The sequence below is a fragment of the Amycolatopsis sp. cmx-11-51 genome (assembly GCF_047608665.1).
GTDB lineage: Bacteria > Actinomycetota > Actinomycetes > Mycobacteriales > Pseudonocardiaceae > Amycolatopsis.
Genome location: NZ_JADNQO010000007.1, coordinates 115,343 through 173,013, shown reverse-complemented (window position 1 = coordinate 173,013; position 57,671 = coordinate 115,343). Strand labels below are relative to the sequence as shown.

47 protein-coding genes and 1 pseudogene (1 of these 48 cut by a window edge) are annotated in these 57,671 nt (G+C 68.1%); 32 read left to right on the top strand and 16 right to left on the bottom strand.

Going from position 1 to position 57,671, the window contains the following annotated elements:
• Nucleotides 1-12: 12 nt before the first annotated feature.
• From ACM6LU_RS24210 to ACM6LU_RS24195, 4 genes are all read right to left on the bottom strand, one after another.
• Nucleotides 13-573: a hypothetical protein gene (locus ACM6LU_RS24210; protein WP_414940041.1), complete on the bottom strand. Its 561-nt coding sequence runs from the start codon at nt 571-573 to the stop codon at nt 13-15.
• A 127-nt stretch (nt 574-700) separates the two neighbouring features.
• On the bottom strand, nt 701-2,221 hold the full coding sequence (locus ACM6LU_RS24205; protein WP_414940040.1) for a tripartite tricarboxylate transporter permease: 1,521 nt from the start codon (nt 2,219-2,221) through the stop codon (nt 701-703).
• Entirely contained in the window at nt 2,221-2,718 is a 498-nt protein-coding gene (locus tag ACM6LU_RS24200) for a tripartite tricarboxylate transporter TctB family protein (protein WP_414940039.1), read from the bottom strand. Before ACM6LU_RS24200 ends, ACM6LU_RS24205 begins: the two co-directional genes overlap by 1 nt.
• Nucleotides 2,715-3,683 (bottom strand): Bug family tripartite tricarboxylate transporter substrate binding protein, encoded by a 969-nt coding sequence (locus ACM6LU_RS24195; RefSeq protein ID WP_414940199.1) that lies wholly within the window; start codon nt 3,681-3,683, stop codon nt 2,715-2,717. The genes ACM6LU_RS24200 and ACM6LU_RS24195 overlap by 4 nt, the downstream gene beginning before the upstream one ends.
• 132 nt (nt 3,684-3,815) lie before the next feature.
• Here ACM6LU_RS24195 and ACM6LU_RS24190 point away from each other — a divergent pair, with 132 nt between their 5' ends.
• Both ACM6LU_RS24190 and ACM6LU_RS24185 read left to right on the top strand, forming a co-directional pair.
• A complete protein-coding gene (locus ACM6LU_RS24190) occupies nt 3,816-5,348 on the top strand; it encodes an ATP-binding protein (protein WP_414940038.1) in 1,533 nt (510 codons plus the stop codon).
• Complete coding sequence (locus tag ACM6LU_RS24185; RefSeq protein ID WP_414940037.1) at nt 5,345-6,007, top strand: response regulator; 663 nt, start codon at nt 5,345-5,347, stop codon at nt 6,005-6,007. Before ACM6LU_RS24190 ends, ACM6LU_RS24185 begins: the two co-directional genes overlap by 4 nt.
• Before the next feature lie 229 nt (nt 6,008-6,236).
• Here the strand turns inward: ACM6LU_RS24185 and ACM6LU_RS24180 are convergent, their stop codons facing one another.
• Complete coding sequence (locus tag ACM6LU_RS24180; RefSeq protein WP_414940036.1) at nt 6,237-7,022, bottom strand: isocitrate lyase/PEP mutase family protein; 786 nt, start codon at nt 7,020-7,022, stop codon at nt 6,237-6,239.
• A gap of 16 nt (nt 7,023-7,038) precedes the next feature.
• A complete protein-coding gene (locus ACM6LU_RS24175; protein ID WP_414940035.1) occupies nt 7,039-7,617 on the bottom strand; it encodes a TetR/AcrR family transcriptional regulator C-terminal domain-containing protein in 579 nt (192 codons plus the stop codon).
• Between the two features lie 140 nt (nt 7,618-7,757).
• On the opposite strand from ACM6LU_RS24175, the gene ACM6LU_RS24170 reads away from it, so the two are divergent.
• From ACM6LU_RS24170 to ACM6LU_RS24070, 21 genes and pseudogenes are all read left to right on the top strand, one after another.
• On the top strand, nt 7,758-9,077 hold the full coding sequence (locus ACM6LU_RS24170) for a DHA2 family efflux MFS transporter permease subunit (protein ID WP_414940034.1): 1,320 nt from the start codon (nt 7,758-7,760) through the stop codon (nt 9,075-9,077).
• A 288-nt stretch (nt 9,078-9,365) separates the two neighbouring features.
• On the top strand, nt 9,366-10,568 hold the full coding sequence (locus tag ACM6LU_RS24165) for an ROK family protein (RefSeq protein WP_414940033.1): 1,203 nt from the start codon (nt 9,366-9,368) through the stop codon (nt 10,566-10,568).
• 715 nt (nt 10,569-11,283) lie between these two features.
• Nucleotides 11,284-12,516 carry an ROK family protein gene (locus ACM6LU_RS24160; protein ID WP_414940032.1) on the top strand — a complete coding sequence of 411 codons (1,233 nt, stop codon included), beginning with the start codon at nt 11,284-11,286 and terminating at the stop codon, nt 12,514-12,516.
• Nucleotides 12,513-14,015 carry a sugar ABC transporter ATP-binding protein gene (locus tag ACM6LU_RS24155; RefSeq protein WP_414940031.1) on the top strand — a complete coding sequence of 501 codons (1,503 nt, stop codon included), beginning with the start codon at nt 12,513-12,515 and terminating at the stop codon, nt 14,013-14,015. Before ACM6LU_RS24160 ends, ACM6LU_RS24155 begins: the two co-directional genes overlap by 4 nt.
• A gap of 35 nt (nt 14,016-14,050) precedes the next feature.
• Nucleotides 14,051-15,028, top strand: a complete 978-nt coding sequence (locus ACM6LU_RS24150) for an ABC transporter permease (protein ID WP_414940198.1) — start codon at nt 14,051-14,053, stop codon at nt 15,026-15,028.
• Nucleotides 15,029-15,050: 22 nt separating this feature from the next.
• Complete coding sequence (locus ACM6LU_RS24145) at nt 15,051-16,103, top strand: substrate-binding domain-containing protein (protein WP_414940030.1); 1,053 nt, start codon at nt 15,051-15,053, stop codon at nt 16,101-16,103.
• Between the two features lie 41 nt (nt 16,104-16,144).
• Nucleotides 16,145-17,314, top strand: coding sequence for a Gfo/Idh/MocA family protein (locus tag ACM6LU_RS24140; RefSeq protein ID WP_414940029.1), 1,170 nt, complete (start codon nt 16,145-16,147; stop codon nt 17,312-17,314).
• Between the two features lie 159 nt (nt 17,315-17,473).
• Nucleotides 17,474-18,631, top strand: a complete 1,158-nt coding sequence (locus ACM6LU_RS24135) for an inositol-3-phosphate synthase (RefSeq protein ID WP_414940028.1) — start codon at nt 17,474-17,476, stop codon at nt 18,629-18,631.
• Between the two features lie 11 nt (nt 18,632-18,642).
• Nucleotides 18,643-19,491 carry an SCO3242 family prenyltransferase gene (locus ACM6LU_RS24130; RefSeq protein WP_414940026.1) on the top strand — a complete coding sequence of 283 codons (849 nt, stop codon included), beginning with the start codon at nt 18,643-18,645 and terminating at the stop codon, nt 19,489-19,491.
• A complete protein-coding gene (locus tag ACM6LU_RS24125) occupies nt 19,488-20,900 on the top strand; it encodes an EboA domain-containing protein (protein WP_414940025.1) in 1,413 nt (470 codons plus the stop codon). The genes ACM6LU_RS24130 and ACM6LU_RS24125 overlap by 4 nt, the downstream gene beginning before the upstream one ends.
• Nucleotides 20,901-20,904: 4 nt before the next feature.
• Nucleotides 20,905-21,768, top strand: a complete 864-nt coding sequence (locus ACM6LU_RS24120; RefSeq protein WP_414940024.1) for a TatD family hydrolase — start codon at nt 20,905-20,907, stop codon at nt 21,766-21,768.
• A complete protein-coding gene (gene eboE / locus ACM6LU_RS24115; protein WP_414940023.1) occupies nt 21,765-22,838 on the top strand; it encodes a metabolite traffic protein EboE in 1,074 nt (357 codons plus the stop codon). The genes ACM6LU_RS24120 and eboE overlap by 4 nt, the downstream gene beginning before the upstream one ends.
• Nucleotides 22,835-24,208, top strand: a complete 1,374-nt coding sequence (locus tag ACM6LU_RS24110; protein WP_414940022.1) for an alkaline phosphatase family protein — start codon at nt 22,835-22,837, stop codon at nt 24,206-24,208. Before eboE ends, ACM6LU_RS24110 begins: the two co-directional genes overlap by 4 nt.
• Before the next feature lie 212 nt (nt 24,209-24,420).
• Nucleotides 24,421-27,546, top strand: coding sequence for a ThuA domain-containing protein (locus tag ACM6LU_RS24105; RefSeq protein WP_414940197.1), 3,126 nt, complete (start codon nt 24,421-24,423; stop codon nt 27,544-27,546).
• A gap of 64 nt (nt 27,547-27,610) precedes the next feature.
• Nucleotides 27,611-28,615 (top strand): sugar phosphate isomerase/epimerase family protein, encoded by a 1,005-nt coding sequence (locus ACM6LU_RS24100; RefSeq protein ID WP_414940021.1) that lies wholly within the window; start codon nt 27,611-27,613, stop codon nt 28,613-28,615.
• 10 nt (nt 28,616-28,625) lie between these two features.
• The gene (locus ACM6LU_RS24095) at nt 28,626-29,516 is read left to right on the top strand and encodes a sugar phosphate isomerase/epimerase family protein (RefSeq protein ID WP_414940020.1); all 891 of its coding nucleotides are present in this window, start codon (nt 28,626-28,628) and stop codon (nt 29,514-29,516) included.
• Nucleotides 29,517-29,530: 14 nt separating this feature from the next.
• Nucleotides 29,531-30,547 (top strand): multicopper oxidase domain-containing protein, encoded by a 1,017-nt coding sequence (locus ACM6LU_RS24090; RefSeq protein ID WP_414940019.1) that lies wholly within the window; start codon nt 29,531-29,533, stop codon nt 30,545-30,547.
• Nucleotides 30,548-30,566: 19 nt separating this feature from the next.
• Nucleotides 30,567-34,523, top strand: a complete 3,957-nt coding sequence (locus ACM6LU_RS24085) for a ThuA domain-containing protein (protein WP_414940018.1) — start codon at nt 30,567-30,569, stop codon at nt 34,521-34,523.
• 67 nt (nt 34,524-34,590) lie between these two features.
• Nucleotides 34,591-36,468 (top strand): OmpL47-type beta-barrel domain-containing protein, encoded by a 1,878-nt coding sequence (locus ACM6LU_RS24080; protein WP_414940017.1) that lies wholly within the window; start codon nt 34,591-34,593, stop codon nt 36,466-36,468.
• A 164-nt stretch (nt 36,469-36,632) separates the two neighbouring features.
• Nucleotides 36,633-36,815, top strand: a pseudogene (locus ACM6LU_RS24075) (sigma factor); the annotation flags it as partial.
• Between the two features lie 9 nt (nt 36,816-36,824).
• A complete protein-coding gene (locus ACM6LU_RS24070) occupies nt 36,825-37,091 on the top strand; it encodes a DoxX family protein (protein ID WP_414940196.1) in 267 nt (88 codons plus the stop codon).
• 286 nt (nt 37,092-37,377) lie between these two features.
• On the opposite strand, the gene ACM6LU_RS24065 is transcribed toward ACM6LU_RS24070, so the two are convergent.
• Nucleotides 37,378-39,120, bottom strand: coding sequence for a BCCT family transporter (locus ACM6LU_RS24065; protein WP_414940016.1), 1,743 nt, complete (start codon nt 39,118-39,120; stop codon nt 37,378-37,380).
• A gap of 367 nt (nt 39,121-39,487) precedes the next feature.
• A complete protein-coding gene (locus tag ACM6LU_RS24060; RefSeq protein WP_414940015.1) occupies nt 39,488-39,631 on the bottom strand; it encodes a hypothetical protein in 144 nt (47 codons plus the stop codon).
• Nucleotides 39,632-39,717: 86 nt separating this feature from the next.
• On the opposite strand from ACM6LU_RS24060, the gene ACM6LU_RS24055 reads away from it, so the two are divergent.
• The gene (locus ACM6LU_RS24055) at nt 39,718-40,674 is read left to right on the top strand and encodes a GlxA family transcriptional regulator (protein WP_414940014.1); all 957 of its coding nucleotides are present in this window, start codon (nt 39,718-39,720) and stop codon (nt 40,672-40,674) included.
• 14 nt (nt 40,675-40,688) lie between these two features.
• Here the strand turns inward: ACM6LU_RS24055 and ACM6LU_RS24050 are convergent, their stop codons facing one another.
• From ACM6LU_RS24050 to ACM6LU_RS24040, 3 genes are read right to left on the bottom strand one after another with little or no spacing between them, the layout of a single operon-like run.
• Nucleotides 40,689-41,381, bottom strand: coding sequence for a hypothetical protein (locus ACM6LU_RS24050; protein WP_414940013.1), 693 nt, complete (start codon nt 41,379-41,381; stop codon nt 40,689-40,691).
• 58 nt (nt 41,382-41,439) lie between these two features.
• On the bottom strand, nt 41,440-41,934 hold the full coding sequence (locus ACM6LU_RS24045; RefSeq protein WP_414940012.1) for a hypothetical protein: 495 nt from the start codon (nt 41,932-41,934) through the stop codon (nt 41,440-41,442).
• A gap of 36 nt (nt 41,935-41,970) precedes the next feature.
• A complete protein-coding gene (locus ACM6LU_RS24040) occupies nt 41,971-42,159 on the bottom strand; it encodes a hypothetical protein (RefSeq protein WP_414940011.1) in 189 nt (62 codons plus the stop codon).
• Nucleotides 42,160-42,385: 226 nt separating this feature from the next.
• On the opposite strand from ACM6LU_RS24040, the gene ACM6LU_RS24035 reads away from it, so the two are divergent.
• Together ACM6LU_RS24035 and ACM6LU_RS24030 are read left to right on the top strand one after the other, a co-directional pair.
• Nucleotides 42,386-42,949 (top strand): TetR/AcrR family transcriptional regulator, encoded by a 564-nt coding sequence (locus ACM6LU_RS24035; RefSeq protein WP_414940010.1) that lies wholly within the window; start codon nt 42,386-42,388, stop codon nt 42,947-42,949.
• 21 nt (nt 42,950-42,970) lie between these two features.
• Complete coding sequence (locus tag ACM6LU_RS24030; protein ID WP_414940009.1) at nt 42,971-44,176, top strand: FAD-dependent oxidoreductase; 1,206 nt, start codon at nt 42,971-42,973, stop codon at nt 44,174-44,176.
• Nucleotides 44,177-44,776: 600 nt separating this feature from the next.
• On the opposite strand, the gene ACM6LU_RS24025 is transcribed toward ACM6LU_RS24030, so the two are convergent.
• From ACM6LU_RS24025 to ACM6LU_RS24010, 4 genes are all read right to left on the bottom strand, one after another.
• On the bottom strand, nt 44,777-45,763 hold the full coding sequence (locus ACM6LU_RS24025) for a 3-oxoacyl-ACP synthase III family protein (RefSeq protein WP_414940008.1): 987 nt from the start codon (nt 45,761-45,763) through the stop codon (nt 44,777-44,779).
• Nucleotides 45,760-47,565 (bottom strand): ThiF family adenylyltransferase, encoded by a 1,806-nt coding sequence (locus ACM6LU_RS24020; protein WP_414940007.1) that lies wholly within the window; start codon nt 47,563-47,565, stop codon nt 45,760-45,762. The genes ACM6LU_RS24025 and ACM6LU_RS24020 overlap by 4 nt, the downstream gene beginning before the upstream one ends.
• 322 nt (nt 47,566-47,887) lie before the next feature.
• A complete protein-coding gene (locus ACM6LU_RS24015) occupies nt 47,888-48,634 on the bottom strand; it encodes an SDR family NAD(P)-dependent oxidoreductase (RefSeq protein ID WP_414940006.1) in 747 nt (248 codons plus the stop codon).
• A 117-nt stretch (nt 48,635-48,751) separates the two neighbouring features.
• Nucleotides 48,752-50,089 carry an FAD-dependent oxidoreductase gene (locus ACM6LU_RS24010; protein ID WP_414940005.1) on the bottom strand — a complete coding sequence of 446 codons (1,338 nt, stop codon included), beginning with the start codon at nt 50,087-50,089 and terminating at the stop codon, nt 48,752-48,754.
• A gap of 103 nt (nt 50,090-50,192) precedes the next feature.
• Here ACM6LU_RS24010 and ACM6LU_RS24005 point away from each other — a divergent pair, with 103 nt between their 5' ends.
• From ACM6LU_RS24005 to ACM6LU_RS23985, 5 genes are all read left to right on the top strand, one after another.
• The gene (locus ACM6LU_RS24005) at nt 50,193-51,026 is read left to right on the top strand and encodes a helix-turn-helix domain-containing GNAT family N-acetyltransferase (protein ID WP_414940004.1); all 834 of its coding nucleotides are present in this window, start codon (nt 50,193-50,195) and stop codon (nt 51,024-51,026) included.
• Between the two features lie 103 nt (nt 51,027-51,129).
• Complete coding sequence (locus ACM6LU_RS24000; protein ID WP_414940003.1) at nt 51,130-52,035, top strand: AraC family transcriptional regulator; 906 nt, start codon at nt 51,130-51,132, stop codon at nt 52,033-52,035.
• Between the two features lie 78 nt (nt 52,036-52,113).
• Nucleotides 52,114-52,962: a carbohydrate-binding protein gene (locus ACM6LU_RS23995; RefSeq protein WP_414940002.1), complete on the top strand. Its 849-nt coding sequence runs from the start codon at nt 52,114-52,116 to the stop codon at nt 52,960-52,962.
• Between the two features lie 193 nt (nt 52,963-53,155).
• Nucleotides 53,156-54,505 carry an erythromycin esterase family protein gene (locus tag ACM6LU_RS23990; RefSeq protein ID WP_414940001.1) on the top strand — a complete coding sequence of 450 codons (1,350 nt, stop codon included), beginning with the start codon at nt 53,156-53,158 and terminating at the stop codon, nt 54,503-54,505.
• Between the two features lie 217 nt (nt 54,506-54,722).
• A complete protein-coding gene (locus ACM6LU_RS23985; protein WP_414940000.1) occupies nt 54,723-55,679 on the top strand; it encodes a sporulation protein in 957 nt (318 codons plus the stop codon).
• 346 nt (nt 55,680-56,025) lie between these two features.
• Here ACM6LU_RS23985 and ACM6LU_RS23980 read toward each other — a convergent pair whose 3' ends face one another.
• Nucleotides 56,026-57,231: an acyl-CoA dehydrogenase family protein gene (locus ACM6LU_RS23980; RefSeq protein ID WP_414939999.1), complete on the bottom strand. Its 1,206-nt coding sequence runs from the start codon at nt 57,229-57,231 to the stop codon at nt 56,026-56,028.
• Nucleotides 57,232-57,429: 198 nt separating this feature from the next.
• On the opposite strand from ACM6LU_RS23980, the gene ACM6LU_RS23975 reads away from it, so the two are divergent.
• Nucleotides 57,430-57,671 carry the beginning of a MarR family winged helix-turn-helix transcriptional regulator gene (locus ACM6LU_RS23975; RefSeq protein ID WP_414939998.1) on the top strand. It continues 253 nt past the right edge of the window, so 242 of the gene's 495 nt are visible here — the first part of the coding sequence; it begins with the start codon at nt 57,430-57,432; the stop codon falls past the right edge of the window.

Genomic DNA, 57,671 nt, shown 5'->3' with positions numbered 1-57,671 from the left:
GCGACCTTGCCGTTATGTCTTCGTTACCTTCCGGCGGCGGTGATAGGCGACGGCCAGGACGACGATGATCGGGCCCCAGAGGGCGAGCGGGGTGACGCATATCGTCGCCAAAGTTTCCCAGCCGTCGCTGAGGTAACCGACACTTTCGGTCACGCCGAACACGGTCAGCTGACGGTCGCCGCCGAGTGGAACGGAGCTGAACAGCGCGGTGAGGACCAGGCCGCCGAGGACGGCGGGAACGACGGCCGCCATCGGCCGGACGGGTTTGCCGCCGAGGAACGGGATCCATCGGGGCGCCACCTCGCCCCAGCCGCGGACCAGTCCGATGGCGAGGATCGCGGTCACTTCGGTGAGCACACTGAGCGAGAGGACGTACGGGACGCTCAGCCAGAGCGGCGGCATCCCGCGATCGTGGAGCTGGCCCATCTCGAAGTGGACGGCGAAGGGCAGCCGCCACAGGCACGAAGGCAGCAGGAGCCAGGGAAGCGCGTACGCCAGGCGCATCGCCCAGCGGGGGACCGGCTGTTCGGTGTCACCCACGGCCGGGGGCAGGTGAAGGATCTTCTTGAGCATGAAGCCGATCTTCGGGCGGCGGGTGTCCCGAAAGATCACTCGCGCGGACCGGTTCGCTCCTTCTCAAGGGTGAGCGCGCGAGAAGGCCCGGCCTCGGGGCAGTCGAGGCCGGGCCGGTTCCCGCAAATCAGGCGTCCACCTTGTCCTTGGGCTCCGTCTCGTCTTCGGCGGTGGGACGGGCAGGCAGGAAACGCTTGATCAACGGAAAGAACAGGATCACCAGGATGATCACGTAGACCACTATCGCGAACGGGGTGTCGAACAGCCCGCCGAGGTTGCCGTCGCTCAGTTGCAGCGCGCGTCGCATCTGCTGTTCGGCGGCCGGGCCGAGGATGACGCCGATGATCGCCGGCAGCACCGGCAGGCCGTAGCGGCGCATCGCGAAGCCGATCAGGCCGATCACGAACATCACCAGCAGATCGAAAATGTCCGCGTTGACCGCGTACGCGCCGACGCTGGCGAAGAACAGGATTCCCGCGTAGAGGTACGGCCGCGGAATCCGCAGCAGCTTCGCCCACAGCGGCGCCAGCGGCAGGTTCAGCACCAGCAGCAGCGTCAGCCCGACGAACAGCGAGGCGATCAGGCCCCACACCAGCGAAGACTCCCGCTCGAACAACAGCGGTCCCGGCTGGATGCCGTACTGCTGGAACGCCGCCAGCATCACGGCCGCGACCGCGGTGGTCGGCAGGCCGAGCGTCAGCATCGAGACCAGCGTCCCCGCCGCCGAGGCCGACGCCGTCGCTTCCGGACCCGCGACGCCTTCGATGGCACCCTTGCCGAACTCGTCCTTGTGCTTCGAGAGCCGCTTTTCCGTGACGTACGAGAGGAATGTCGGGATCTCGGCGCCACCGGCGGGCACCGCGCCGAACGGGAACCCGATGAGCGGACCGCGCAGCCACGGCTTCCACGTCCGCTTGAGGTCGGCGCGCGACAGCCACGGCCTGCCGACCGGGATCGGCTGATGCGCGGTGCGCCGCAGGTGCGCGGCGACCCACAGCGACTCGCCGACCGCGAACAGCGCGACCGCCACGATGACGACGTCGATGCCGTCGGCAAGGTGCAGCGAGCCGAAGGTCAGCCGCTGCTGCCCGGTCATCTCGTCCAGCCCGACGAGACCGATGGTGAGGCCGATCAGCAGCGACGCCACGCCGCGGACGCGGGAGCTGCCGAGCACCGAGGTGACCGCGATGAACGCCAGCACCATGATCGCGAACAGGTCTGGCGCTCCGATGTCGACGGCGTGCTTCGCGATCACCGGGGCCAGCACGACCAGCGCGATCGTGCCGAGGATGCCGCCGACGAAATGCCCGATCGCCGCCGCCGCAAGCGCTTGCGCCCCGCGACCCTTGCGGGCCATGGGATTGCCGTCGATGGCCGCGACGACCGCCGCGCTCTCACCGGGGGTGTTCAGCAGGATCGACGTCGTCGAACCGCCGAACATCCCGCCGTAGTAGATGCCGGCGAACATGATGAACGCGCCGGTGGGTTCCAGCCCGTAGGTCACCGGGAGCAGCAGGGCCACCGCCATGGCCGGGCCGATGCCCGGCAGCACGCCGATCGCGGTGCCCAGCAGGACACCGATCGCCGCCATCGCGATGTGGGTCGGGGTCAGCGCGGTGCCGAAGCCGTCGATGAGTTGCTGGAACATCAGAACACCTCCATCAACGGGCCACCGGGGAGTGGGACACCGAGCAGGTTGTTGAAGACCAGGAAGGTCACGACGGACATGCCCGCCGCGATCAGCGGGTCACGGACCAGGTTGCGGCTGCCGAGCGCGTAGGCCGCGCCCCAGAACAGGAACGCGCCCGAGATCGGGAACCCGACCAGCCCGATCAGTGCCGCGTTGGCCAGGAAAGCGCCGCACAGCAACAGGACCGTGCGCAGGTCGGCGGGCTCGGTGAGGTCGATGTCCTCGCCGCCCTCGGCCTCTCCCTTGCCGCCGCGCAGCACGTCGCGCGCCAGCAGCACCGCGACGATCAGCAGCAGCGAGCCGACCAGGATCGGCACCGCCTTCGGTCCCACCGGGCCGCGCTGGGCGAAGTCGGTGGGAATGCTCAGCGCGTCGGTCAGCACCAGCACGCCGAGCACCACGAGCCCGACGCTCACCCCGAGTTCGGAGCGCTCCTTCAGCCACGTGGTCGTCATGCCAGACCCAGCTCTTTCAGCACCGTTGCCACTCGAGTGTTCTCCTCTTCGAGAAACGAACCGAACTGCTCCCCTGGGGCGAACGCCCCGGTCCATCCGTTGCGTTGCAAAGCTTCCTGCCACTGCGGTGTCTTCTGCAGCCGCTCGAACAGGCTCACCAGCTTCGTGCGGTCCGACTCGGAGATGCCGGGCGGCGCGACGATGCCGCGCCAGTTGGTGAACTTCACGTCCACACCGGACTCCGACAGCGTCGGCGCGTCGATGCCCGGGATCCGCTTCTCGCTGGTCACCGCCAGCACCCGGAGCGTGCCCGCCTGGATCTGATCGCGGTACTCGCCGACGCCGGACACGCCGAACGCGACCTTGCCGCCGAGGACCGAGGCGAGCAGTTCCCCGCCGCCGTCGAACTGGACGTAATTGACCGCCTTGGGCGCGAGCCCGACCGCCTTCGCCATGAGCATCGGCGCCAGGTGGTCCGGCCCGCCCGGTGACGAACCGCCGCCGACCTGGACCGCGCCCGGATCGGCCTTCCACGCCGCGATGAGCTGGTCGATCGTCTGGTACGGCGAATCCTTGCCGACCACGACGATGTCCGACTCCTCGATCAGCTTCGCCACCGGTGTGGTGTCGAGCAATGAAGACGGCGACTTGTTCGTGAACACGCTGCCGACGACGCCGAGCCCCATCGACATGACGAGCTTGCCGTTGCCGCGTTCGGCCACCGTCCGGCCGAGGCCGACCGTGCCGCCGGCGCCGGGGAGGTTAAAGACCTCCGCGTTGCCGAGCAGGTCCGCGTCCTCCATGGCCTTGGTCGCCGTGCGGGCCGTGATGTCGTAACCGCCGCCGGGCGCGTTGGGCACGAGTACCCGCAGCGACCGGATCTGCGAACCCTCGTCGGCCTCGCCGCCCGGGGTGAGCAACGGTGGCACCAGCAAGACGGCGACGAGCGCCGCCGCGATGGCCAACCAGCTACTGGGCTTCACTGTGATCCCCGCCTCTCTGCCGCGTGGTTGGACATGGTGCACTCGGGTCAACAGAGATGTCCCGCTTGCGGGCCCAATGGTTGTTGTGGTCGTTTTGGTCACGCGGAGGTGGCGATGGGTGCTCGGGGTTCCTTGGCCCGCCAGCTCCTCGCGTGGCAACTGGTGGTCGTCAGCTGCCTACTGTGCGCGGTCGGCGTGCTGGCCGTCGTCCAGGCGGGGAACAACTTCCGCACGACCGAGGGACGCCGGGCGCTTTCGGTCGCGGAGAGTGTCGCCGCGCAGGGTGTCGTGGGTGATCTTGAAAACGGCCCGTGGGAACTGAACGCCCCCGCCGAAACCGCGCGAAGCTTCTCCGGGGTGGATTCCGTCGTGATCGCCGGCGCGGACCGCTACGTGCTGGCGTCACCCGATCCGGGTCAGCTGAGGACAACGCTCGACATCGGCGAGAGCACCGTCCTTTCCGGACGGTCCTGGGTCGGTGATATCGACGGCTCGATCGTGGCGCACGTCCCGGTGCTCGACGAGAAGGGTGGCAAAGTGGTCCGCATGGTCGCGGCCGGTTCGAAGTCGCCTGGTTTCTTCGCCGGCGTGCTCGACTCGCCGGACAACGCCCTGCGGGTGCTGGGGGTCGCGCTGGTGATCGGTGTGAGCGGTTCGCTGCTGCTGGCGCGGCGGGTGAAGAACCAGACGCTCGGCCTGGAGCCACACGAGATCACCGCGCTGGTGGAGAACCGGGAGGCGCTCCTGCACGGCATCAAGGAGGGTGTCGTCGGCCTGGATCCGCAGCACCGGATCACCCTGGTGAACGAGCACGCCCGCGAACTCCTGGCCCTGCCGGAAGACGCCGTCGGCCGGTCGGTCGAGGACCTCGACCTCAACGAGCGGATCCGTGACCTGCTCACCGGCCGCGCGACCGGCGCCGATCAGATCGTACTGAGGCAAGGAAAGGTGCTGACCCTGAACCGGATGCCGATCGACGTGCGCGGTGCCGTGGTGACCCTGCGGGATCGCACCGATCTGATGACCCTGCGGGACGAACTCGACGCCAGCAGGAACGCCACCGACACGTTGCGGGCCCAGGCGCACGAATTCAGCAACCGGCTGCACACCATTTCGGGCCTGCTGGAACTCGGGGAATACGACGAGGTCCGCGGTTACGTCAGCCGGATCAGCTCGGCGCAAGGCGAGTGGCGCGCGGAGGTCGGCTCGCGCATCGGCGACCCGGCGGTGGCGGCGCTGCTGATCGCGAAGGCGTCGCTGGCCGCCGAACGCGGGGTGGGCCTGCGGATGGCGCCCGACAGCGAACTGGACCGCGTCGAGGACGCGCTCTCCACGGATTTGGTGACAGTGCTGGGAAATTTCGTCGACAACGCGCTGGACGCGCTCGGCGGTCAACGCGGCTGGATCGAGGTCGGCGTGTGGCAGGAGGAGGACGAAGTGCGGGTGGAGGTCCGTGATTCCGGGCCCGGTGTCGCGCCGGAAATCGCCGAAGAGGTGTTCGAACACGGCTTCACCACGAAGGCGGCGGCGCATGGTCAGCGTGGTCTCGGGCTCGCGCTGATCCGGCAGGCGTGCGTCCGGCGGGGCGGCTCCGTCGAGGTGCACAACGACGACGGCGCGGTGTTCACGGCGAGGCTTCCGCGATGATCAGGGTCCTCGTCGTCGACGACGATTTCATGGTCGCGAAAGTCCACAGTGGATACGTCACTCGCACGGAGGGATTCGCCGTCGTCGGGGTCGCGCACACCGGGGCCGACGCGATCCGGCTGGCGCGGGAGCTGAAACCGGATCTGGTGCTGCTGGACGTCTATCTCCCCGATCTCGACGGGCTTTCGGTGCTGCGGGAACTGCGCGCCACCGAGGACGTCGACGTCATCCTGATCACCGCCGCCACTGACGTCGAGACCGTGCGGCAGGCGATGCGCGGCGGGGTCCTGCACTATCTGATCAAACCGTTCGAGTACGCGGCCCTGCGGGATCAGCTCACCCATTTCGCGACGTTGCACCAGCGGCTGGACCGGCTGGCCGAGGCCGGGCAGGCCGACGTCGACCAGGTCTTCGGCGCGCGGCCGAGCGCGAAACCCGTGCTGCCCAAGGGACTCACCGCCGAAACCGCGCGGCTGGTGGAAACCGCGCTGCGGGGCGCGCCGGGCGGGATGTCCGCGAGCGAATGCGCCGAGGCGACCGGCGTCGCACGGGTGAGCGCGCGCCGGTACCTGGAGCATTTCGTGGCGACGGGGAAGGCCGAGGTGACCCTCAAGTACGGCGGGACCGGGCGGCCCGAGCGGCGCTACCTGTGGTCCTGAATGCCCGCTGCCGCAACTAGAGGACCACTCGCGGCGTTCCGTGTGACTGGACGGACAACACGCGTGTGTGGACGGACAACACGCGTGACTGGATGGACAACACGCGTGTGTGGACGGACAACACGCGTCTGAACCGGCCGCAGGTGTGTCGTCCGTCCAGTCACGCGTGACGTCCGTGTCGGTACGGGGATCGCCGCCCTGTACCGACGGACCCCGCGCAACTAGAGGACTACTTGCGGCCGGCCAGGAGGTCGTTGAGGGTGCCGTAGTCCACGGCCTCCTCCAGCCGCGTGTACGTGCCTGTCGAGAACAGGTCCCGTGCGCTTTCCCGCGCGACGGCGTAAGCGGCCTGGCTGATTCCGGAGCCGACGCTCACCCGCGCGACCCCGAGTGCGGCCAGTTCCTTGACACTCGGCGCGCCGGGGTGGGCCATCACGTTCACCGGTGCGTCGATGCCCTCGACGAGCGCGGTGATCACGGCGGGGTCGGTGGCGCCGGGGACGAAGATCCCGTCCGCGCCCGCCGCCAGGTACGCGGCGGCGCGCTCCAGGGTCTCCGGCACCCCGCCGAGCCCCCTGAGGAAGGTGTCGATCCGTGCGTTGACGAAGACCTCGCCGCTCGCCGCGCGGGCCGCCGCGATTCGCGGCACCACCTCTTCGGGCGGCCGCGGGCCGTCCTCGATGTTGATCCCGACGGCGCCCGCGGCCACCACGGCGGCGACGGTTTCGGTGACACCTTCGGGCGTGCCCGCGTAGCCGCCTTCGATGTCGGCGGTCACCGGGACACCCGCGCCGCGGGCGATCCGGGCGATCAGGTCCACCGCGAGGTCGCGGCCGAGCAGGTCGCCGTCGGGAGCGCCGAGGCTCCAGGCCGCCCCGGCGCTGGTGGTGGCGATCGCCGCGGCGCCGGCGTCCTCGACGATCCGGGCGCTCGCGACGTCCCACGCGTTGGCCAGCACCAGCGGTTTCGAAGGGAGGTGCAGGGAGCGGAACAGCCGGGCGTCGTCGGTCGTCATGCCGCCATTTCAGCAGCTATGCGACATCCTGGTCTGGCGGATTTGCGACATCGACGTCGGCGCGGAGCCCGGTGATCAGCCGGGAGAGGCCGTATTCGAACGAGGCGGCCGGATCTTCGGCGTGGTCGACAGCCGATTCGCCGTCGACGTGCTGCTGTTCGTCGATCGCGCAGCCGAGGGTGTACCGGCTGATGGCGAGGATCGCGTGTGTCGCGTCCTCCGCGGTGAAACCCGCTTCCAGCAACGGTTTGATCAGCGGCGTCATCGCCGACCGCCCGGTCGGGCGGGAGCCGGCGTGCAGGCGGGCGCCGTCCCGGTAGGACAGCAGTGTGCGGCGGATGGTGCGGGCGCGGCGGGTCAGCCACTCGGCCCAGTCGCCCACCGCCGCGGGATCGTCCAGCGGGGCGAGGTGGTCGTCCAGCATGGTTTCGGCCATCTGGTCGAGCAACGCCTGCTTGCTCTTGAAGTGCGTGTAGAGCGCGGGACCCCGCACACCGAGTTTCTCCCCGAGCTTGCGCAGGCTCAATCCGTCCAGCCCGACCTCGTCGAGGAGTTCGAGCGCGGCTCGAACGTAGCCATCGCGTCTCACGACCATGCGCACACCTTCGCCGGTCCGTATCGGACTTGACAAGCCGAAGGAATCTTATCACTGTTAAGATCTTAACGCCGATAAGAACGGCTGGTAGGATGATCGGGCATACCGATGACGAGCGCATCACCCCCGCTCTGTGGGGGATGGCTTCGATCTTGACCCTCGGCGGGTTCCTGTCGATGTTCACGTCAACCGTCGTCAACGTCGCGCTCGGCACGATCGCGGCGGAGTTCCGCGCATCGCTCGGCACCGTGCAGTGGATCGTCACCGGCTACCTGCTCGCGCTCGCCGCGATGGTGCCGGTAAGCGGATGGGCGAGCCGTCGCTTCGGGGCGGCCAGGCTCTGGCTGGTGTGCGTCGGCTTGTTCGCGGTGTGTTCCGCGCTCTGCGCGACGGCGACGTCGATCGAGGCGCTGATCGTTTTCCGTGTGTTGCAGGGCGCCGCGGGCGGACTGCTGGTCCCGGCCGGGCAGATCTTGTTCGCGGTGACGGCGGGGCCGAAGCGGCTCGGCCGGATGATGGCCGTGCTGAGCATCCCGATCTATCTCGCGCCGGTGCTCGGCACACTGGGCGGCAGCCTGCTCACCGAAGGACTCGGCGTGCCGTGGCTGTTCCTGGTGAACGTGCCGATCGCGGTGCTCAGCCTGCTGCTGGGCTGGAAATGGCTGCCGATGCAGACCCCGGCGGGCGCCGAGCCGCTGGACCGGCGCGGTCTTCTCCTCACCGTGACCGGTCTGCCGTCGCTCGTGTACGGCGTCGCGGAAGGCGCCCCGATCCCGGCGATCGCCGGCGTCGTCCTGCTCGCGATCTTCGCTGCCACCGCGTCGCGGTCGCGTGCCCCGCTGCTCGATCTGCGGCTGTTCCGCGACCGCGCGTTCTTCTCGGCCGCCGCCGTGATCTTCGGCATGGGGGTCGCGCTGTTCGGCGCGATGATCGTCCTGCCGCTGTACTACCTCGACGTCCGGCACGAGAGTCTCGTCGCCACCGGGCTCCTGACCGCACCGCTGGCGCTCGGCACGGTGGCGGCACTGCCGCTCGCGGGCAGGCTGACCGACCGGATCGGCGGCGCCAGGGTGATCTTCGCCGGGCTGATCGTCACGATCATCGGGACGGTGCCGCTCGCGCTGCTCACCGGATCCGACGACTACTGGTGGCTCTCGGCCGTGCAGGTCGTCCGAGGCTGCGGCATCGGGCTGACCACGACACCGGCGCTCGCCGCCGGGCTGATGCTGGTGCCCAAGGACCGGATCTCCCACGCGATGCCGATCTTCGCCATGCTGCAACGGATCGGCGGATCCTTCGGGACGTCGATCCTGACGGTGCTCGTCTCCACGGGCCTCGCCGCCACTCCGGGGGCCGCGGCGGCGATCGCGGACACGCACTGGTGGATCACCGGGATCACCGCGATCGTGCTGATCCCGTCGTGGATCCTGGTGCGCGCCGAAAAGTCCACAGTGGACTAGGGCGTGTCTCGCGAACTGGGGTTGGCAGGTTGGGCGAGGACACGCGTGCGTCTTTTCGGTTGGAGGCCTCGGGTTTGCGGAGGCGGGCCGCTGGTACGGCTGGGTGAGGGATCAGCTGGTGTCGCGGCCCGGCTGCGGAAATCCGAAAGCACGCTTCGAGAGACACAGCCTAGACGGGCGCGGTGGGTTTGTTCCCGCCCGGGCACCCCCGAGGGTTCCGAATGTCATGTGCGAGTCTCCGCCGTGGCATTCGGGACACCCCGGGGCGAACGCCGTAGGCTCGGCTGAATGAGCACGGCATCCACCACGGAGCATCCGATGGTCGAAACCCGGCACCAGACCCAGTTGCTCACGTTGCTGCGGGACGAGGGCCCGATGTCCCGCGTCGAACTGGGGGAGCGGCTGGAGCTGCCGCGTGCCCGGGTGGGTGCGGAGGTCGCACGGCTGGCCGAGGTCGGCCTCGTCGAAACCGCGGGTCCGTCGGCGAGCCGGGGCGGTAGGCGGTCGACCCTGGTGCGGCTGGCGGGGGACCTGCGCGTGCTCTCCGTCGACGTCGGCGCGACGTCGGTCGGGGTCGCCCTCACCGACGCTTCGTGCGAGGTGCTGGTGCACACCGTCGAGGACTGCGACGTCCGGCAGGGGCCGCACGCCGTCCTCAAACGCATCGCCGGGCTGGCGGAGAAGATCCGCGAAGACCTACCGGGGAAGCTGATCGCCGCGGGGATCGGTCTCCCGGGGCCGGTGAGCTTCGCCGAGGGCATGGCGGTCGCGCCACCGATAATGCCCGGCTGGGACCGGTTCTCCGTACGCGACCATCTCGGCGGACTGCTGGGCTGCCCGGTCACCGTCGACAACGACGTGAACTCCATGGCGCTCGGCGAACGGCACGCCGGGGTCGCCCGCTCCATCGACGACCTGGTGTTCGTCAAGATCGGCACCGGTATCGGCTGCGGGATCGTGCTGGGCGGCAAGGTGTACCGCGGCGTCGCGGGCACCGCGGGCGACATCGGGCACATCCGCCTCGACGACTACGGACCGACCTGCGCCTGCGGTGAGACCGGATGCCTCGAGGCGTACTTCGGCGGCGCCGCGCTGGCCCGCGACGGACTGACGCTGGCCCGCAGTGGCCGGTCGGCGTACCTCGCCGACGTCGTCGCCGACCGCGGCGCGATCACCGCCCAGGACGTCGGCCGCGCGGCGGCGTCGGGCGACTTCGGCGCGGTCAACCTGATCCGCGACGGCGGACGGCGGCTCGGCCAGGTGGTCGCCTCACTGGTGAGTTTCGTGAACCCGGGGATGGTCGTGATCGGCGGCGGCGTCGCGCAGCTCGGGCATCAGCTGCTCGCCGAGATCCGCAGCTCGGTCTACCGGCGGTCGCTGCCGCTCGCGACCGGGAACCTGCCGATCGTGCTGTCCGAACTGGGGGACACCGCCGGGGTCATCGGGGCCGCTTGGTCGGCCACGGACCGGGCCTTCACCCTCAGTAGCTGACGTTCTTCGGTGCTCGTGAGCGGTAAGGACGCCAGGATCGCGGTCCATGAGGGACTCCTTGCCTCCCCTCAGGGTCAGGGCGCGGCAAAGTCGAGGTTGCGGGCCGGGCTGCTATTGGTCGCTGTGTGAGGTCGCGGGGTCACACCGGTTGCGGTTCTTGATCAACAGGGGTTCAGGGACAGGTCCCCCGGCATACGCCCGAGTGGGGAAGATTTCGGACGTTGAACGTCTCAAATCCTCCCCGCTCGGCCCCTCGCCGGCACCGACGATGTCAAGTCCGGATTGCCGGCAGCAGCGCTGACCAGCAGCTCTGCGACTTTGCCGGGAACCCCTGACCCTGTGAAGGTAGAAAAGGAGGCCTTCACAGCCTCGGACACCTGTCTGCGGCCTCCGGGGTCCCACCAGTCACAAAGATGGCCAACCCGGTGAGCTAGAAGACGCCCTTCTCCGCTCTCCACGCGGCGAAGGGTGCGTTCATCTCACGCGGCAGGACCGGTCGGCGGCACGCGGAGCAACCGACGGATTTCGGTGAGTAACGTCAAGATCGTACAGACTTTAGCTTGTAAAGTGCAAAAGTCTGTACCAATCTGGACGGCTATTCGGGTGACGGCGGCCATTTCTGTCCTGTTGTCACCTTGACGAGTGACACGGACCACCCTACTTTCGCTGGCTAAGTAACAAAGTTTGTTACGGCCGATTCGTAAGTGAGGGCAGTGTGGCCGCGACTGATCCCGGACAGTTCGACCCGGTCAGCCCACGCACGGCGAACCTCGCCGCGCTCCTGCGGGCGCTGCGCGCGGGGTCGCTCTCGCGTACCCAGCTCGCGGCGCGGTGCGGGCTCACCAAAGCGGCCGTCTCCGGGTTGATCACCGAGCTGTCCGGACGCGGCCTCGTCCGCTCCGCCGGACTGCGGGCGGGCGGCAACGGCAGGCCCAGCCAGCTGGTCGAGCTGAACGGCGACAGCGCGTACGGGCTCGCGCTCAGCGTCGAGGCAGACCGTTTCGCCGCCGTCGTCGCGAACCTCGAAGGCCGCGTCATCGCCGAACGGGTCGAGACCGCCGACGTCGCCGGGCTCGGCCTCCACCGGAGCATGGACGAACTCGCCTTCCTCGCCGGGCAGGTGCTGCGTGACGAGCGGCCGGTCGGCGTCACGGTGTCCGTTCCCGGCCTGGTCGACACGGCCGCCGCGGTGTTGCGGTTCGCGCCGACCCTGCGCTGGCGCGACGCCGAGATCGCCGACCTCCTGGCGGCCCGGCTCGGTCTGCCGGTCGACGCCATCGCGGTCGACAACGAGGCCAACCTCGGCGCGGTCGGCGAAGCGGTCGCCGGGGTCGGTGCCGGGGTGAGCGAACTCTTCTACCTCAGCGGCGGGATGGGCGTCGGCGGCGGGCTCGTGTCCGGCGGCGCGATCCTGCGCGGTGCCAGGGGGTTCGCCGGCGAGGTCGGGCACATCACCGTCGACCCCTCCGGCGAACAGTGCCAGTGCGGCCGGGTCGGCTGCCTGGAGACCAAGGCCGGGCTCAACGCGGTGCTGCGTGGCGCCGCCTCGCCCGGTGACCCGCTGCACGATCCCGCGCCCGGCGTCGACGGCCGGGTCGGGCTGCTCAAGCACCGTGTACAGCGCGGTGACCAGCGCGCGGTCGCGGCCGTCTCGGAACTCGGGGTAGCGCTCGGCATCGCGGTGTCCACTGTGGTCGACGTGCTCGACCCGGACGTCGTGGTGCTCGGCGGCTACTTCGCCGAACTGGGCGAGTGGCTGGTCGAGCCGGTGCGCCGCGAACTGTCCGCGCGTCCGCTCGGGCACGAGCCCGCCTGCCGCGTCGAGCCGTCGCCGCTGGGCACCACCGCCCCGCTGCGCGGCGCCGCCCACCTCGCCACCGAACGGCTTTTCGCCGATCCGACGCTCGTTCCGCTTGCCACCACCGAGGCCGAGGAGGCGCCGGCATGACCTTGCTATCCGTCCGGGGGATCGTGAAGACCTTCCCCGGGGTGCGCGCGCTCGACGGCGTCGACTTCGACGTCGAGCCCGGCGAGGTGCACTGTCTCCTCGGCCAGAACGGCGCGGGCAAGTCCACGCTGATCAAAACCCTCGCCGGGGCACACCGTCCCGACGAAGGCGAGATCACCTGGCAGGGCGAACCGGTCACGCTGCCCTCGCCGGTCGCCGCGCTGAAGATCGGCATCGCCACGATGTACCAGGAACTCGACCTGGTACCCGGGCTTTCCGTCGCCGACAACATCTTCCTCGGTCGTGAGCGCGCCACCTTCGGTTTCACGCGGATCAGCGAATCCCGGCAGAAGGCCGCCGAGCTGATGGCCAGGCTCGGACATCCGGAGATCGCGCCGTCGACCGAGGTCGGCAAGCTTTCCGCCGCCGGACAGCAGCTGGTCTCGATGGCGCGGGCGCTCGCGTACGACGCGAAGCTGCTGGTGATGGACGAGCCCACCGCGGCACTCGCCGGGGAAGAGGTCGACAACCTCTTCCGCATCGTCGGTGAACTGACCGCCGAGGGTGTCGCGATCGTCTACATCTCCCACCGGCTCGAAGAACTGCGCCGGATCGGGCACCGCGTCACCGTGCTCAAGGACGGCAGGACCGTTGCCACCGGTCTCGGCGCCAAGGAGACACCGACCTCGGACCTCGTCGCGCTGATGGCGGGCCGCAAGGTCGAGACCGTCTTCGGCCCGCGTCACCAGGAGCACGTGGACCCGGACACCGAGGTCCTCAAGGTGGAGAACCTGACCACCGCCGGCGAGTTCGAGAACGTGAACTTCACCGTGCACGCGGGCGAAGTCGTCGGGATCGCGGGCCTCGTCGGCTCGGGGCGCAGCGAGCTGCTGGAAACGATCTTCGGGGCACGCAAGCAGGACACCGGATCGGTCTCGGTCAACGGGAAGACCATCCGGCCGGGAAGCGTGTCCGCGGCGGTCAAGGCCGGGATCGGCCTGGCGCCGGAGGAACGCAAGAGCCAGGGCCTGCTGCTGGACCTGTCCGTCGCGCACAACGTGACTTTGGCGAGCCTGGGCAAGTACGCGACGTTCGGCTTCTCCGACCGGTCGCGCGAACTCGAAGACGCCGGGGAAAGCCTGCGGCGTCTCGATCTCCGGCCCGCCGACCCGCAGCGGATCATCCGCACGCTCTCCGGTGGCAACCAGCAGAAGGCGGTGCTCGCGCGCTGGCTGGTCCGCGGCTGCCGGGTGCTGCTGCTGGACGAGCCGACGCGCGGGGTCGACGTCGGCGCGCGGGCCGAGCTGTACCGGCTGATCGCCGAACTGGCCGCGACCGGGGTCGCGATCGTGCTGGTCTCCAGCGAGATCCCCGAAGTACTCGGACTGTCCGACCGGGTGCTGGTGCTGCGTGAAGGACGTGTCCTGGCTGAAAAGCCGTCTGCGGAGCTGACAGAGGCGGATGTGCTCGACGTGATTCTCGAGGGGAGTGCGGCGTGACTGACCAAGCCGAGTCGGTGCGTACGGGAACCGTCGTGGAACCCGTACCACCGAAGAAACAGGGATTCAAGTTCACCGTCGACCCCCGGTTGCTCGGGCTGGCCGGTGTGCTGGTGATCCTGTGCGTCGTCGGGAGCGTGACCCGGCCCGACCAGTTCTTCACCGACGGCAACCTCTCGACGATCCTGCGGCTCGCCGCGGCCATCGGCGTGGTCAGCGTCGGGATGACGTTCGTGATCATCGCCGGCGGCATCGACCTCTCGGTCGGGTCGATCGTGGCGCTCTCCAGCGTTTGGCTGACCACCTTGGCCACCCAGTCGTACGGCCCGTTCGTGATGATCCTTTGTGGACTCCTGGTCGGCCTCGGCTGCGGTCTGGTGAACGGGATCCTGGTCTCCTACGGGAAGATCGTGCCGTTCATCGCGACCTTGGCGATGTACGTCTCGGCCCGCGGGCTCGCGGAGCGCATCAGCGGCCGCCGCACGCAGGTGGTGTCGGAGACCGGGTTCCTCGAATTCTTCCGCGGTGACCTGCTCGGTATCCCGGTGCTGATCTGGATGTTCGCGCTGGTGTTCGCGGTCGGCTGGGTGGTGCTGAACCGCACCACGTTCGGCCGCCGCACCTACGCCGTCGGCGGCAACGCCGAAGCCTCGCGCCTGGCGGGCATCAACGTCAAGCGGCACACCGCTCTCGTCTACGGCGTCGCCGGACTGTGCTGCGGTATCGCCGCGCTGATGGTCGTCGCCCGCACCACCGCGGGCGCCTCGACCAACGGCATGCTCTACGAGCTCGACGCCATCGCGGCGGTCGTCATCGGCGGCACGCTGCTCACCGGTGGCCGCGGCTCACTTATCGGCACCCTGATCGGCGTGCTGATCTTCACCGTGCTGTCCAACATCTTCACGCTCAACAACCTGGACACCGACATCCAGAACATCGCCAAGGGCGTGATCATCGTGCTGGCCGCGCTACTGCAGTTCCGCTCCGTGAAGAAAACCAAGACGAGTACTTGATCACCGTGGATGGAGAGTCGTCATGACCGAACAATCCCTGCATCGCCGCCGCTTCCTGCTGGGAGGCGCGGCCGTCGGAGCGGGTGCGCTGCTGACCGCGTGCACCTCGAACGAGGCACCGGCGCAGAACAACGCCGCCAACGTCGCGAACGCGGGCGGCAACGCGCAGCCCGGAACTCCCGTCACCATCGGGTTCTCGGCGCCCGCCGCGGACCACGGCTGGATGGCGGCCATCACCAAGAACGCCCGCGCGCAGGCACAGAAGTTCAGTGAGGTCACGCTCAACGCGACCGAGGGCACCAACGACGTCAACCAGCAGATCTCCCAGGTGGAGACGCTGATCAACGCCAAGGTCAACGTGCTGGTGATCCTGCCGTTCGACGGCAAGGCGCTCACCGCCGTCGGCCAGCAGGCGATGGACGCCGGCATCCAGGTGATCAACCTCGACCGCGTCTTCGACACCCCGCTCGCGTACCGCATGTGGATCGGCGGCGACAACTACCGGATGGGCGTCAACGCCGGGAACTACATCGCCCAGCAGATGAAGGCGAAGAACATCGCCGGCCCCGTGATCGGCGAGGTCGCGGGTATCGATTCGCTGCCGCTGACCCAGGAACGCAGCAAGGGCTTCAAGGACGCCTTGGCGCGTCAGGGTTTCGCGGTCGGCCCACGCGTTTCGGCGCAGTTCACGCCGGAGTCGGGTGAGCAGCAGACGTCGAACCTGCTGCAGTCCGCGCCCAAATTGGACGCGCTCTGGAACCACGACGACGACCAGGGTGTCGGTGTCATCGCCGCGATCAACAACGCCAACCGCAAGAACTTCCTGATGGTCGGCGGCGCCGGGTCGAAGAACGCGATGAACCTGATCAAGTCCGACGCCGAGCCGTTGAAGGCGACGGTGCTCTACAGCCCGTCGATGGCGTCTTCGGCGATCTCGCTCGCGCGGCTTCTCGGCCAGAGCAAGGGTGCCGCCGACTTCGCCGAGCACGAGATCCCCGCCGAGATCACCACGTACTCCGCGGTGGTCACCAAGGAGAACGTCGACAAGTACATGGACGTCGGCTTCGACTCGTAAACCCGCGTTCCCGACACGCAGCAGCACGATCTAGGAGGGGCATGAGCACGGCAAAGGAAACGATCGGGATCGGCATGGTGGGCCACGCGTTCATGGGTGCGGTGCATTCGCACGCGTGGCGCAGTGTGCACCGCTTCTTCGCGCCACCGCTGATCCCGAGACTCGCCGTGCTCGGCGGCCGTGACGAGGTGCGGGCGAAGGCCGCGGCGGAACGGTTCGGCTGGGAAGACGTCGAGACGGATTGGCGCGCGCTGATCGCCCGCGACGACGTCGACCTGGTCGACATCTGCACGCCGGGCGACAGCCACGCCGAGATCGCGATCGCCGCGCTCGAAGCCGGGAAGCACGTGCTGTGCGAGAAACCGCTGGCCAACACCCTCGGCGAAGCCGAAGCGATGGCCGAGGCGGCGGCGAAGGCACGCGCGAACGGCGTCCGGTCGATGGTGGCCTTCAACTACCGCCGGGTGCCCGCGCTCGCGCACGCCAGGAAGCTGGTCGCGAGCGGGGCGCTCGGCGAGATCCGCCACGTGCGGTCGGTGTATTTGCAGGACTGGCTGTCCGACCCGCGGTCGCCGATGACCTGGCGGCTGCACAAGGACAAGGCGGGCTCGGGTGCGCTGGGGGACCTCGGCGCGCACATCGTCGACGCCGCCCAGTTCGTCACCGGCGAGACGATCACCGGGGTTTCCGCGCTCACCGACACCTTCGTCAAGGAGCGGCCGGACGGCGACGGCGGGACAGGGCAGGTCACGGTCGACGACACCGCCCTGTTCCTCGGCCGGTTCACCGGCGGGGCGGTGGCGAGTTTCGAGGCGACCCGGTTCGCGCTGGGCCGCAAGAACGCGATGCGGCTGGAGATCAACGGGTCGAAGGCGAGCTTCGCGTTCGACTTCGAATCAATGAACGAACTGTCCTGGTTCGACGGTGGGCAACCCGCCACCGAGGCCGGGTTCCGCCGGATCCTGGTCACCGAACCCGAGCATCCGTACGTCGGGGCGTGGTGGCCGCCGGGGCACCTCCTCGGCTACGAGCACACCTTCACCAACGAGGTCGCCGACCTGCTCACCGCGATCGGCGGCGGCACGGATCCCGAGCCGTCCTTCGAGGACGGATTGAGGGTTCAGCAGGTTCTCGACGCGGTCGAGCGCAGCGCGGCCGAAGAGGCGCGATGGACCGCTGTGCCCGGTGTCACTGCGAAGGGGAGTAACTGAGGGCATGGGGAAAAACCGAGGAGGCGGGGTGGTAACAGCAGCGTAGATCCAGCCGAAAGTCGCATGACGGCTATCACTGCGACTTGGTTTGATCCGGAAACGTCCGACCATCCGATGGTGAACACAATTGACGTTTTCGGGTTTGGGAAAGGTGGAGAAATGCCTGCTCACGAGCGTACGGGCATCTGGTTGATCGGTGCGAGGGGGTCTGTCGCCACCACCGCCGCGGTAGGGCTGCTCGCCCTCCGCGCGGGGGTGACGGGCGGTGGCGGTTGCGTCACCGAACTGCCGGCTTTCGCTCGCGTTCCGTTGCCGGACTGGGATGATCTGGTCCTCGGCGGGCACGACATCGTGCACACCCCGCTGGAGAAGCGGGCCGAGCAGCTGGCGCACGCCGGCGTGTTCGGACATTCGGTGTTCTCGGCGGTCCGGTCCGGGCTGGCCGAAGTGGACGCCGAGATCCGCGACGGCTACCACCCGGCGACGCATACGGGTGCCCAGTCCGACGCGGCCGCCCGGCTCACCGCGGACATCCGAGCTTTCGCCGGTCGGCACGACCTCGCGCGGGTCGTGGTGGTCAACGTGTCCTCCACCGAGGCCCCGTGCCCCCACCTGCCCGAACACGAGGACCTCGACGTCCTCGAAAACGCACTCGCGGATCCGGCGCGGGCGGTCCTGCCCTCCAGTTCGCTTTCGGCCTACGCGGCACTGAAGGCGGGTTCTCCGTACGTCGAGTTCACGCCGTCCGCCGGGATCACCCTGCCCGCGCTGCGGCAGCTCGCCGAGCGGGAAGGCCTGCCGTACGCGGGTTCCGACGGCAAGACCGGCGAGACCCTGCTGCGCACCGTCCTCGCGCCGATGTTCAGCGCGCGGGCGCTGAAGGTCCGTTCCTGGGCGGGCACCAACCTCCTCGGCGGCGGTGACGGCGAGACGCTGGCCGACCCGGTGACCGCGAACAGCAAGCTGGAATCGAAGGCACGCGGACTCGCGGCACTGCTCGGCGAGGACGTCGTCGCACCGCTGCACATCGACAACGTGCCCGACCTCGGTGAGGTCAAGACCGCGTGGGACCACGTGTCGTTCGAGGGATTCCTCGGCGCGCGCATGAGTCTGCAGTTCACCTGGACCGGGTATGACTCCGCGCTCGCGGCACCGCTGATCCTCGACCTCGCCCGCCTGGTCACCACCGCGCACGCCGCCGGACACAGCGGCGCGCTGACCGAACTCGGCTTCTTCTTCAAGGATCCACTGGGCAGCGACGAGCACCGCTTCGCCGAGCAGTCCACCCGCCTGATCGCCTGGGCGGCCGCCCTGTGAAGGCTCCCGCTTTGAAATCGTACGTGGAACTCGTGCGAGCGCCCGCCGCGCTGACGGTGCTCGGCGACACGGTCGCCGGGTCCGCCGCGGCGGGACTCAAGATGACCGGGCGACGACTGCTGCTGCCGCTGTCCTCGGTCGCCTTCTACTGGGCCGGAATGGCCCTCAACGACTGGGCGGACCGGAAGCTCGACGCCGTGGAGCGTCCCGAGCGGCCGATCCCGTCCGGGCGGGTGAGCGCGGGCGCGGCGCTCACCACCGGGGCCGCGCTGACCGCGGCCGGGCTCGGCCTGGCCGCGCTCGGCGGTGGCCGTACGGCGATGAAGGTCGCGGTCCCGCTCGCGGCCGCGGTCTGGGCCTACGACACCGTCCTCAAACCGACCCCGGCCGGACCGGTGGCGATGGCGGCCTGCCGCACGCTCGACGTCCTGCTGGGTGCGGGTGGCGAAACTCGTCGTGCTCTTACCTCCGCGGCGGCGGTGGGCGTTCACACGCTCGGCGTCACGGCGTTGTCCACCGGGGAAGTACACGGTGCGAGCCCGGGAACGGCTCGTGCCGCGCTCGCCACGACCTGTGCGGCGACAACGTTGGCATTGACCGGTCCGGCCCGCGGTGGCAGGCACCGGATGGCGTCGATGGCCGCCGGCTCGGGATACGCGGGGATGGTCGGCCGGGCGCAGGCGGACGCCGTCCGCGACCCGTCGGCGAAGGCCGTGCGCACGGCGACCAAGACCGGCATCCACGGCATGGTCCCGCTGCAGGCGGCGGTCACGGCCAAGGGCTCCCTACTGGGGGCGGCGCTGGTCGCGGCCGCGTTGCCGATCGCCCGCAAGCTGTCGCGGAAGGTGAGCCCCACATGAGCTTCCAGCTGGGATACGGCACCAACGGGTTCTCCAACCACCGCCTCGACGACGCGCTCGCCGTGCTCGCCGACCTCGGCTACACCGGGGTGGCGCTGACGCTGGACCACGACCACCTCGACCCGTTCGCCGACGATCTGGCGCGACAGGTCGACCACGTGGCCTCCCGGCTTTCGGCGCTCGGCCTGAATCGGGTCGTGATCGAAACGGGTGCGCGCTATCTGCTCGACCCGTGGCGCAAGCACTCGCCGACGCTGCTCTCCGACGATCCCGCGCTTCGGATCGACTTCCTGGCTCGGGCCTTGCAGATCGCGAAGGACCTCGGTGCCGATTGCGTCTCCTTCTGGTCAGGCGTGTCCACTATGGACAATGACGTCGCGTGGTCCCGGTTGCGCGAGGGCGTCGCGGTGGTACTGGAGCACGCCGCGCGGCTGAACGTCCGGCTCGCGATGGAACCCGAGCCCGGGCACCTCGTGCAGCAGCTGAGCCAGGTCCTTGACCTGCGCAAAGAACTCGGCGAACCGGAACTGTTCGGCGTCACGCTCGACGTCGGGCACTGCGTCGCCGTCGAGCCGGTGGACGCGGCCGAATGCGTCCGCCTCGCCGGTCCGCTGCTGTGGAACGTGCAGCTGGACGACATGCTGCCAGGAGTCCACGAACATCTGGAGTTCGGCGACGGGCAGCTGGATCTGCCCGCGACTTTGGGGGCACTGGCCGAGATCGGCTACACCGGGTTGGCCGCGGTCGAGCTGCCCCGGCACAGTCACGCCGCCCCGGACACCGCACGGCGTGCCTTCACGGCATTGACCGCGGCGATGCCGGAGTCGTGGCTGGAAAGGGCGGAAGGCAGGATCCGGGAGAAGCCGTCGGTCGTCGGCTCGCTCTTCCCGGCCGCCGGTCGTGAGGTCGGCCGGGCCGCGCTGCGACCCGGTACCGATCCGCAGGGGCTGGTCCACGGCACCATCGACGACCGGGCACGCGTCCGGCTCGTCATGGTGCTGGCCGACGTCCTCGACGCCTCGGCACTGGCCGCCGAACTGCGGGACCTCTACCGCTACGGCGACGACGCCGAGCGGCGCGGAGTGCTGCGGGGGCTCAACGCGCTGGAGTCCCCGGCCGCCGAGGTCATCGACGCCGGTGTCCAGCTGGTCCAAGACGCGCTGCGCGCCAACGACATCCGCCTGGTCGGCGCCGCCATGGGTGCCTTCGCCCGGCACCTCGACGGGCACACCTGGCGGCACGGTGTCCTCAAATGCGTCTTCGTCGGCGTGCCACTGGCCGCCGTCGCGGACCTCACTTCCCGCGCGGACGACGAACTCAGACGCATGCTCGCCGATTTCGCCGACGAACGCAGGGCGGCCGGACGTGACGTTCCCGCCGACGCCCTCGAACTCCTCAAGGAGAACTAGCACAATGCGCATCTTCGATCCCCACATCCACATGTCCTCCCGGACCACCGACGACTACGAAGCCATGTACGCCTCCGGCGTCCGCGCACTGGTCGAACCCGCGTTCTGGTTGGGGCAGCCGCGCACCAGTGTCGGCTCGTACACCGACTACTTCGACGCGCTCATCGGCTGGGAACGGTTCCGCGCCGCCCGGTTCGGCATCCGGCACCACTGCACGATCGCGCTGAACCCCAAGGAAGCCAACGATCCCCGCTGCCGCGAGGTGCTCGACGTGCTCCCGAGGTACCTGGCCAAGGACGGCGTCGTCGCGGTCGGCGAGGTCGGCTACGACTCGATGACCAAGGAAGAGGACGAGGTCTTCGCGCGGCAACTGGCGCTGGCCCTCGAACACGACCTCCCGGTGCTGGTGCACACCCCGCACCGCGACAAGCTGGAAGGCACCAAGCGCACACTCGACGTCGTCCGTGAGGCAGGCGTCGCGCCGGAGCGCGTGGTCGTCGACCACCTCAACGAGGTCACCGTCGAACTGGTCAAGGATTCCGGTGCCTGGATGGGTTTCTCGATCTACCCGGACACCAAAATGGACGAACACCGGATGGTCGAGATCCTGCGCCGGTACGGGCTGGACAAGATGATCGTCAACTCGGCCGCGGACTGGGGCCGCTCCGACCCGCTGAAGACCGCCAAAACCGGTCAGGCGATGCTCGACGGCGGGTTCACCGAGGCCGACGTCGACAAGGTGCTGTGGCAGAACCCGGTCGACTTCTACGGCCAGAGCGGCCGCCTCACGCTCGACCCGCTGCCCGGGTTCACCGGTGAGGCAGTGACCTTCGAGGGCAACTCGGTCCTGCGAGGTGCCCGCAAATGATCTCCTACTGTACGAACGTCCACGCGGGCGAGGACGTCGAGGGCATCGTCGCGCAGCTGGAGCGGTACGCGCTCCCGGTGCGTGAGCGGCTGGGCGCCGACCGGCTCGGCGTCGGACTGTGGCTCTCCGCGCCGGTCGCGCGCGGACTCGCCGACAACGCTCAGGCGCGCAAGGACTTCCGCGCCGAACTCGACGCGCGCGGGCTCAGCGTCTACACGCTCAACGCGTTCCCGTATGGCGGTTTCCACGACGAGGTCGTCAAGCACGCGGTCTACCGTCCTGAGTGGACTGATCCGGATCGGGTCGCGTACACGATCGACTGCGTGAACGTGCTGTCCGACCTGCTCGCCGAGGACGCGACGTACGGCAGCATCTCCACGTTGCCGCTCGCGTGGCGCGAGCCGTGGACCGAGCACGACGACCGCCGCGCGGCCGAGGCTTTCGGCCAGGTCGTCCGGGCGATCGGTGACCGGCCGATCAAGTTGGCCGTCGAACCCGAACCCGGCTGTGTCCTCGACACCGTCGCCGACGCGCTCGACTGGCTTTCCGGCCGCGTCGACCCGGAGTACGTTGGGCTGTGCCTGGACACCTGTCACCTCGCGGTGTCCTTCGCCGACCCGGCGGAGACCATCAAGGCGATCGTGGAGTCCGATGTGGACATCGTCAAGGTGCAGGCCTCCGCGGCGTTACACGTCGAAAAGCCTGCCGAGGCACGTGAAGTTCTGGCCGCCTTCGCCGAACCGCGCTACCTGCACCAGGTGCGGGAACTCGGCGCCGACGGCGTCGTGCACAAGGCCGACGACCTGCCAGAGGCATGGACGGAACTGCCGGGGGAAGGCCCGTGGCGGGTGCACTTCCACCTGCCGCTGCACCAGGCCCCGGCCGCGCCGCTGGCCACCACGACGGACGTCCTGCGCACCGTCGCCGCCGGGCTGCCCGGCGAACCGCACATCGAGGTCGAGACCTACACCTGGAGCGTGCTCCCGGACGCGGGTGACCTCGTCGGCGGGATCGCCGCGGAACTCGAGTGGGCCGAGGCGAACCTCACCAGGGAAGGGGTTTCCGCATGAAGCCACTGGTCGTCATCGACGTCGTCGGGCTGACCCCGAAGGCGTTGCGGGACATGCCGAACCTGTCCGCCGTCGCCCGCGACGGCTGGCAGGCCGAACTGGGCACGGTGCTGCCCGCCGTCACCTGCAGCGCGCAATCGACGTTCCTCACCGGGCTCATGCCCGCGCAGCACGGGATCGTCGGCAACGGCTGGTACTTCCGCGAACTCGGCGAGATCTTCCTGTGGCGCCAGCACAACCGGCTCGTCGGCGGCGAGAAGCTGTGGGAGACCGCGCGGGCGGCGCACCCCGGCTACACGTCGGCGAACGTGTGCTGGTGGTACGCGATGGGGATGAGCACCGATGTCACGGTGACCCCGCGGCCGATCTACCACGCCGACGGCCGCAAGTCCCCCGACGCGTACGTGCGCCCGCCGGAACTGCACGATCAGCTGACCGGCGCGCTGGGGGAGTTCCCGCTCTTCCAGTACTGGGGCCCGACGGCTTCGATCAAGTCCAGCAAGTGGGTCATCGGCGCGTCCCGGCAGATCCTGCGCGAGAAACGCCCGGATCTGCTGCTGACCTACGTCCCGCACCTGGACTACGACCTGCAGCGCTTCGGCCCCGACGCGCCGCGGGCCAGGAGCGCCGCGCGGGAACTGGACAACGCGCTCGCGCCACTGCTCGACGACGCCCGCGACGCCGGGGCGACCGTGGTCGCGCTCAGCGAGTACGGGATCACGAACGTCAGCAGGCCGGTCGACATCAACCGGGCACTGCGTCGCGAGGGCTTGCTGGAGGTCTACACCCAGGCGGGCATGGAGTACCTCGACCCGTGGGCGTCACGCGCGTTCGCCGTCGCCGACCACCAGGTCGCGCACGTCTACGTCCGCGACTCCTCCGAGGTGGAGCGAGTGCGTTCGATCGTCGGCGAACTGACCGGCGTCGACGAGGTCCTCGACCGCGAGGCGCAGGCCAAGTACGGGATCGACCACGAACGCGCCGGTGAACTCGTCGCGGTCGCGGAGCCGGACTCGTGGTTCACCTATTACTACTGGCTCGACGACGAGCGGAAGCCCGACTTCGCACGCGGCGTCGAGATCCACCGCAAACCGGGTTACGACCCCGCCGAGCTGTTCTTCGACCCGGAGGACAAGTTCGCCAAGGCGCGGGCCGGGCTCAACCTGGCGAAGAAGTTCGCCGGGCTGCGGTACGCGATGGACGTCGTCCCGACCGACCCGCGCTGGGTGCGCGGTTCACACGGGCGGCTGCCGGATTCCACCGAGGACGGTCCGGTGCTGCTCTGCTCCGACCCGGCCTTCCAACCGTCCGGCCGCATCGTCGCGACGGACGTCCACCCGCTGCTTCTTTCCCTGCAAGGCCTGAAATGACGGGAGGGTCAGAGGCCGGCTAGCCGGGACGTGTCGCGAAAGCCACTTTCGCGACGTCTGGTGTCCCGAAAGTGGCTTTCGCGACACACCCCATCCCCAGATCTCACGAAAGGAAGCTCCACTCGCATCCGGTTCCTTGATCGCCGCCGCTCATCGAAAGGATCGCCACAGCTATGTCCTTGAAACGACGACTAAGCGTGCTCGTCACGTCGATGGTCACGGCTTTGACAGGCGTCGCGCTACCGGTGCAGGCCGCACCGGAGCACGAAGCGGCGACGGTGCTCGTGTTCTCCAAAACCGCGGGCTTCCGCCACGATTCGATCCCCACGGGGATCCTGGCGATCAAGGAACTGGGTGCGCGAAACCACTTCGGGGTGGAAGCCACCGAGGACGCGGCGGTCTTCACCGACGCGAACCTCAAGCGCTTCAACGCGGTGGTCTGGCTTTCCACCACCGGTGACGTGCTGAACGCGGACCAGCAGGCCGCGTTCGAGCGGTACGTGAAGGGAGGCGGCGGGTATGTGGGCGTGCACGCCGCCTCCGACACCGAATACGACTGGCCCTGGTACGGCGACCTGGTCGGGGCGTATTTCAAGTCCCATCCGCGGATCCAGAAGGCGAACGTCAAGGTCGAGGACCACGACCACGTGTCCACTGTGGATCTGCCGGAGACCTGGCCGCGTACCGATGAGTGGTACAACTATCGTGAGAACCCGCGGAGCAAGGTCAACGTCCTGGCCAGCCTGGACGAGAAGAGCTACCAGCCCGGCGACGGCGCGATGGGCGACCACCCGATCGCCTGGTGCCACGAGAACTCCGGCGGCCGCTCCTGGTACACCGGCGGCGGGCACACCAAGGAGTCCTACACCGAACCCGCGTTCCGCTCGCACCTCGTGGGTGGCATCAAATACGCCACCAAGCTGAGCAAGGCGGGTTGCGCCAAGCAGGCGGAGGCGGATCCGGTGGACGCGGACTTCGACCAGATCACCCTCGCCAAGGGCGAGGAGAAGACCGGTGAGCCGATCGCGCTTTCCGTGCTGCCCAACCGCGACGTCCTGCACACCTCACGTGACGGCCGCGTCTGGTACACCAGCTCGTCGGCGACGACCAAGCCGGCCGCCACGATCCCGGTCTACCACCACGACGAGGACGGTCTCCAGGGCGTCGCCATCGACCCGGACTTCGCGAAGAACCGCTGGGTCTACCTGTATTACGCGCCCAAGCTGAACACTCCGGCCGGTGACGCGCCGGAGAACGGCACCCCGGCCGACTTCGCGCCGTTCAAGGGTTACAACCAGCTCTCGCGGTTCAAGCTCGATACCGACAACAACCTGGATCTCGCGAGCGAGCAGAAGATCCTCCAGGTCCCGGCCGAACGCGGCATCTGCTGCCACGCCGGCGGCGAGATCGACTTCGACGCGCAGGGCAACCTGTATCTGTCCACAGGGGACGATTCCAACCCATTCTCCTCGGACGGTTTCACCCCGATCGACGAACGCGCCGACCGTAACCCGTTCTACGACGCGCAGCGCAGCTCCGGCAACACCAACGATCTGCGCGGCAAGGTGCTGCGGATCAAGGTCGACGCCAAGGGCAAGTACACCGTGCCCAAGGGCAACCTCTTCGCGAAGGGCAAGCCCAAGACCAAGCCCGAGATCTACGCGATGGGCTTCCGTAACCCGTTCCGGTTCGCCGTGGACCGCAAGACCGGCTGGATCCACCTCGCCGACTACGGACCCGACGCCGGTGCGGCCGACCCCAAGCGCGGCCCGGGTGGCACGGTCGAGTTCAACCTGATCAAGAAACCGGGCAACTTCGGCTGGCCGTACTGCATCGGGGACAACCAGCCGTTCATCGACTACGACTTCGCCACGAAGCAGTCCGGTGCCGCCTTCGACTGCGCCAAGCCGAAGAACACCAGCCCGCGCAACACCGGGCTGACCGACCTGCCCCCGGTCGAGAAGACGTGGATTCCCTACGACGGCGGTTCGCTGCCCGAGTTCGGTACCGGCCCCGAATCGCCGATGGGTGGTCCGGTCTACCAGTACGACGCGAAGAACCCGTCGCAGACGAAGTTCCCGGAGTACTTCAACGGCAAGACCTTCGCCTACGAATGGGAACGCGGCTGGATCAAGGAGATCGCCGTCGGCAAGAACGGTGAACGCGGTGCCATCAAGCCGTTCTTCGACTCGATGGACCTGGTCCGCCCGATGAACATCGAATTCGGCCCGGACGGCGCGATGTACGTCCTCGACTACGGCACCGGATACTTCGGCGGCTCCAAGGAATCCGCGGTCTACCGCGTCGACTACACCAAAGGCAGGCGGACACCCGTCGTCAGGGTGGCCGCGGACAAGACGTCCGGCCAGGCGCCGCTGACCGTCGGGTTCGACCCGGCCGGGACGAACGATCCCGACGGAGGAGCGCTGACCTACGCCTGGGACTTCGACGGGAACGGCACGACCGACTCCACCGAAGCGGCCCCGGTTTCCCACACCTACCCCGCGAACGGCCAGTACACGGCGAAGCTTTCGGTCACCGACCCCACCGGTCTGACCGGCTCGGCGAGTGTGGTGGTCACCGTCGGCAACACCGCGCCGGTGGTCACGCTCAAGACCCCGGTCAACGGCAGCGTGTTCAGCTTCGGGGACAAGGTCCCGTTCAAGGTCGAGGTGATCGACGCCGAGGACAACCCGATCGACTGCGCCAAGGTGACCGTCGAATACATCCTCGGCCACGAGGGGCACGGACATCCGCTGAGCCGCGCGACCGGCTGTGAAGGCACCATCGCCACCCCCGCCGACGAAGGCCACGGCGCGGACGCCAACGTGTTCGGCGTCATCAACGCCAGCTACACCGACAACGGCGGAAGCGGTGTCCCGGCGCTGACCGGCGAGGCGGAATCCTTGCTGCAGCCCAAGGTGAAGCAGGCGGAGTTCTACACCCGGTCCAGCGGGATCGAGGTCGTCGGACACGACGGCGCCAGTGGCGGCAAACGCGTCGGCCACATCGAAGCCGGTGACTGGATCGAATTCGACCCGGTGAACCTCGTGGGTGTCAGCGGCATCGGCTACCGAGTCTCCTCCGGTGGGGACGGCGGCACGATCGAGGTCCGCTCGGGTGCGGTGGACGGTCCGCTGGTGCAGACGGTCACCGTCGCCAACACCGGCGGCTGGGACACCTACGCCGACATCTCGCCCGCCGCGATCACCGACCCCGGTGGGACCGGCCCGCTGTACCTCGTGTTCCGCGGTTCGGGCACCGGAAGTTTGTTCGACCTGGACGCGATCACCTTCGAGCAATCTGTGAGCGGAGCTGAGGTGAATTCGAAGGGGTGACCATACGCGTGAACCCACTGCGACATCTATGGCGGTTTCACCACCAGATAGAGAAGGAGAACTGATGAGCCGTCCGATCACCCTGTTCACCGGCCAGTGGGCGGATCTCCCGTTCACCGAGGTGTGCAGGCTGGCCAGCGAATGGGGCTACGACGGCCTTGAGATCGCGTGTTCCGGCGACCACTTCGAGGTCGACCGCGCACTGTCCGAAGAGGACTATGTGCCAAAGCGACAGAAGCTGCTCGCCGAGCACGGCCTCAAGGTGTGGGCCATTTCCAACCACCTCGTCGGCCAGGCCATCTGCGACGACCCCATCGACGAACGCCACCGGGCCATAATTCCTTCTCGGGTGTGGGGCGACGGTGAACCGGAAGGCGTCCGGCAGCGGGCCGCGATGGAAATGGCCGACACCGCCCGTGCGGCGGCGAAACTCGGGGTGGACACGGTGATCGGCTTCACCGGTTCGAAGACGTGGAAGTACGTCGCGATGTTCCCGCCGGTGTCGCAGGCGGTCATCGACGACGGCTATGCCGACTTCGCCGACCGGTGGAACCCGATCCTCGACGTCTTCGACGAGGTCGGTGTGCGGTTCGCGCACGAGGTGCATCCCTCGGAGATCGCTTACGACTACTGGACGACAAAGCGTGCGCTCGAAGCTGTCGGTAACCGTCCGGCGTTCGGGCTGAATTGGGATCCTTCGCATTTCATCTGGCAGGACCTCGACCCGGTCGGCTTCATCCTCGATTTCGCCGACCGGATCTACCACGTGGACTGCAAGGACACCAGGAAGCGGTTCGACGGACGGAACGGACGGCTCGGCTCACATCTCCCCTGGGGAGACCCCCGACGCGGCTGGGACTTCGTTTCGACCGGGCACGGCGATGTGCCGTGGGAGGACTGTTTCCGGGCACTGAATTCGATCGGCTACGCCGGTCCGATCTCGGTGGAGTGGGAAGACGCCGGCATGGACCGGCTCCGGGGCGCGGCGGAAGCCGTGACCTATCTGCGGGGGCTCCTGTTCGACAAGCCGTCGGCGGCCTTCGACGCGGCTTTCAGCAACCAGAAGTGAGGGCGGTTTCATGTGCGGTGAAGAAGCTGAGCGGTTCCACTCTCGACGGTCACTCCTCCGAGGTGCCGCGACGGCGGCGGTCGCGGTCGGCGCGGCGGTAGCCCTGCCGGGGCTCGCGCACGCCACGACCGAGGTGGAGACACAAGGGCACGGACACGGTCATGGCCACGGCCGTGTCCCGGTCGACAAGATCAGCATCCAGCTCTACTCCCTGCGCGCCGCGCTGGAGGCCGATCTACCGGGCACCCTGTCCGCGTTGGCGGACATCGGCTACCGGAAGGTCGAACTGGCCGGGACCTACGGCCGTACGGCCAAGGAGTTCCGCGGCCTGCTCGACAAGAACCGCATCCGGGCGACGTCCACGCACATCGGCATCGACGGCGATCTCGACAAGACCATCGCGGACGCGAAGGTCCTCGGGAACACCCGCGCCAATGTGCCGTGGGCGAACTTCGACACCATCGACGGCTGGAAGCAGTTCGCCGGACGGATGGACACGGCGGCACGGAAGTTCCGCCGGGCCGGGATCCCACTCGGGTACCACAACCACGCGCACGAGTTCACGCCCATCGGCGGCGTGCGCCCGTACGACGTGCTCACCAGGAACACGAACCCGCGTCACGTGCACTTGGAGATCGACCTGTTCTGGGCGGTGGAAGGCGGCGTCGACCCGATTTCCCTGTACCGCCGACACTTCCCGCGCGTGGTCCAGTACCACGTCAAGGACCGGACGGCGGACGGGAAGATGGTCGACCCCGGCCAGGGTGTCATCGACTTCCCGCGCATCTTCCGGAACACCCGCGCGAACGTGGGCGAGTACATCGTCGAGCACGACAACCCCACGGATCCCCTGAGCACCGCCCAGACCGGATTCACCTATCTCCGCAACGTCCGCTTCTGACTGGGGACTCCACAATGGACAAGCACAAACGCGGGTTGTCCCGCAGATCGATGCTCGCGGGTACCGCGGCCGGGGTCATCGCCCCGGTCGTGGTGTCGGCCGGCGCCGGTTCGTCACCCGCCGCCGCGGCCGGGATGACCCGCAACATCACGGTGTACGCCGACTACGTTCCCGGTTCGACCCGGGTCGGTTACGGGCTCGAGCCCGGTAAACCGACGATCCCCGGGCCCCTCCTGGAGTGCTACGAGGGCGACACGCTGGTGATCGAACTGGTCAACAACACCGACCAGCGGCTTTCGATTCACCCGCACGGCGTCAACTACGACACCAAGTCGGACGGCTCGCCGTTCAACGATTCGTTCAACAAGCCGTACGAGACCAAGACCTACACCTGGAAGACGCGGACGGCTTACCAGGCGGCCAACGGTTTCTGGATGCCCGGCAGCGCGGGGTACTGGCACTACCACGACCACGCGTTCGGCGGCGACCACGGCACCACGGGCCTGATGAAGGGGCTCTACGGCGGTCTGATCGTGCGCAAACGCGGGGATCTGCTGCCCAGCAAGCAGTTCACCGTGGTGTTCACCGAGATGTGGGTCAACCACCAGATCGCCCCGAACACCCCGATCTTCGAGGCGAACCTCGGCGAGCGCGTCGAGTTCCTCTGCATCGGGCACGGCAACCTGATGCACACCTTCCACCTGCACGCGCACCGCTGGGCGGACACCCGCACCGGCATGCTCACCAGCGCGACCGACAACGCCCCGATCCTCGACAACAAGACCCTGGACCCCGGTAACTCCTTCGGGTTCCAGGTGATCGCCGGTGACGGCGTCGGGCCGGGCGCGTGGATGTACCACTGCCACGTCCAGCAGCACTCGGACGACGGCATGTCCGGGGTATTCCTGGTCCGCAACGCCGACGGCGGGATGCCCGCGGGCGCGCAGGAGGCGATCGACCGCTTCAAAGGACATCAACACGGCACCACGGCCAAGCCGGACGCCACCGGCGCCTCGGCCCATCACCACTAGACTTGAAAGGAGCGAGATCTTGAGACGAAACGTTTCGCAACGCCGGCTCCGCAGACGGTCACTGGCCGCGTTGGCGGTCGGGGCCGTGGTCACCGCGGGACTTCCGCTGGCCATCGCACCGGTGACCGCACAGGCCGCCACGAACGTCCCGATCAACGTCCTGGTCTTCCACGGCACCGCCGCGGACCAGAAGGACCCCGTCCTGCGCGCCACGGACGCGATCGCGAGCCTTGGCCAGTCGAACGGGATCTCCGTGTCGTCCTCTTCGGACCCCGCGGTGTTCACGCAGGCCAACCTCGCGAAGTACCGCGGCGTCGTCTTCCTTTCCGCGCAGGGCATCACGCTCAACCGCGACCAGGAAAGCTCGCTGCAGAACTACATGAAGGCGGGCGGCGGTTTCCTCGGCCTGTCCGACGCCGCTCGTGCGCAGGACGGTTCGCAGTGGTTCTCCGGGCTGATCGGAGCGCGTCCGGTGGGGGCTCGTCCCACCCCGGAGGTGGTCGCCGCGGTCACCGCGAGCGCGGAGAACGCGCCCAACGAGGGCAAGGAGAAACTGGCCGACAACAACGAGAACACCAAGTGGCTGGCCTTCACGAACACCGCTTGGATCGCCTACAAGCTGGCCGCGCCGGTCGCGGTGAGCAGCTACGCGCTCGTCTCGGCGAACGACTTCGCCGGTCGTGACCCGAAGAGCTGGACCCTGCAGGGTTCCCACGACGGGGCCACCTGGACCGATCTGGACACCCGAACCAACGAGGCGTTCGCCGACCGGTTCCAGAGCCGTACGTTCACCTTCGCCAACACCACGGCGTACGCGAACTATCGGCTCAACATCACCGCCAACGCCGGGGAATCGGCCACCCAGCTGGCCGACTTCAAGTTGTTCAAGGACAACTCGACCACCCCGCCGCCGCCCGAACCCGACCCGGCGCAGGCCACGGTCGACGTCCTCGACAAGGCGAACCCGGCCACCGCGGGCCTGCCGCAGAAGTGGATCCGCACCGACCGGTGGCTCAACTGGGAGGTCAACCCGGTCGGCACCGTGCACACCGTGGCGCAGGTCGAGGAATCGACCTACAAGCCGGGAGTCGGCGCCAACGGCGCCTTCCACCCGGTCTCGTGGTGCCGTGACTACGACGGTGGCCGTTCCTTCTACACCGGGATGGGCCGGACCGAGGCGAGCTACGGCGAGGCCCAGTTCCGCAGCCACCTCCTCGGCGCACTGAAGTGGACCACCGGCATGGTGCGCGGGGACTGTAAAGCGGGCATCGCGGCCAACTACAAGGTCGAACGCCTGACCGCGAAGAACCAGGCGGGCCAGCTCGACCAGATCGGCGAGCCGCACGGGCTGACCATCGCCGCGAGCGGCCGGGTGTTCTACATCGGCCGCGCGGCCTGCCCGACCGGTTTCGTGGAAAGCTGGGACGACCCGAACGTCGGCCTCGGCTGCGGCACGGTCCACCAGTGGGACCCGGTCACCAAGAAGGCGAAGCTGCTCACCACGTTGAAGGTGATGGGCAACCGCGGCAACACCAGCGAAATGATCAAGAACGAGGAAGGCCTCCTCGGGCTCATGCTGGACCCGAAGTTCAGCGAGAACGGGTTCATGTACGCCTACTGGATGCCGCACGAGTCGATCGACCGCGACAAGCGGATCGGCAAGCGCACGGTCTCGCGGTTCACCTACGACCTGAAGAACCAGACGCTGGACCAGGCGACCCGCAAGGACCTGCTCTCGTGGGACGTCCAGATCCACAGCTGCTGCCATGCCGGTGGCGGCATGGACTTCGACAAGGACGGAAATCTTTACATCGGTTCTGGTGACAGCAACTCGTCGCAGGGGTCCAACGGGTACTCCGGCAACAACTGGACCCAGGAATACAAGGGCGTCTCGTTCCAGGACGCACGCCGCACCGCCGGTAACACCAACGACCTCAACGGGAAGATCCTGCGGATCCACCCGGAGGCCGACGGCACGTACACCAACCCGGCTGGCAACCTGTTTCCCGAGGCGAACGACCCCGGAAACAAGACCAGGCCCGAGATCTACGTGATGGGCGTGCGGAACATCTCGCGTCTGCAAGTCGACAAGAAGACCAACTGGCTGACCGCCGCGTGGGTCGGACCGGACGCGTCCTCGCCGAGCCCGGAACTCGGCCCGGCGAAGTACGAGACCGCCACGATCATCACCGAGGCAGGCAACCACGGCTGGCCGTACTGCATGGGCAACAAGCAGCCGTACCGTGACCGCAGCAGCACCGACGCCGCGGTCCTCACCGGCTGGTACGACTGCGACAACCCGGTCAACACCTCGCCACGCAACACCGGCCTGGTGAACCTGCCGCCGGTCAAGAAGAACATGATCTGGTACTCGCCGGACGGCGGCGGGCCGGTGTTCCCCAACCGTCCCAACAGCTCCGTCCCGACGTACAACGCGGCCGAGGCCACCTACACGCAGCCCTACCTCAAGGGCGGCGGCCAGGCGGTCATGACCGGGCCGACGTACCACCGCGACCTGGTCAACACCAACAGCGGTGTCGCGTGGCCGTCGTACTGGAACGACAAATGGTTCATCGGTGACCAGAGCAACGGCCAGAACCGGATCGCGGTCACCGTCGACCCGAACGGCGTCCCGAAGCAGGATCCGCCGTTGTTCGCCGAAACGGTGCGGCAGATCCTTCCGACCGGCGGTGGTGACCAAAAACTGCAGAGCTGGATGGACGCCAAGTTCGGGCCGGACGGCGCGCTGTACGCGCTCGACTACGGCAACGGGTTCTTCACCCTGGACGCCAACCAGAAGCTGCTGAAGATCAGCTACACCGGCGGCGAGGCGACCCCGTCCGCGACGGCGATGTCGACCATGGTGCAGAACAAGCCGCTCACCGCGGCCTTCACCGGGTCGAAGTCCGGCGGCGTCTCCTACCGGTGGGAATTCGGCGACGGCACGATCTCGACGCAGGCCGACCCGCGGCACACCTACCCGCGCACCGGGCTCTACACCGCGAAGCTGACCGTGACCTACGCGGACGGCGAGACGGTGACCACACGGAATTCGGTGAGTGTCGGGTGCTTCGTCGCCGATTCCGGTGCCACGGTGACCATCGGTGACACCGATACCGGGGTGGCCAACCGGAACGCGGGCGGCGGGTGCAAGGTCGACGACTTGATCGACGACGAGAGCACGTGGACCTCCCACGCCGGTTTCGTCAACCACGTCACGCAGGCCGTGGACCGGCTCGGTGACCTCGGGGTGCTGAACTCGGCCGAGTCGGACAAGATCAACGCGACGGCCGCCGCGTCGCCCATCGGCAACAAGGGCGTCACCGGCTACGACGCGATCTACGACGGCACGGCGGAATCGTTCCGCAACTGGTCGCAGGCGCCGTCCGGGCAGTTCGCCATCCAGCCGGACGGGTCACTGCGACCGTCCGGTGGGCTGGGGATGCTGTGGTACTCGGCACGGCAGTTCGGCAACTTCTCGGTGAAGCTGCAGTTCAAGGACATCGCGCCGACGGGCAGTGCCAACAGTGGTGTCTTCGTCCGGTTCCCGGACCCGCGGACCCCGCTGGAGCAGCGTCCGCCGGGCAGCTGCGGCACCGTCGGTTCGGCGAAGACGTCGCAGGCCTGGGTCGCGATCTACTGTGGACACGAGGTCCAGTTGTACGACGGGGCCACCGGTGAACCGCAGAAGACGGGGTCGATCTACAACTTCGATCCTCGGCCGCTGGACCAGGCCGGCGTGAAGCCGAAGGGGACCTGGAACGAGTACGAGGTCAAGGTCGTCGGGCAGAAGTACACGATCAGTCGCAACGGCGTCGTGATCAACGAGTTCGAGAACGCGCCGGGGATCAACTCGTCGCGGGCGGGCGACCCGTCGACCGACTTCCGGCAGTTCGTCAGCGGGTTCATCGGTCTGCAGAACCACGGTGACAACGACCTGATGGAGTTCCGCAACATCCGGGTGCGGCAGCTGTAGCCAAGATCGGCCGGGCGCGACCTCCCTCGCGCCCGGCCGGTCTCCCTGTACGGAAGGTTTCCCTGCGATGTCCCCACGAAATCTCGCTGTGGCCGTCCTGGTCACGGCGTTCGCCTTACTGGGCCTGGCGTTGCCGGGCTCCTCCGCACCCGCCTCCGCCGCCCCGGTCCAGACCCTGGAATGGACCGCGGGCGACAGCACCGACCACTACCTCAGCGCGCCTGCCACCGCGGTGGCAGGCGAGACCACGATCCTGTTCAAGAACACCGAAGCCCTCGGCTCGACGATGTCGCACTCGCTGACGTTCGACACGTCGACACCGGGCTACAACCACGACGTCATTCTGAACATCTTCGCCAACCCTTACGACGAGCAGAACGGCGAGCACGAAGCGACCGTGACGCTCACGCCCGGGAAGTACCGGTTCTACTGCACGGTGCAGGGGCACAGCAAAATGTTCGGCGAGCTCGTCGTCACCGACGGCGGGGGCGTCGACACCACGCCGCCGACCGTGACCGCCAACGTCACCGGCACCAAGGACACGGCGGGCAACTACGTCGGTTCCGCGACGGTGAACCTGGCCGCTTCGGACAGCCAGTCCGGGGTGGACAAGGTCGAGTACCAGCTCGACGGCGGTGCCTGGACCGCGTACACGGCGCCCGTGGTGGTCTCCGCGGCCGGTTCGCACATGGTCCACTATCGCGCTTCGGACAAGGTCGGGAACGTTTCACCCGAAGGGATGTCGTCGTTCAGCGTCGTCGCAGGCCAGCCCGGTGACAAGACGCCGCCGACGGTGACCTCCGAGGTGACCGGGAACAAGGACGGTGCGGGGAACTACCTCGACACCGCCACCGTGAAGCTCACCGCCACCGATGCCGGAACCGGTGTGGACAAGGTCGAGTACAAAGTGGACGATGGCGCCTGGACCGCGTACACCGCGCCGGTCGCTGTTTCCGCGCCCGGTATGCACATGCTGCACTACAAGGCTTCGGACAAGGCAGGCAACGTCTCGCCGGAAGGCATGGCGCATTTCACGGTGGTCAGCAGTGACACCACCGCGCCGACCGTGACCTCAGCGGTGACCGGGAACAAGGACGCTAACGGCGACTACGTCGGCAAGGCGACCGTGACACTGACGGCCACGGACGCCGGTTCGGGCGTCGGCAAGGTCGAGTACAAATTGGACGGTGGCCCGTGGCTGACGTACTCGGCGCCGCTCGCGCTGACCGTCGTCGGCGCCCACACGGTGAACTACCGCGCGACCGACAAGGCAGGCAACGTCTCGCCGGAAGGCGCGGCGACGTTCACCATCGTCGAAGGCGACGACAGCACCGCGCCGATCGTTTCCGTGGTGGTGAGCGGTGACCTGGACGGAAGCTGGTCGTACATCGAGGACGCGACCATCAACCTGACCGCGACGGACACCGGGTCCGGTGTGGACAAGATCGAGTACAAACTGGACGGTGGGGCCTGGACGGGGTACACCGCGCCGGTCAAATCGACCGCGCTCGGCACGCACACCCTGACCTACCGTGCTTCGGACAAGGCGGGCAACGTCTCGGCGGAACAGGGTGGCGCGTTCACCATCGTCGCCGCGCCGCCGGGCCCGGACGCGTGCCCGGACTCCGACGTCCGCGACACGGTGATCCTCGGCACGGCGGACAGCCAGGTCGAGAACCGCGACACCGGCAACGGCTGCACGATCAACGACGTGCTCGACGACGAGTCGGACTACTCGTCGAACGACCAGTTCGTGACCTACGTGCGGGCGGTGACCCAGGAACTCCTCGACGGCGAGGCCATCTCGTCCGACGAGCGGAACCTGATCGTCACGGCGGCGATCGACTCCGGCATCGGCGGCTCGACCGCTGAACCGCAGAAGCGGCCGGAGACGAAGAACCCCGGTATGAAGAAAGTCGTGAAGACGCCGATCAGGGACGTCTGAGCGAAGGACCTGCTACGCAAGTAGTCCTCTAGTTGCGATCAGGGTTGCGATCCCGAGGTCCGTGAAGGCCTCCCTGAGGGACCCAGAGTCTCTCAAGGAGGCCTTCACGGACCCGCCACCTGACAAGACACCTTTAGCGTTCAGCCCCCACCACCGGTAACGACATGATCGGCGAAACCCTGGCGACCGCGTTCGAGGAGCAGCGTGGTCGCCTGGTGGCGGTGGCCCACCGGATGCTCGGGTCGCGGGCGGACGCCGAGGACGCCGTCCAGGAAGCCTGGCTGCGGCTGGCCCGCCAGGACGACGGCACGATCGACAACCTCGCACTGTGGATCGTCGCCGCTCTTCTGGCGGTCATGTATCTCGTGTCCGGCGTCGGGAAACTGTTCATTCCGCGGGAAAAGATCGCCGGAGTGGCGTCCGGCGCGGGCTGGGTGCTGGACTTCGGCCCTGGCGCGGTGAAGGCCATCGGGGCGATCGAGATCGCGGGTGCCGTCGGCCTGATCCTGCCCGCGCTGCTCGACATCGCCCCGGTGCTGGTGCCGCTGGCCGCGCTCGGGCTGGCTACCTCGCGCTGTGCGCCTTCGTGGCCATCGGCCGTGCCTGACTCCGGGAGTACGTGAAGGCTCAGGGGCCAGGCAAAGTCGCGGAGTTGCTGGTGGTAGTCCGGGCTTGACATTTCTGGTCCCTGCAAGGGTCGAGCGGGGAAGATTCGGGACGGTGAACGTCCGAAATCTTCCCCGCTCGGGCGTGTGCCGTAGAGGGCATGTCCCTGAACCTCTGCTGGTCAGCTTCGCGACCGGTGTGATCCCGCGACGATGGAGGAATGGGGACACTCGACGTCCCCATTCCTCCATCGTCAGCTCGCGCAGCGACGAAGAGGAAGGGGTCCTTCATGTACTCAGAGCATCAGGACTTCTGCTTCGAGCGTCCGAGGATGCGACGGCGTCCGTGGCCGTTGGTGCGTTCCTCGTGCAGTTCCTTCAGCGACAGCATCATCGCGTCTTCCTGCTTCATCAGCGGATCGTTGCGCAGGTCCTTCCAGACCGACGCGCACAGCCCGACCATCACGAACACGAACGGCACCGCGATCAGGATGGTGAGGTTCTGCAGACCGGTCAGCGCCTTGTTCCCGCCGACCAGCAGCATCACCGCCGCGACGGCGCCCATCAGCACGCCCCAGAAGATGACGACACCCTTCTTCGGATGCACGCTTCCGCGCTGGGACAAGGTGCCCATCACCACCGACGCCGCGTCCGCACCGGAGACGAAGAAGATGGACACCAGGATCATCACCAGGATCGCGATCGGGATGAACCACGGCAGTGTCTCGAGCAGTTCGAACGTCGCCGACTGGGCGCTGCCCGCGCCCGCGATGTCCGTCCCCGCCCGCTGCCTGCTGATCGCCGCGCCGCCGAAGATCGCGAACCAGATCAGGCTCACGACGCTCGGGATGGCGATGACGCCGAAGATGAACTGCCGGATGGTGCGGCCGCGGGAGATCCGCGCGATGAACATGCCGACGAAGGGCGTCCACGAGATCCACCACGCCCAGTAGAAGACCGTCCAGCCACCGAGCCAGGTCTGCATCTCGTCGCCACCGGTCATCCCGGTGCGGCCGGACATCTCGGCCAGTTCGCGGAAGTAGTCGCCGATCGCGCCCGGCACGATGTTGAGGATCAGCACGGTCGGTCCGACCACCAGCACGAACACCGCGAGCACCGCGGCGAGCACCATGTTGATGTTGGACAGCCACTGGATCCCCTTGGCCACCCCGGACACCGCCGACGCGATGAAGGCGATGGTGAGGATGGCGATGATCGCGACCAGCAGGCCCTTGCCGGGGTCGTCGATCCAGCCGACGGCGCCCATGCCGCCGCCGACCTGGAGCGCGCCGAGGCCGAGGGACGCGGCCGAACCGAACAGGGTGGCGAAGATCGCCATGATGTCGATCGCCTTGCCCAGCGGGCCTTCGGTGCGCCGCTTGCCGATCAGCGGCGCGAACACCGAACTGATCAGCTGGGTGCGGCCCTTGCGGAAGGTGCTGTAGGCGATCGCGAGACCGACGACGGCGTAGATCGCCCACGGGTGCACGGTCCAGTGGAACAACGTCGTGGCCATCGCGGTGTGGACGGCTTCGTCGGAATTCGGGGCCGCGGTGCCAGGGGGCGGGCTCGCGAGGTGGGAGACCGGCTCGTACACGCCGAAGAACATCAGGCCGATGCCCATCCCGGCGCTGAACATCATCGCGATCCACGACGAAGTCCGGAATTCGGGCAGTTCCTTGTCCCCGCCCAGCGGAATCCGGCCGTAGCGACTTATGGCCAGACAGACCGCGAAGACCACGAAACCGCTCGCGGTGAGGACGAAAGCCCAGCCACCGTAAGGGATCACGGCGTCGTTGAGGAGGGTCGACGCGACATTCGCGAGGCTCTCCGGCGCGAGGACGCCCCAGACGATGATCGCGAGCGCGAGGGCCGCCGCCACCCCGAAAACGGTCCGATCGGTCTCGGCGGGTCGTTCGGAGGCGAGGTCGAGGGGGACGTGCTCATCGGGCGTGTGCCCGGGACCTGTCGTATCCGGGGCGTTGGCGAGGTCTGTCGCGGTCCCCGCGACAACTTCTTCCGCTTGTTTACCGTCCTGCGAACTCATGTTCAGCCACGCGCCGATGACAGCGCGATCTCCTTCCGCCTTAGTCAACCCGTTTGCATCACTGCACCCTAACCAGAAAACTGGTAACCGGCAGGAAATACGGACCAAGAGGTTTAAACCCGTGATTGTGGGTCTGACCTCGACGGATGTCGGTCTGGTTCACGGTCTCGGCGGGGAAGTGTCGCTCGCGACACCGGCGGTCAGGAGATCGTGCGGAGTGTCTCGCGAAGTGCCCTGCTGAACTGCGGTTCTTCGGCGAGGCTTTCCGCGCATCCCTCGGATTCGACGCCCGCCACCCCACGGGCGCCCACCGGGAGCGAAACGCCCCCACCTCACGATCGGCGGGGCGAGGTGGTCACGACGGGTTTCAGACCGCGGCGCCGCCCCTCCAGAAGGGGTGACCGAGCGGGTCGCCACCGGCGGCGGTCGGACGGCCCTGCCGCGTGTGATTGCGCTCAAGCAGGTAGGTGACGAGGGCGATGAAGGCGAGGGTGACGATGATTGCGGTCATGGCAGTAAGTTTGCGCCACTGGATATCCTGCCAAAAGTGGCAGTTCTGTCGTTGTGCGTCAAGATCCTGCCAGCTATGCTCCGGCCATGCTGAAGAGCGTCGCCGTAGTGCTGCTGGACAACTTCGCCCCCTTCGAGTTCGGCGTCGTCTGCGAGGTGTTCGGCTACGACCGCACCGATGACGGAGTGCCACTGCTCGACTTCCGTGTCTGCGGGGAGCGAGCGGGAGAACCGCTCAGTCTCGGCCACGGCGTCAAGGTGACCCCGGAACACGGTCTCGAAGCGACCGAGGGCGCGGACCTCGTCGTCGTTCCCGCCTGCGACGTGCGCGACGAGTACCCGGCCGCGGTGCTCGAAGCGCTTCGCGCGGCTTCGGCGCGGGGAGCCACTTTGCTTTCGGTTTGCAGCGGCGTGTTCGTGCTGGGTGCCGCCGGCCTGCTCGACGGGCGCCGGTGCACGAACCACTGGCGGCACAGCGCCGGGTTCCGGAAGCGGTTCCCGCTGGCCCGCCTCGACCCGGATGTCCTCTTCGTCGACGATGGCGACATCATCACCAGTGCGGGGACGGCCGCCGGTATCGACGCCTGCCTGCATTTGGTCCGGCGCGAACTGGGGTCCGCCGCGGCCACCGCGATCGCCCGGCGCATGGTGGTGCCGCCGCAGCGTGAGGGCGGGCAGCGGCAGTTCGTCGAGGTGCCGATCCCGGAGAGTGCCGGCGACAGCCTTCAGCCCGTGCTCACCTGGATGCTCGACACCATCGACCGTGAGCATCTCGTCGCCGATCTCGCTCGCCGCGTGCAGATGTCCGAGCGCACCTTCGCCCGCAAGTTCGTCGCCGAGACGGGCACCACGCCGCACCGGTGGCTTTCGACGCAGCGAGTGCTGCACGCGAGGTCCCTGCTGGAGGAGACGACGATGGGCATCGACGAGGTCGCACGCCACTGCGGGTTCGGTTCGGGTGCCCTGCTGCGTCACCATTTCCACAAGGTCGTCGGTGTTTCCCCGCAGGACTACCGCCGGACCTTCGCACCGCAGCGCGTCTGATCCACAGAGGACGATCAGAGGGCGAACACGGTGACGTATTCCGCGTCTCGCACGACGTAGCCGAACCGTGCGCGGAGTTCGCGGACGACCGCGCGCATATGCTCGGCGCCGTAGACCACGCCGATCGTCCCGGGCTCTTGGTGTCGCCGCTCATGCAGTCCGGCCAACGCGTCCACGAGGAGTTTGTCGCGGCTGCCGCTGATCAGGTCGTCGAATTCGGGCATGGCCTCGGCGGATTCGACCCAGGAATCGTCTTCGTCGTCGACGGTCAGGAACCGCGCCAGCATCCCGCGGGTGCCGAAGCCACGCAGGAACACCCCCAGTGTCGGAGCCAGGACGGACATCATCAGCCTGTCGCCGAGCGGGACGCGTCGCCAGTCCTCGGCGAAACCCGGGCCGTCGAGGTCCGGGCGGACGGTCGGCGCGGTGAAGGTGTCCGCCTTCAGGTCCTGCACCACCAGTCCGAGTCGCTTGTTCCGTGCCGCGAGCCGGTAGCTCGCGGTCAGCCGCGACACCGGCCTCGCGTCGCCGACGCCCTCGGCCACCACCACGTCGCATTCGTTCGCTTGCCGCCGCACGGCGTCGAAGTAGGCCTGCGTACCGATGTGCACCATGGGGAACAGCCGGAACTCGAGCGCCGATCCCTTGGCGCGCAACGTCAGAACCACGGCGCGGACACCCAATTCGTTCGCGACGACGATCTCCATGGCCACCACCTCCCGTGCTGGGAGAACGCGCGACCGGGCCGGAAGGTTGCCGTGTGCCTCAGGCGGGACGACGTCCGACGGCTTCCGAGATGTCGTGAGCCAGTACGGCGGCGCCTTCGGTGAACCCGTTGATGAGGATCTTCTTGCCATCGGTGAGCCTGACGAGACAGCCGACATCGCCGCCGAGGGCCCTGGCGAGGATGTTGTTCTTGGTGTGGTCGATGACCGCCTCGACCTCGTTCCACGGCACGACGGTGGTCGACCTGCTCCAGGTGTGCACGAATCCCCGCTCGTACAGGGTGAAGGTCTCGCCCCGTTTGCTGATCGCGTGCCAGCAGGCCCAGGCGCCCATCAGCATCAGCCCCAGCCCGCCGCCGATGACGACGCCGAGGACCGTCTCCCCGCCGGAGGCCCCCGCTTGCTGTCCCATCAGGAACAGGACGACTCCGACGATGGCGATCGGTGCGCCGATCGCCATCGCGGCCAGACCCCGCAGCGCGCGGCTACGGGAATTCGTCTCGAAGCGTTCGATGCAGGCGCCCAGTTCGGTCACGCGCGGAACGCTAACGGCGAGCGCGGGGACCGGTCCCTAGTCCTTCGGCGCCTTGGTGAAGAAACCGAGCGACTGGGCGAGGGCCGCGCCGCCGACCAGCACGGCGATGGGCAGGGTCTTGACCCAGAAGGCGTCCGCATCGAGCGAGACCAGCAGCGCGATCATCCCGCCCGCCAGCACCGCCAAGACGAGCATTCCCAGCGCGACGCGAGGCTTCGAGACCATTTGTCCTCCAAAGTGGGTCGAAGGAGCAAGTTTCGCGACGGCTCAGCCGCGGAACGAGGTCATTTTTGCCGCTTCGGACTCGTCGCCGCGCGGAGCGTGTGCCTCTCCGGTGCTTCGCCGATCAGTGCAGGGCCGATCAGTGCAGGGCCGATCGAGTTTGCGCGGCGACCGAAGCCAGGCGTACGATCAGGGCAGTCGTACAGGACGAACGCCCTAGGAGGCGGAGGTGGCAGGCTCCCCGGCCGCGGAACGTGGTCAGGCCGTGCGGCGGCGGTTGCTGGAGGCCGCGGTCGAACTGGTACCGGAACGAGGCTGGTCCGCGGTCAGCACCCGGATCCTGGCCGAACGCGCCGGGGTCACGCCGAGCGTCGTGCACTACCACTTCCTTTCGTTGCGGGCGTTGCTGATCGAGGGCGTGCTGGGAGCGATGCGCGAGGTCGCCGGTGCCTTCGAGCCTTTGCTGGAAACCATCGACACGCCCGCGGCCGCGGTGGACGCGCTGCTGGCGTCGGTCGGCGAGTACACCGGGGTCGATCCGATGTCGTTGCTGTTCGCCGAGGCCTATCTGACCGCGACTCGCGATGAGGCCTTGCGCCAGGGCATCCAGGAGATCCTCACCGGTTTGCGTACCCGGTTCGGCGGTTGGCTTGCTGAGCGTGGAGTGGCCGACGCCGACGGTACCGCGGCGGTGCTCTTCGCCGCGGTGGACGGGCTTTTGCTGCATCGCGCGCTCGAACCGGAGGCCGATCGCGATGTCACTGTGGCTGTCCTCCGTCGACTGGTCAGCTGAACTCGAAAGGGAAGAACTCTGATGAAGGTGGCGATCTGCGGTGCCGGTATCACCGGTCTGGCACTGGCGCACCGGCTCGCGGCGCGGGACGTCGAGGTCGTGGTGCTCGAGCGTGCCGAGGGCCCTCGGGAACAGGGCTACATGATCGACTTCTTCGGGCCGGGTTTCGACGCGGTCGAGGAGATGGGCCTGCTTCCTCAGGTCGAAGCCGTGGCGTACCGGGTGAATGAAGCGAGTCTGCTGGATGAGCGAGGCCACCGCCGGGCGGCGATCGACTACGGCCGGTTCGCCAAGTCCGTTGGCGGCAGGCTGTGCAGCATCATGCGGCCGGATCTGGAACGAGTGCTGCGTACGACACTGCCGTCCACAGTGGACGTCCGGTTCGGCGCCGGGGTCTCGGAAGTCGAGGATCTCGGCGACCGGGTGCGGATCACGCTCGCGGGCGGCGAGGCGCTCGAAGCCGATCTGCTGGTCGGCGCCGACGGGATCCATTCGACCGTGCGGCGGCTGGTTTTCGGTGACGAGAGCCGGTTCGTGCGCTATCTCGGATTCCACACGGCGGCGTTCGTCTTCGAGGACGAAGAGATCCGTGCGCGGGTGGGGGAGCGGTTCTGCCTGACCGACACCGTCGGGGCGCAGATGGGCTTCTACGGTCTCCGCGACGGCAAGATCGCGGCGTTCGCCGTGCACCGCGCGCCGGATCCGTCCCTGCCGGGCGATGCTCGGGCGGCGTTGCACGCGACCTACGGTTCGCTCGGCTGGGCGGCGCCGAAGGCGCTCGATCTTTGCCCGCCCGCCGAGGAGGTGTACTACGACCAGGTCGCGCAGGTCGACATGCCGTCGTGGAGCCGCGGCCGGGTCGTTCTCGTCGGCGATGCCTGCTACGCCGTCTCACTTCTCGCTGGTCAAGGCGCTTCTCTGGGCATCGCGGGCGCGTTCGTGCTGGCCGAACAGCTCGCCCGGACGTCCTCGATCGAGACCGCGTTCACGGAATACGAAAAGCTGGTCCGTCCCGTGGTGACCGAGAAGCAGCAGGTCGCCCGCCGGGGAGCCCGCTGGTTCCTGCCCGCGAATCGGCTCGTGCTCCAGGCGCGCCGCGTTTTCCTTCGGCTGGCACGGCTCCCGGGCCTCGAACGCCCGCTCGCAGCCGCTGTCACGGGTAAGTCGACGGCACTGGTGACGAATCTGAAGCGAACACGTCAGAACAACATGAAAACCGTTCGATGACGGAAGGTGAAGCCACGCCCTCATCGGCGCACGACGATGAGTCCCTGAACAAGACAACCTACCCATAGATCGCGCCCCCGGGGCCCGCTATCGGGTGGTGGTCCGTAAAAGCCTCCTTCCCTACTTTCAGGGCAGGGCTCCGGCAAAGTCGCGCAATTGCCGTTTCGGTGTCGCGAAAGCCACTTTCGGGACCTCTGGTGTCGCGAGAGTGGCTTTCGCGACACCGGGGGGGCGGCCGCGCTTGACGTCTGAGTCACGTTTGGTCGGGGGTGGGTAAGTCGGGTGGGGGCGGATCGGTAGTTGCTTGCCCACGTGTGGTCAGGCCGACGGCGCGGGGCCTCGGGTCTTGATTGACGGAGGATGGGGGACATCCGACGTCCCCGATCCTCCGTTGATCATGGTCAACTCGGTCGAGTGGGGAGGATGACACCGTTTTCAGCCAGTAGGCAAAACGGGTCGGGCAGAAACCGAATCGCCACTCACGACGCGCTTGACCAGCTCTGCGACTCTGCCAGGACCCTACTTTCAGGGTAGGGAAGGAGGTTTTCACGGAGTACGAGGTGACCCCACGCTACCTTCGGCCAAGCGGCGAGGACGCTCCTAAGCCCTGAAACACAAGGTGCCCCACTGGAACCCCGCCCCGATCGCCGACACCACGAAAGTGTCACCCTGCCGCACCGAGCCCTCCGAGAAACCCTTGTGCAGCACGGTGAACACGCCCGCCGAACCGGTGTTGCCGAGCCGGTCGACGGTGATCGGCGCACGGTCTCGCGGCACACCGAGTTTGTCCATCGCCGCCCACAAGATGTTCAGATTGGCCTGGTGGAGGAAGAAGTGGCGCACGTCGTCCACCGACAACCCGGCCTGCCCGGTGGCGTTCAGGACGCTGTCCGGCAGGCATCGGGTGGCGGTGTCCCAGACGGCCCGGCCGTTCATCTTGAGGTAGTGCCGTTTTTCCTCGAACGTCGTCGCGCCGGCGGGTTGCCGCGAGCCGCCGGCCGGGATCTCGACGTCGTAGGACAATTCGGCGCCGAAGTCCCAGCCGAGCAGTCCGGTGCCGGGTGTCGTCGCCGGGGTCAGTACGGCGGCGCCCGCGGCGTCACCGAAGAAGACCCTGGTGGTGCGGTCTTCCGGATCGGTCACCCGGGACGCGCAGTCGGCCGCGATCACCAGGACCCGTTCCGCGGCGCCGGTCCGCACCAGCAAGGAACCGAGGAACAGCGCTTGGACGCCGTTCGCGCAGGCGGCCTGGGTGATGTCGAAGGTGAGTGCCCGGTACGCGCCGAGGGCCTCCTTGACGATCAGGGCCGTCGAGGGCAAGGGCTGGTCGTAGGTGTAGGTCGCGACGATGATCGCGTCGACGTCCCTCGCGGCGCACCCCGCCGCCGCGAGCGCGGGATGGGCGGCGGCCACGCACATGTCCGAAGTAGCGAGATCCGGGGCCAGCCAACGGCGTTCGCGGATCCCGGTGCGGTGGACGATCCACTCGTCGGAGGTGTCGAGCGTTTCGGTGAGCCGGCGGTTGGTGACGATGTCCGGTGGCAGGTGGACGCCGGTGCCGGCGATCCGCACGGGCAGCGAGGTCACGTGACCGTGCTCCGCTCCGGGCTGAGCTGGCGGTCGAGGTCGGTGTAGAACCGGCCGGACGCGCACGGCAGGTCGAGCAGGATGCGCCGCGCGGCCTCACCGCAGAGTGCGCCGCCGAGGGCGACCCCCGAAGCCAGCTGCGGCCAGCTGCTCAGCGTGCGACCGAGTTCGCCGAAGGAGGCGGCCAGTTCCGGGCTGATCCGGTCGGCGTCGACCATGGCCAGGATCAGTTCGACCTTCTCCTGATGGTCCAGGTCGGCGACGTCCACGGACTTGATGTCGCCGAGCAGGCCGTGCAGCAACGGCCGGTCCGGCTCGAGGTCGAAGCGTTCGACGTCGAGCATGCCGCGGTCGTTGCAGTCCATGACCACCGGGATGCGCAGGTCGCGGGCGTATTCGCGGGCCGCGACCTTGATCCACGGGGTGTCGCACTCCTCGATCAGGAGGTCGATCGTGCCCTGTCCGCCGGTGAAGAACGCCTCGATGTTGTCCTCGGTCAGGCCGCCCTGGTGGATCTCGATGTCGAGGTACGGGTCGATCTCGAACATCTGGCGCGCGGACAGGACCGCTTTGTTGACCCCGAGTTCGTGCACGCCCGCGCGCAGCCGGTTCAGGTTCGAGAGACTGAAGTCGTCGAAGTCCGCCAAGGCGTAGGCGCCGCCGATGCCTTCGAGCGCGAACGTGAGCGCCGCGCTGTTGCCCACCGAGAGACCGATGATCCCGATCCTCTTGCCGAGCAGGCGGCGCTGTTCCGGCCGGTCGACCTTGCCGCGGTTGCGATCCGTGCGCACCAGCCGGAACTCGTCGCGCGGCAGGACGTGCACGAGCCGCCGCGACCACGGGTACCAGACCCAGGTGCCGTACTCCCAGTCCGCCGCCCCGGCGAGTTGTTCCCGTTTCCTGGCCCCGATTTCGGCCGTGTCCCGGCACGACGGTTCGCGGCTGCGGACCAGTTCGGCGAGTTGCTCGTCGATGGTGTCGTGGACTTCGCGGACGTCGCCGGAGGCCAGTAACGCCGTCAGGACCGAAAAATCCGCCGGGTCGCGGGGTTCGAGCAGCGTCGGCCGCCACAGGTCGCGATCGGGTGCGGAGATATCGGTGAGCGCGGCGGGTACGGGCCTGCCCGATGATGACCCGGCGGCGAGGGAGGCCGGAGCCGAAGCGGCGGCCTGCGGGAATTCGTCCCGCAGCCTGCTGACGAGATCGTGGTGCCGCCCGGCGCCGTCGGCGACGCGGTGGAACATGATCACGACGTCTTCGGTGTATCGCTCGACATAGCGCCGGGTTCCCGGCATCCCGCGAAAGCCGAACTGTTCGTGGAAACGGTCCTGGCCGTCCTTCGTCCCCGACGTGCCGATCATGGCCCGGGCACCGAGATGGTGCGCGGCACCGATCGCGAGCGCGTTGAGGTACTGCCCGAGTCCGAGCTTCCGGGACCGATGTTCGACGACGAGCCTGCTGTGCTCGAAGACGTGACGGGGCTCGACGCCCTGTGCGGCGAGCAATTCCTCGTACCTTTCGGTGCCGAGGTAGGCCCGTGACTGGAAGCTGTCGCCGGTGGCGGGGGTGGAGAGCCGGATGTAGCCGAGCGGCGGGCCGTCCGGATGCTGCCGGGCGATGAAGTGCCAGGCCCCGAAGTCGAGGTCCTGGTCGTCGGCGTGCGAACCGTCCGCCTGCCGGAAGGCCGGACGACGGCCGCGGTCGAACAGGATCCGGGCCCGGAGTTCGCGCACGGAGTCGAGCAGGCAGGCGTCGGCCCCGAGGAACGCGGCGACGATCCACGGGTGGTTGAGATCCGTCAAGTGGTGCCTTTTCTGAGGAAGATGCCGGAGTTCGGCGAGAGAATCGTGGGATTGGTCCGGAAATTCGGAGAAAATCGAAGGGTTCCGGACAAACGAGACTGTAGCAGCGAGTTGATCGTCCATCACTGAATGTATGCATGTCAGGGAAGGCGCACGATCGGGTTCAGTAATCGTTTACTGTTGCAGCGCCTGACGCTCCGTCACGATGAGCGCAACCAGATCTGATGAAGCTCGCCGGGATTCCTACCCGATGGTGTGGCGGGCCGTTTCACAGCGAAAGCAGCTCGAACCTCGGTATGTGACAGAGGTCACACGACCATGATCACCAGGTGGGATGCGTGGACACGCCGCCGTCCACGGTCAGGTTGTGTCCCGTGATCCATGCCGCGAGCGGCGAGGCGAGGAACAAACACGCGTTCGCGACGTCGGCTGGAGTGCCGAGCCTGCCGAGTGGGGCGGCCTGTTCCCAGCGGCGGACGCCCTCCGGCCAGGCCTCGCCGAGTCCGGGACGGTCGATGAGCCCGGGGGAGACGGTGTTGACGCGGATGCCTCGCGGGCCGTATTCGAGTGCGGCGGCGCGGGCGTGCACGACCAGGGCGGCTTTCGCGCTGCTGTAGTGCGCGTGCCCCGGTGCTGGCTGGGCCGCCTCGATCGAGGCGATGTGGACGACGCTGCCGCCGTTCATCACCTCGGCCGCGGCCTGCGTGCACGAGAACGCGCTGGTGAGGTTCGCGTCGAGGACGGCACGCCAGCTTTCCGCCGACATCCCCGGCAGCGGCTCGACCGGCTGCACGCCGGCGTTGTTGATCAGGGTGTTTAGCCGTCCGGTCCAGGCCGCGGCGGCGGCCACGAGCCGTCGGCACTCACTGTCGTCGGTGAGGTCGGCGGTGAACGCGGCGGCGCTGCCCCCGGCCGCCTCGACGCGTTCGACGAGGTCGAGCGCCGAGGCCTCGGCATGGTGGTAGTGCACGGCGACGGCGCTGCCCGCTTCGGCGAAGCGCAGGGCGATCCCTTGGCCGATGACGCCGCTCGCGCCGGTGATGAGCGTGGTGGTGCCGGTCAGGTCCATCGGTCTCCCTGTCGGTTTCGCAGTGCACGCACGCCCGAAACGGCGACGCCCGCCCGCGCGACGAGGCAAGAGAGATTGTATCGGGTCAGGACCACCGCGCCCGCCGGTCGGCCTGGTCTACGTCAGCCGGTGACCACGCGGCCGCTGGGACGGCGCGGAAAGGGCCAAGACCTCGGGTTCGGTCGAGGCGCAGCAGCCACCGGCCGACGGCTGATCCGGCTCGTCGAACAGGCCCGACCCGCCGCACACCCCGGTTTCGGCAAGGCGCAGTTCGACCCGGTCCGCCGCGGCGTGGTCGCCCGCGAGCCGGGCGGCGATGCTGCGCACCTGTTCGTAACCGGTCGCGGCCAGGAAGGTCGGTGCCCGGCCGTAGCTCTTCATCCCGGCCAGGTAGAAGTCCCGCTCCGGGTGCGCGAGTTCCTTCGCGCCGTGCGGGTAGACCGTTCCGCACGAGTGCACGTTCGGGTCGATCAGCGGGGCCAGCGCCACCGGCGCCTGCAATGTCGCGTCCAGGTCGAGACGGATTTCCGAGAGCCAGGTCAGGTCGGGGCGGAAGCCGGTCAGCGCGATGACCTCGTCGACCTGCTCGATCCGTTGGCCTGCCGAGGAAACCAGGGTCAAGCCGCCGTCGCGTTCGACGGCCTCGGTCCGGAAGCCCCGCACCACGGAGACCAGTCCGGACTCCACGGCCTCCTTGGCGCGGGTGCCGAGCGCGCCGCGGGCGGGCAACTGGTCGGCGTCGCCGCCGCCGAACGCGTTGCCGACCGAACCGCGGCGCAGTACCCAGCTGATCCGGGTGTCGTCCAGCGCGGACAAGGCGACCAGCGCGGTGAGCGCGGAATGTCCGCTGCCCGCGACCACGACGTGCGCGCCCGAGAACCGTGCCCGGACGGCTTCGTCGCCGAGATCCGGTACACGGTAAGAGATCCGGTCCGCCGCGGCGCGTTCCCCGATGGCGGGAAGCCCTTCGCCGCCGAGCGGGTTCGGTGTCGTCCAGGTGCCGGACGCGTCGATCACCGCCCGTGCCGTGATCCGTTCTTCGGTGCCGTCGGAAGCGCGGACGTAGACGGTGAACGGCTCGTCGTCCCGGCCGCTGTCCACGACGCGGTCCCGTCCGCGGCGGGCGACTCCGGTCACTTCGGCGCCGAAGCGCACCCGGCCGGTCAACGCCTCCGCCAGTGGGCGCAGATACGAGTCCGCCCATTCCTCGCCGGTCGGGTACGTCTCGCCGTCCGGACGGTCCCAGCCGCGCGCCTCCAGCAGCCGGCCCGCCGCCTGGTCGACGAGTTCGGACCACGGCGAGAACAGCCGCACGTGACGCCACCGCGCGACGGCGGCCCCGGCTCGCGTGCCGCTTTCGAACACCAGCGGTTCGAGTCCCCGTTCCGCCAGCTGCGCGGCCGCGGCCAGGCCCACCGGTCCGGCGCCGATCACCACTACGGGCAGCTCAGTCATTTCCGGGACACCTTTCATCGATGAACTTCGATCGAGTAGTCGTCCGGACTGTATCGACGACGGTCGATTGACGCAACCATCGATCCTGGTCGATACTGGGTCGATGACCAGCGTCGCCCCTGTGCTCTTGCCCGACCGTGAAGCCGCGACCTACGCCGAATGGTTCGCCTGCCTGGCCGAGCCGACGCGCGTCAAACTGCTGCACGTGGTCGCGACGGCGTCACGGGGTCTCACCGTCGGCGCGCTGACCGAGGTCCTCGGGACCAGCCAGTCGACGTGTTCCCACCACGTGCGCAAACTGGCCGAAGTCGGCTTCCTGCGGCTGCGAAAAGAGGGAACGGCGACGGTCGTGACGATCAATCAGGCTTGCTGCAGCGGGCTTCCGCACGCGGCCGACGCGGTGATGGGCCTGCTCGCCCCGCGTCCGTGCTGCCCCGACGACCTGCCCTCCGACGTCGCCGTCCGCGCCGCGGCCGAGGACGACTGGGCCGCGGTGCGCCGGATCTATGGCGAAGCGATCGCCACCGGTCTCGCGACCTTCGAGACCGAGGTGCCCGGCAAGCGGACGCTCGACCGGAACTGGCTGCCGGAGCATCGCTGGGTGGCCGAACTCGACGGCGAGGTCGTCGGGTGGGCGGCGGCGTCCCCGGTGTCGGATCGCCAATGCGACCAGGGTGTCGCCGAAACGTCCGTGCAGGTCGCCGAAGGTCATCGGGGCCGCGGCGTCGGAAAGGCCCTCGTTCACCGGCAGGTCACCGAGGCCGACTCTGCCGGCCTCTGGACGCTTCAGGCCTCGGTCATCACGGAAAACCGAGGCGGTATCGCGTTGCTTCACAGCGCCGGCTACCGGACGGTCGGCGTCCGCGAACGCGTCGGCAGGCTCGAAGATGTTTGGCACGACACCGTTTTCCTTGAACGGCGAAGCCCGGTCGTCTAGAAAGCGGGGAGAAACCCTCGATCAAGCGACTTCCGTCGGCAGCGGTGGCACCACACATTGGTCTAGACTTTTTATTCCTCAGTGTGGTGAAAGGGACCGGTCCATGCGTGGAACAACGGTGTTGCCGAGGACGCCTTGCCTGCAGCCGAAGGCGGGGGAATTGCCACTGCACCGGCTGGAAATCCGTGCGCCGGACGCCCTGCCGTTCACGGTCGGCACCTTCGACACGATCGGACCGATGTCGCGGGCCGCTTTCCCGCATCGGCACACTTTCTACGAAATCGTCCACGTCACCGGCGGTACCGGTGACCACGTCGTCGATTTCACGCGCTGGGAATTGGGGCCACCGCAACTCGCGGTCATAACACCGGGGCAGGTGCATCATTGGGATGCCCACGAACTCACCGGATTCGTCGTGTTGTTCACCGACGACTTCCTTCTCGAACATCCGGCCGACCGCGAAACCCTGCGACGGCTGAGCCAGCAGCCGTGGCGGCTCGGCGAACGTGCCGCCGAGGAAACGACACGGCTGGTCGCCGAATTGGACGAAGAATTCCGTTGTGGCGGGCAGGGCACCGATTCGGTGCTGCGTGCCCTGATGCACGTGCTGATCGTGCGGGCGGGACGGCTTCCGGGACTGGCGGACACCCGCCCGCCTGCCAGGGCGCAGTCGGTGGGAACGGAATTCACGCGACTGCTCGGCAGGCCCGATCTCGGGCTCTGGTCGGTGGGCGCGCTCGCGGAACGCATCGGCGTCACCCCGGGATACCTGACCGACGCGGTGAAGACGGCGACCGGCCGGACGGCGGCGCAACTGATGCGTGAGGCCAGGACGCGGGAGGCGAAACGGTTCCTGCTCGGCACGGATCTCACCGTGCGGCAGGTCGCCAGCCGGGTCGGCTTCGCGGATCCCGCCTATTTCTGCCGGTTCTTCCGGCGGGAGACCGGATTGAGTCCCGGCGATTACCGGCGGACGGGCGACGCGTCCCCGGAGATTCACCACGACTGACCATGCCAGTCCATCGTCCGCAGCTGATCTTCTCCATACCGTCGAGGGTGATTCCCGAAGCCCCCACGAGGAGCAGGTATGGACGAAGAAAAGAAGCTCAGCCGAAAGACTGTCCTGAAAGCCGCACTCGCCGCGGGCGTCGTGGCACCGATCGCGCTGATCGGCGGCCCCGCCCTCGCACGCACCACCGTCGCGAGCGGCCAGGTACCAGAGCTGACCCCGTCCTGTGACGACGGCGACGACCCGACCCCGGCGCAGACCGAAGGTCCTTATTTCAAGCCGAATTCTCCGCAGCGCACCTCGCTGGTCACGCCGAACACGCAGGGCACGAGGCTCACCGTCTCCGGTTACGTCTTCGGTCTCGGCTGCCTGCCGATCGCCCGTGCGCTGCTGGACTTCTGGCAGGCGGACGTCAACGGCGCCTACGACAACGTGGGGTACACGTTCCGCGGTCACCAGTTCACCAACGACCAGGGCGCGTTCACGCTGAGCACGATCGTGCCCGGCCTGTACCCGGGTCGTACGCGGCACATCCACGTCAAGGTCCAGGCGCCGGGCGGGCGGGTGCTGACCACGCAGCTCTACTTCCCCAACGAGCCGCGCAACAACACCGACACGATCTTCGACCCGCGGCTGCTGATGACCGTGCGTGACGCGCCTCCCGCCAAGCAGGCCGCGTTCGATTTCGTGCTCAACGTACCGCAGACGTCGACCACCCGGCCGACCAGCACGACGCGGACGACGTCGAACCCGCCAACCACCTCGACCTCCAACCCGCCCGGCGGGACGACCTGGGCGGCGGGAACCGGCTATTCCGCGGGCGCCCGGGTCACCTTCAGCGGTCGCGGTTATGTGTGCTTGCAGGGGCACACGGCCCAGCCTGGCTGGGAGCCGCCGTCCACGCCCGCGTTGTGGCGCGCGGAGTGACGAACAACCGCTGCGGAGGGAGATAAACGCGGGTGGATTCCCGCCGCCGGGACCCACATCCCGGCGGCGGGGGTCCACCCGCTTTTCGCGGGGTGGGGTTTTCCCCCGTCCGAAGTCGGAGCTCTGCTACAGCGCGCCGCCGCCGATGCGCGGGTGATGATCGCCTACGACATCGAGCGAAGGAACGAACGACATGGCAGACACGAAAAAGCGCTGGGGCAGACGGGGACTGGTGGCGGCCGCGGTGGTCGTGACGGGAGCGGTGCTCGCGCCCATGGCGAGCCCGGCTTTCGCGAGTACGGCGGAGACGGCCGCGGCCTGGCGGGACCCGGTGCGGTCGTTGGATCGGGCGGCGCATCCGTTGTTCTCGACCGAGCCCGGCCGGAACACCGTCGACCTGCGGGCCCTTGGCGCGATGATCGGCGGCGCGAAGGTCGTCGGCCTCGGTGAGGCCACCCACGGTTCCCATGAGTTCTTCTCCATGAAGGAGCGGGTCTTCCGCCACCTCGTCGAAGAGAAGGGGTTCCGGGCCTTCGCGCTGGAGCTCAGCTGGTCCGCCGGTCTCGAGATCGACGAGTACGTCCAGACCGGCCGCGGGGACACCCGTGCGATCGCGAAGCGGACGCTGACCGGATCCCCGTGGGATCGCGAGGAGTTCGTGAGCCTGATCCGGTGGATGCGCGACTACAACCGCGCCCACCCCGGCCGCACCGTGCACTTCGTCGGCGACGACCTCGGCGCGCCCTCGGTGAACGACGCGTTCTTCGCCAAGATCACCGACTACGTACGGCAGCACCACCCGAAGGCGCTGGCCCGGCTCAACGGGCTGTACACCGGCCTTCGCCCGATCGACGACGCGTTCGTCTACCTCCGCAAACCCCTCGACGAGCGACAGCGGCTCGCAGGCCAGGCGGAGCAGGCCTTCGAACTGATCGAGGGCCTGACGGGCACGGACGCTCTCGACTGGACTCAGCAGCACGCCCGGTTCGTCGCGCAGACCGCCCGGTTCCTCGCCGTGGACCTCGCGGACCCGAAGTCGCTGCCCGCCGCGCAGGTCCTGCGTGACCGCGCGATGGCGGAGAACGTCGCCTGGTGGCAGCGGCGGACGGGCCACAAGGTCCTGCTCTCCGCGCACAACGGCCACGTGTCCTACGTCACCGACAACCCGGGGCTGTACCCGAAGACCCAGGGCGCCTTCCTGCGCGAGACGCTCGGCCGGGACTACCTGCCGATCGGTTTCAGCTTCGACAAGGGCTCCTTCCTGTCCAAGGACACCGCGGTGGGCGGGGACTGGAAGCGGTTCTCCGTCCCGTCCGCGCCGTCCGGCTCGAACGAGGACACCCTCGACAACGTCCGCTTCCAGGACTTCTACCTCGACGTTCGCACCGCGCCGCCCGCCGCGCGCGCCTGGCTGGACACCGCCCGGCCCACCCGCACCATCGGCACACAGTTCCCCGTCGATCCCGCGACGATCTCGCTCGGCCGTTCCTACGACGTCGTCATCCACCTGCACGACGTGCGTCAGGCCGAGCCGAGGAAGTAGTGAAGGCCTGCCGCCTACCTTCAACTACCCGCCGATGTGGCCCCTGGTGACACTGGGACAATCGTCACGTCGACCTCGGACCCGTCACCTGACACGACACGTTGCCCTTCCCGTCAACTACCCGGTTTGCCTGGCGTGCCGCGGCGGATCTCGGTAGTAGTCGGATGTGTTCGCTTTCGCGGCACCTTGTTCCAGTACCCAGCGGAGGAAATCCCTGATGTTCAAACGGATGCTCAGCGCCTTCGGGGTCGGCGGCCCGTCCGTCGACACCGTGCTCGACTCACCGCACGCCGTACCCGGCGAGGTGATCACCGGCCAGGTCCGCATCCAAGGCGGTTCGAGCGACGCCCAGATCGAGGAGATCCTGCTTTCGCTGGTCACCCGGGTCGAGGTCGAGCACGGCGACCACGAGCGTGCCGGGACCGCGGAGTTCCTGCGGGTCAGCGCCGGCCGGAAGGTGCGGGTGGCCGCGGGGGAGCTGACCACGGTCCCGTTCCAGATCGCGCTGCCGTGGGAGACGCCGATCAGCGCGGTCGGCGGACGTGAGCTGCCGGGCATGGTCGTCGGCGTGCGGACCGAACTCGTCATCGCGGGCGCGCCGGACAAGGGCGACCTCGACCCGGTGCTGGTCGGACCGCTGGAATCGCAGGACCGGGTGCTGGAGGCGTTCGGCGAACTGGGCTTCCAGTTCCGCAGCGCCGACGTCGAAGCCGGGCGCCTGCACGGCGTCCGGCAGGAACTCGGATTCTTCCAGGAGATCGAGTTCTTCCCGCCGTCGCGCTACGCCGGCCGTGTCAGCCAGGTGGAGCTGACCTTCGTCGCGAGTCCTGGCGAGCTGGCGGTGGTGCTGGAGGCCGACAAACGCGGTGGCATGTTCCGCTCCGGCGGAGACACCTTCGGCCGCTTCCACGTCTCGCACGAGGAGGCCCTGCGCACCGACTGGGCCGCGGCCATCGACGGCTGGCTGGCCAACGTCGCCGGGTCCGGCGGCGGGCACGCCATGTTCGGCGGTCATCAGGGACACGACTACGACGACCACGGTCACCACGGCAGGCGTGGGCCGGGGATGGGCGGTGTGGTCGCCGGTGCCGCGGCCGGTGTGGTCGGCGGCATGATCCTCGGCGAGGTCATGGAAGACGTCTTCGACGGCGGAGACGAGGGCTTCGAAGAGTGACGCCGGTTCCGGCAAGTACATGAAGGCCCCCTTCCTCGCGCCTGGCGCAGGGTCCCGGCAAAGTCGAGGTCTTGCAGGCCAGGCGGTTCTTCGTCGCTGAGTAAGGCTGACGATGGAGGAATGGGGACGTTGAATGTCCTCATTCCTCCATCGTCGCGGGATCACACCGGTTGCGAAGCTTGACCAACAGAGGTTCAGGGACATACCCACTCGGCCCCTGCAGGCACTAACAAGGTCAAGCCCGGACTACCAGCAGCTTTGCGACTTTGCCGGTACCTTGCGCCTGGCGCGAGAAGGGGCCTTCATGTACTTGAAGAACTAGGGGTCAGCGAAAGGTCAGGGTCACTCAGGTGTACCAGGTGGGTTCCGGGATTTCGTTCGACAGCGCGTAAGCCCCGACCTCGCGGCGCTTGTAGGCCACCGGGTCGTGGAGCGAGTGCGTGCGCAGATTCCGCCAGAAGCGGTCCAGCCCGTATTTCGTGGCGCTCGCGCGGGCGCCGGTCAGCTCGAAGACTTTCGTGCCGGTCTCGAGTCCGGTGTCGATCACGCGCTGCTTGGCGGCGGCGATGAGGACAGCGATTTCGCCGCGTGCCTCGGGCGTGAGTTCTTCGCGCGGCGCGTGCAGCACGGCGGAGATCGCCGCTCCCGCCTTGTCCACGAGCGCTTCGGCGGCCCACAGCTTCGACTGGAGCTCGCCGTAGCCATCGAGGATGTACCACTCTTCGCTGGAAGACGCCTTGTTGTCGCCGCCGTACGGCCACGCGCGGGTGTGTTCGCGGGTGTACTCCAGCGCGGTTTCCAGCGCTCCTTGTGCGATACCGAGATAGAAGTTGGCGAACACCAGCTGAATCGCCGGGACGTTGAGTGTGTTGTAGGTCAACGGGTGGAACTTCTTGTCGACGTAGCCCGCCGCGCTCGCCCACGGGACGCGTACGCCGGTGATGGTCACACTGCCCGACTCGGTGAGCCGCTGGCCGATGTTGTCCCAGTCGTCGTGGAACACGATACCGTCCTGTTTGGACGCAACGATGGCGAAAACGTGGTCTTCGGTGCCATCGAGGACGCCTTCGAGCACGGTCAGGTCGGAGACCTTGCCGCCGGTGGAGAACGACTTGTGTCCGTTGTAGACGATCTCGTCGCCGTCCTCGGTGATCAGCAGATCGGAATCACGCGGGTTGACCGCGCCACCGAACACGAAGTTGTTCCGCGTGTACAGCTCTTCGACCGCGGCGATCTGCTCCTCGGTCGCCACCAGTCGCGCGGCCCAGGCCCAGAGGTAGTGGTAGCCGAGTACCTGGCCGATCGACCCGTCGCCGCGCGCGACCTCGCGGGTCACGCGATAGGCGGTCTCCCAGGTCTGCCCGCCGCCGCCGTGTTCGACCGGGCCGAGCAGCGTCACCAGGCCGGAATCCTTGAGCAGCCGCACTTCCGTGTAAGGCGTTTCGTTCTTCCGGTCGCGCTCGGCCGCGTCCACCGCGAGTTGCGCGGCGACGTCCTTCGCGACGGCCAGCCATTCCGTGGCGGACCGGACCCGGTTCTCGGTCGTGGTCATGCTGAATTCCGTTCTGTGCGAGGGTGAACGGGAATTTCGGGCAGGGCGGAGCGCCCGGAATTCCCGGGTGGTTCTCAGAGTGAGCGCGGAGACTGCTTCAGGCCGGACAGAGAGTGCCTTCCATGCGTCCGAGTAGAGCAGTGGCACTACGGGGTGTCAACGAACGTCCGCGCTCTGAGACCGGGGTAATCTCCGGGCGTGCCGGATCACGTTGACCACATTCTCCGCCAGTGGGCCGAAGCCCGTCCCGACCTCGACGTCTCCCCGATGGCCGTCATCGGGCGGCTGACCAGGCTGACCCGGGTGCTGGACGGTGAACTGCGCAAGACGTTCGCGCGGCACGACCTCGACCGGTCCTCGTTCGACGTACTGGCCACATTGCGCCGTGCCGGCACACTGACCCCGGCCGACCTGATGCGTTCGGCGATGATCACCTCCGG

Excerpts from the sequence above, each read along its gene's own strand:
- ACM6LU_RS24210 (WP_414940041.1), bottom strand. The coding sequence starts at position 573 with ATGCTCAAGAAGATCCTTCACCTGCCCCCGGCCGTGGGTGACACCGAA.
- ACM6LU_RS24205 (WP_414940040.1), bottom strand. The coding sequence starts at position 2,221 with ATGTTCCAGCAACTCATCGACGGCTTCGGCACCGCGCTGACCCCGACC.
- ACM6LU_RS24200 (WP_414940039.1), bottom strand. The coding sequence starts at position 2,718 with ATGACGACCACGTGGCTGAAGGAGCGCTCCGAACTCGGGGTGAGCGTC.
- ACM6LU_RS24190 (WP_414940038.1), top strand. The coding sequence starts at position 3,816 with ATGGGTGCTCGGGGTTCCTTGGCCCGCCAGCTCCTCGCGTGGCAACTG.
- ACM6LU_RS24185 (WP_414940037.1), top strand. The coding sequence starts at position 5,345 with ATGATCAGGGTCCTCGTCGTCGACGACGATTTCATGGTCGCGAAAGTC.
- ACM6LU_RS24180 (WP_414940036.1), bottom strand. The coding sequence starts at position 7,022 with ATGACGACCGACGACGCCCGGCTGTTCCGCTCCCTGCACCTCCCTTCG.
- ACM6LU_RS24175 (WP_414940035.1), bottom strand. The coding sequence starts at position 7,617 with ATGGTCGTGAGACGCGATGGCTACGTTCGAGCCGCGCTCGAACTCCTC.
- ACM6LU_RS24170 (WP_414940034.1), top strand. The coding sequence starts at position 7,758 with ATGGCTTCGATCTTGACCCTCGGCGGGTTCCTGTCGATGTTCACGTCA.
- ACM6LU_RS24165 (WP_414940033.1), top strand. The coding sequence starts at position 9,366 with ATGAGCACGGCATCCACCACGGAGCATCCGATGGTCGAAACCCGGCAC.
- ACM6LU_RS24155 (WP_414940031.1), top strand. The coding sequence starts at position 12,513 with ATGACCTTGCTATCCGTCCGGGGGATCGTGAAGACCTTCCCCGGGGTG.
- ACM6LU_RS24145 (WP_414940030.1), top strand. The coding sequence starts at position 15,051 with ATGACCGAACAATCCCTGCATCGCCGCCGCTTCCTGCTGGGAGGCGCG.
- ACM6LU_RS24140 (WP_414940029.1), top strand. The coding sequence starts at position 16,145 with ATGAGCACGGCAAAGGAAACGATCGGGATCGGCATGGTGGGCCACGCG.
- ACM6LU_RS24135 (WP_414940028.1), top strand. The coding sequence starts at position 17,474 with ATGCCTGCTCACGAGCGTACGGGCATCTGGTTGATCGGTGCGAGGGGG.
- ACM6LU_RS24125 (WP_414940025.1), top strand. The coding sequence starts at position 19,488 with ATGAGCTTCCAGCTGGGATACGGCACCAACGGGTTCTCCAACCACCGC.
- ACM6LU_RS24120 (WP_414940024.1), top strand. The coding sequence starts at position 20,905 with ATGCGCATCTTCGATCCCCACATCCACATGTCCTCCCGGACCACCGAC.
- eboE (WP_414940023.1), top strand. The coding sequence starts at position 21,765 with ATGATCTCCTACTGTACGAACGTCCACGCGGGCGAGGACGTCGAGGGC.
- ACM6LU_RS24110 (WP_414940022.1), top strand. The coding sequence starts at position 22,835 with ATGAAGCCACTGGTCGTCATCGACGTCGTCGGGCTGACCCCGAAGGCG.
- ACM6LU_RS24105 (WP_414940197.1), top strand. The coding sequence starts at position 24,421 with ATGGTCACGGCTTTGACAGGCGTCGCGCTACCGGTGCAGGCCGCACCG.
- ACM6LU_RS24100 (WP_414940021.1), top strand. The coding sequence starts at position 27,611 with ATGAGCCGTCCGATCACCCTGTTCACCGGCCAGTGGGCGGATCTCCCG.
- ACM6LU_RS24095 (WP_414940020.1), top strand. The coding sequence starts at position 28,626 with ATGTGCGGTGAAGAAGCTGAGCGGTTCCACTCTCGACGGTCACTCCTC.
- ACM6LU_RS24090 (WP_414940019.1), top strand. The coding sequence starts at position 29,531 with ATGGACAAGCACAAACGCGGGTTGTCCCGCAGATCGATGCTCGCGGGT.
- ACM6LU_RS24080 (WP_414940017.1), top strand. The coding sequence starts at position 34,591 with ATGTCCCCACGAAATCTCGCTGTGGCCGTCCTGGTCACGGCGTTCGCC.
- ACM6LU_RS24070 (WP_414940196.1), top strand. The coding sequence starts at position 36,825 with ATGTATCTCGTGTCCGGCGTCGGGAAACTGTTCATTCCGCGGGAAAAG.
- ACM6LU_RS24065 (WP_414940016.1), bottom strand. The coding sequence starts at position 39,120 with ATGAGTTCGCAGGACGGTAAACAAGCGGAAGAAGTTGTCGCGGGGACC.
- ACM6LU_RS24060 (WP_414940015.1), bottom strand. The coding sequence starts at position 39,631 with ATGACCGCAATCATCGTCACCCTCGCCTTCATCGCCCTCGTCACCTAC.
- ACM6LU_RS24055 (WP_414940014.1), top strand. The coding sequence starts at position 39,718 with ATGCTGAAGAGCGTCGCCGTAGTGCTGCTGGACAACTTCGCCCCCTTC.
- ACM6LU_RS24050 (WP_414940013.1), bottom strand. The coding sequence starts at position 41,381 with ATGGAGATCGTCGTCGCGAACGAATTGGGTGTCCGCGCCGTGGTTCTG.
- ACM6LU_RS24040 (WP_414940011.1), bottom strand. The coding sequence starts at position 42,159 with ATGGTCTCGAAGCCTCGCGTCGCGCTGGGAATGCTCGTCTTGGCGGTG.
- ACM6LU_RS24030 (WP_414940009.1), top strand. The coding sequence starts at position 42,971 with ATGAAGGTGGCGATCTGCGGTGCCGGTATCACCGGTCTGGCACTGGCG.
- ACM6LU_RS24015 (WP_414940006.1), bottom strand. The coding sequence starts at position 48,634 with ATGGACCTGACCGGCACCACCACGCTCATCACCGGCGCGAGCGGCGTC.
- ACM6LU_RS24010 (WP_414940005.1), bottom strand. The coding sequence starts at position 50,089 with ATGACTGAGCTGCCCGTAGTGGTGATCGGCGCCGGACCGGTGGGCCTG.
- ACM6LU_RS24005 (WP_414940004.1), top strand. The coding sequence starts at position 50,193 with ATGACCAGCGTCGCCCCTGTGCTCTTGCCCGACCGTGAAGCCGCGACC.
- ACM6LU_RS24000 (WP_414940003.1), top strand. The coding sequence starts at position 51,130 with ATGCGTGGAACAACGGTGTTGCCGAGGACGCCTTGCCTGCAGCCGAAG.
- ACM6LU_RS23995 (WP_414940002.1), top strand. The coding sequence starts at position 52,114 with ATGGACGAAGAAAAGAAGCTCAGCCGAAAGACTGTCCTGAAAGCCGCA.
- ACM6LU_RS23990 (WP_414940001.1), top strand. The coding sequence starts at position 53,156 with ATGGCAGACACGAAAAAGCGCTGGGGCAGACGGGGACTGGTGGCGGCC.
- ACM6LU_RS23985 (WP_414940000.1), top strand. The coding sequence starts at position 54,723 with ATGTTCAAACGGATGCTCAGCGCCTTCGGGGTCGGCGGCCCGTCCGTC.
- ACM6LU_RS23980 (WP_414939999.1), bottom strand. The coding sequence starts at position 57,231 with ATGACCACGACCGAGAACCGGGTCCGGTCCGCCACGGAATGGCTGGCC.